General features: G+C 65.3%; 51 protein-coding genes and 1 pseudogene (1 of these 52 cut by a window edge). 37 read left to right on the top strand and 15 right to left on the bottom strand.

Annotation, left to right across the window (positions count from 1 at the left end; translation table 11 throughout):
- Together D4Q52_RS19230 and D4Q52_RS19225 are read left to right on the top strand one after the other, a co-directional pair.
- Positions 1-108 carry the 3' portion of an AMP-dependent synthetase/ligase gene (locus tag D4Q52_RS19230; protein ID WP_119858191.1) on the top strand. It extends 1758 nt beyond the left edge of the window, so the window shows 108 of its 1866 coding nt (coding positions 1759-1866); its start codon lies off the left edge, out of view; its stop codon occupies positions 106-108.
- Positions 109-218: 110 nt separating this feature from the next.
- Entirely contained in the window at positions 219-1442 is a 1224-nt protein-coding gene (locus D4Q52_RS19225) for an ABC transporter substrate-binding protein (protein ID WP_119858190.1), read from the top strand.
- Positions 1443-1515: 73 nt separating this feature from the next.
- On the opposite strand, the gene D4Q52_RS19220 is transcribed toward D4Q52_RS19225, so the two are convergent.
- Positions 1516-2376 carry an AraC family transcriptional regulator gene (locus tag D4Q52_RS19220; RefSeq protein ID WP_182915364.1) on the bottom strand — a complete coding sequence of 287 codons (861 nt, stop codon included), beginning with the start codon at positions 2374-2376 and terminating at the stop codon, positions 1516-1518.
- Positions 2377-2713: 337 nt separating this feature from the next.
- Between D4Q52_RS19220 and mdeB the strand changes: the two genes are divergently transcribed.
- The 5 genes and pseudogenes from mdeB to D4Q52_RS19195 all read left to right on the top strand — a co-directional run bounded on the left by mdeB (position 2714) and on the right by D4Q52_RS19195 (position 11986).
- Positions 2714-5389: an alpha-ketoglutarate dehydrogenase gene (mdeB, locus tag D4Q52_RS19215; protein WP_119858189.1), complete on the top strand. Its 2676-nt coding sequence runs from the start codon at positions 2714-2716 to the stop codon at positions 5387-5389.
- Positions 5390-5406: 17 nt separating this feature from the next.
- On the top strand, positions 5407-6684 hold the full coding sequence (locus D4Q52_RS19210) for a 2-oxo acid dehydrogenase subunit E2 (RefSeq protein WP_119858188.1): 1278 nt from the start codon (positions 5407-5409) through the stop codon (positions 6682-6684).
- 8 nt (positions 6685-6692) lie between these two features.
- Positions 6693-8420 (top strand): dihydrolipoyl dehydrogenase, encoded by a 1728-nt coding sequence (gene lpdA, locus D4Q52_RS19205; RefSeq protein ID WP_119858187.1) that lies wholly within the window; start codon positions 6693-6695, stop codon positions 8418-8420.
- On the top strand, positions 8413-9963 hold the full coding sequence (locus tag D4Q52_RS19200) for an acyl-CoA carboxylase subunit beta (protein WP_119858244.1): 1551 nt from the start codon (positions 8413-8415) through the stop codon (positions 9961-9963). Before lpdA ends, D4Q52_RS19200 begins: the two co-directional genes overlap by 8 nt.
- An 8-nt stretch (positions 9964-9971) precedes the next feature.
- A pseudogene (locus tag D4Q52_RS19195) lies at positions 9972-11986 on the top strand (acetyl-CoA carboxylase biotin carboxylase subunit).
- 201 nt (positions 11987-12187) lie between these two features.
- Here the strand turns inward: D4Q52_RS19195 and D4Q52_RS19190 are convergent.
- Positions 12188-13402: an ABC transporter substrate-binding protein gene (locus tag D4Q52_RS19190; RefSeq protein ID WP_119858186.1), complete on the bottom strand. Its 1215-nt coding sequence runs from the start codon at positions 13400-13402 to the stop codon at positions 12188-12190.
- Positions 13403-13602: 200 nt separating this feature from the next.
- Between D4Q52_RS19190 and D4Q52_RS19185 the strand changes: the two genes are divergently transcribed.
- The 6 genes from D4Q52_RS19185 to D4Q52_RS19160 all read left to right on the top strand — a co-directional run bounded on the left by D4Q52_RS19185 (position 13603) and on the right by D4Q52_RS19160 (position 19669).
- Positions 13603-14781: an NADH:flavin oxidoreductase/NADH oxidase gene (locus D4Q52_RS19185; protein ID WP_119858185.1), complete on the top strand. Its 1179-nt coding sequence runs from the start codon at positions 13603-13605 to the stop codon at positions 14779-14781.
- The gene (locus D4Q52_RS19180) at positions 14774-15220 is read left to right on the top strand and encodes a PaaI family thioesterase (protein WP_182915363.1); all 447 of its coding nucleotides are present in this window, start codon (positions 14774-14776) and stop codon (positions 15218-15220) included. Before D4Q52_RS19185 ends, D4Q52_RS19180 begins: the two co-directional genes overlap by 8 nt.
- A 140-nt stretch (positions 15221-15360) precedes the next feature.
- Positions 15361-16599, top strand: a complete 1239-nt coding sequence (locus D4Q52_RS19175) for a CaiB/BaiF CoA transferase family protein (RefSeq protein ID WP_119858183.1) — start codon at positions 15361-15363, stop codon at positions 16597-16599.
- A gap of 33 nt (positions 16600-16632) precedes the next feature.
- Positions 16633-17703: an acyl-CoA dehydrogenase family protein gene (locus D4Q52_RS19170; protein ID WP_119858182.1), complete on the top strand. Its 1071-nt coding sequence runs from the start codon at positions 16633-16635 to the stop codon at positions 17701-17703.
- Between the two features lie 14 nt (positions 17704-17717).
- On the top strand, positions 17718-18878 hold the full coding sequence (locus tag D4Q52_RS19165; RefSeq protein WP_119858181.1) for an acyl-CoA dehydrogenase family protein: 1161 nt from the start codon (positions 17718-17720) through the stop codon (positions 18876-18878).
- Positions 18879-18895: 17 nt separating this feature from the next.
- A complete protein-coding gene (locus tag D4Q52_RS19160; RefSeq protein WP_119858180.1) occupies positions 18896-19669 on the top strand; it encodes an enoyl-CoA hydratase/isomerase family protein in 774 nt (257 codons plus the stop codon).
- 256 nt (positions 19670-19925) lie between these two features.
- Here D4Q52_RS19160 and D4Q52_RS19155 read toward each other — a convergent pair whose 3' ends face one another.
- Complete coding sequence (locus D4Q52_RS19155) at positions 19926-20729, bottom strand: enoyl-CoA hydratase-related protein (protein ID WP_119858179.1); 804 nt, start codon at positions 20727-20729, stop codon at positions 19926-19928.
- Between the two features lie 264 nt (positions 20730-20993).
- Here D4Q52_RS19155 and D4Q52_RS19150 point away from each other — a divergent pair, with 264 nt between their 5' ends.
- The 7 genes from D4Q52_RS19150 to D4Q52_RS19120 all read left to right on the top strand — a co-directional run bounded on the left by D4Q52_RS19150 (position 20994) and on the right by D4Q52_RS19120 (position 27186).
- Positions 20994-21737: a dienelactone hydrolase family protein gene (locus D4Q52_RS19150; RefSeq protein ID WP_119858178.1), complete on the top strand. Its 744-nt coding sequence runs from the start codon at positions 20994-20996 to the stop codon at positions 21735-21737.
- Positions 21738-21767: 30 nt separating this feature from the next.
- Positions 21768-22907 (top strand): ABC transporter substrate-binding protein, encoded by a 1140-nt coding sequence (locus tag D4Q52_RS19145; protein WP_119858177.1) that lies wholly within the window; start codon positions 21768-21770, stop codon positions 22905-22907.
- A gap of 25 nt (positions 22908-22932) precedes the next feature.
- On the top strand, positions 22933-23808 hold the full coding sequence (locus D4Q52_RS19140; RefSeq protein WP_119858176.1) for a branched-chain amino acid ABC transporter permease: 876 nt from the start codon (positions 22933-22935) through the stop codon (positions 23806-23808).
- Position 23809: 1 nt separating this feature from the next.
- Complete coding sequence (locus D4Q52_RS19135) at positions 23810-24838, top strand: branched-chain amino acid ABC transporter permease (protein WP_210210153.1); 1029 nt, start codon at positions 23810-23812, stop codon at positions 24836-24838.
- On the top strand, positions 24819-25613 hold the full coding sequence (locus tag D4Q52_RS19130) for an ABC transporter ATP-binding protein (RefSeq protein ID WP_119858175.1): 795 nt from the start codon (positions 24819-24821) through the stop codon (positions 25611-25613). Before D4Q52_RS19135 ends, D4Q52_RS19130 begins: the two co-directional genes overlap by 20 nt.
- On the top strand, positions 25606-26310 hold the full coding sequence (locus D4Q52_RS19125; protein WP_119858174.1) for an ABC transporter ATP-binding protein: 705 nt from the start codon (positions 25606-25608) through the stop codon (positions 26308-26310). Before D4Q52_RS19130 ends, D4Q52_RS19125 begins: the two co-directional genes overlap by 8 nt.
- A 69-nt stretch (positions 26311-26379) precedes the next feature.
- A complete protein-coding gene (locus D4Q52_RS19120; protein ID WP_234831251.1) occupies positions 26380-27186 on the top strand; it encodes an amidohydrolase family protein in 807 nt (268 codons plus the stop codon).
- 3 nt (positions 27187-27189) lie between these two features.
- Here the strand turns inward: D4Q52_RS19120 and D4Q52_RS19115 are convergent, their stop codons facing one another.
- Entirely contained in the window at positions 27190-28236 is a 1047-nt protein-coding gene (locus tag D4Q52_RS19115; protein WP_119858172.1) for a phosphotransferase, read from the bottom strand.
- A 105-nt stretch (positions 28237-28341) separates the two neighbouring features.
- On the opposite strand from D4Q52_RS19115, the gene D4Q52_RS19110 reads away from it, so the two are divergent.
- The gene (locus D4Q52_RS19110) at positions 28342-28968 is read left to right on the top strand and encodes a TetR/AcrR family transcriptional regulator (RefSeq protein ID WP_182915362.1); all 627 of its coding nucleotides are present in this window, start codon (positions 28342-28344) and stop codon (positions 28966-28968) included.
- Between the two features lie 40 nt (positions 28969-29008).
- Positions 29009-29824: an IclR family transcriptional regulator gene (locus D4Q52_RS19105; RefSeq protein ID WP_182915361.1), complete on the top strand. Its 816-nt coding sequence runs from the start codon at positions 29009-29011 to the stop codon at positions 29822-29824.
- A 112-nt stretch (positions 29825-29936) separates the two neighbouring features.
- On the opposite strand, the gene D4Q52_RS19100 is transcribed toward D4Q52_RS19105, so the two are convergent.
- Together D4Q52_RS19100 and D4Q52_RS19095 are read right to left on the bottom strand one after the other, a co-directional pair.
- Positions 29937-30452 carry a MarR family winged helix-turn-helix transcriptional regulator gene (locus D4Q52_RS19100; protein ID WP_119858169.1) on the bottom strand — a complete coding sequence of 172 codons (516 nt, stop codon included), beginning with the start codon at positions 30450-30452 and terminating at the stop codon, positions 29937-29939.
- 4 nt (positions 30453-30456) lie between these two features.
- Positions 30457-31047, bottom strand: coding sequence for a carboxymuconolactone decarboxylase family protein (locus D4Q52_RS19095; protein ID WP_210210152.1), 591 nt, complete (start codon positions 31045-31047; stop codon positions 30457-30459).
- A 111-nt stretch (positions 31048-31158) separates the two neighbouring features.
- On the opposite strand from D4Q52_RS19095, the gene D4Q52_RS19090 reads away from it, so the two are divergent.
- From D4Q52_RS19090 to D4Q52_RS19065, 6 genes are all read left to right on the top strand, one after another.
- On the top strand, positions 31159-32337 hold the full coding sequence (locus D4Q52_RS19090) for an ABC transporter substrate-binding protein (RefSeq protein WP_119858167.1): 1179 nt from the start codon (positions 31159-31161) through the stop codon (positions 32335-32337).
- A 64-nt stretch (positions 32338-32401) separates the two neighbouring features.
- Positions 32402-33259: a branched-chain amino acid ABC transporter permease gene (locus D4Q52_RS19085; protein ID WP_119858166.1), complete on the top strand. Its 858-nt coding sequence runs from the start codon at positions 32402-32404 to the stop codon at positions 33257-33259.
- On the top strand, positions 33256-34197 hold the full coding sequence (locus D4Q52_RS19080; RefSeq protein ID WP_182915360.1) for a branched-chain amino acid ABC transporter permease: 942 nt from the start codon (positions 33256-33258) through the stop codon (positions 34195-34197). Before D4Q52_RS19085 ends, D4Q52_RS19080 begins: the two co-directional genes overlap by 4 nt.
- Complete coding sequence (locus D4Q52_RS19075; RefSeq protein ID WP_210210151.1) at positions 34185-34958, top strand: ABC transporter ATP-binding protein; 774 nt, start codon at positions 34185-34187, stop codon at positions 34956-34958. The genes D4Q52_RS19080 and D4Q52_RS19075 overlap by 13 nt, the downstream gene beginning before the upstream one ends.
- Entirely contained in the window at positions 34951-35643 is a 693-nt protein-coding gene (locus tag D4Q52_RS19070) for an ABC transporter ATP-binding protein (RefSeq protein WP_119858164.1), read from the top strand. The genes D4Q52_RS19075 and D4Q52_RS19070 overlap by 8 nt, the downstream gene beginning before the upstream one ends.
- A 35-nt stretch (positions 35644-35678) precedes the next feature.
- A complete protein-coding gene (locus tag D4Q52_RS19065; RefSeq protein WP_119858163.1) occupies positions 35679-37265 on the top strand; it encodes an AMP-binding protein in 1587 nt (528 codons plus the stop codon).
- Positions 37266-37334: 69 nt separating this feature from the next.
- Here D4Q52_RS19065 and D4Q52_RS19060 read toward each other — a convergent pair whose 3' ends face one another.
- From D4Q52_RS19060 to D4Q52_RS19050, 3 genes are read right to left on the bottom strand one after another with little or no spacing between them, the layout of a single operon-like run.
- Complete coding sequence (locus D4Q52_RS19060) at positions 37335-38099, bottom strand: SDR family NAD(P)-dependent oxidoreductase (protein WP_119858162.1); 765 nt, start codon at positions 38097-38099, stop codon at positions 37335-37337.
- On the bottom strand, positions 38096-38890 hold the full coding sequence (locus tag D4Q52_RS19055) for an enoyl-CoA hydratase/isomerase family protein (protein ID WP_119858161.1): 795 nt from the start codon (positions 38888-38890) through the stop codon (positions 38096-38098). The genes D4Q52_RS19060 and D4Q52_RS19055 overlap by 4 nt, the downstream gene beginning before the upstream one ends.
- The gene (locus D4Q52_RS19050) at positions 38880-40505 is read right to left on the bottom strand and encodes a class I adenylate-forming enzyme family protein (RefSeq protein WP_119858160.1); all 1626 of its coding nucleotides are present in this window, start codon (positions 40503-40505) and stop codon (positions 38880-38882) included. Before D4Q52_RS19050 ends, D4Q52_RS19055 begins: the two co-directional genes overlap by 11 nt.
- Positions 40506-40640: 135 nt before the next feature.
- Between D4Q52_RS19050 and D4Q52_RS19045 the strand changes: the two genes are divergently transcribed.
- Positions 40641-41837 carry an ABC transporter substrate-binding protein gene (locus D4Q52_RS19045; RefSeq protein WP_119858159.1) on the top strand — a complete coding sequence of 399 codons (1197 nt, stop codon included), beginning with the start codon at positions 40641-40643 and terminating at the stop codon, positions 41835-41837.
- Between the two features lie 132 nt (positions 41838-41969).
- Positions 41970-42671, top strand: a complete 702-nt coding sequence (locus tag D4Q52_RS19040; RefSeq protein WP_119858158.1) for a TetR/AcrR family transcriptional regulator — start codon at positions 41970-41972, stop codon at positions 42669-42671.
- Between the two features lie 178 nt (positions 42672-42849).
- Here the strand turns inward: D4Q52_RS19040 and D4Q52_RS19035 are convergent, their stop codons facing one another.
- A complete protein-coding gene (locus D4Q52_RS19035) occupies positions 42850-44091 on the bottom strand; it encodes an MgtC/SapB family protein (RefSeq protein ID WP_119858157.1) in 1242 nt (413 codons plus the stop codon).
- Between the two features lie 96 nt (positions 44092-44187).
- A complete protein-coding gene (locus D4Q52_RS19030; RefSeq protein ID WP_182915359.1) occupies positions 44188-44691 on the bottom strand; it encodes a MarR family winged helix-turn-helix transcriptional regulator in 504 nt (167 codons plus the stop codon).
- A 148-nt stretch (positions 44692-44839) separates the two neighbouring features.
- On the opposite strand from D4Q52_RS19030, the gene D4Q52_RS19025 reads away from it, so the two are divergent.
- The 6 genes from D4Q52_RS19025 to D4Q52_RS19000 all read left to right on the top strand — a co-directional run bounded on the left by D4Q52_RS19025 (position 44840) and on the right by D4Q52_RS19000 (position 51435).
- Positions 44840-45961 (top strand): amidohydrolase family protein, encoded by a 1122-nt coding sequence (locus tag D4Q52_RS19025; protein ID WP_119858155.1) that lies wholly within the window; start codon positions 44840-44842, stop codon positions 45959-45961.
- On the top strand, positions 45958-47064 hold the full coding sequence (locus tag D4Q52_RS19020) for an amidohydrolase family protein (protein ID WP_119858154.1): 1107 nt from the start codon (positions 45958-45960) through the stop codon (positions 47062-47064). The genes D4Q52_RS19025 and D4Q52_RS19020 overlap by 4 nt, the downstream gene beginning before the upstream one ends.
- Positions 47061-47474, top strand: a complete 414-nt coding sequence (locus D4Q52_RS19015; protein ID WP_119858153.1) for a Rieske (2Fe-2S) protein — start codon at positions 47061-47063, stop codon at positions 47472-47474. Before D4Q52_RS19020 ends, D4Q52_RS19015 begins: the two co-directional genes overlap by 4 nt.
- Positions 47475-47558: 84 nt before the next feature.
- Positions 47559-48533 (top strand): ABC transporter substrate-binding protein, encoded by a 975-nt coding sequence (locus D4Q52_RS19010; RefSeq protein ID WP_119858152.1) that lies wholly within the window; start codon positions 47559-47561, stop codon positions 48531-48533.
- 7 nt (positions 48534-48540) lie between these two features.
- Entirely contained in the window at positions 48541-50304 is a 1764-nt protein-coding gene (locus tag D4Q52_RS19005; protein ID WP_119858151.1) for an ABC transporter permease, read from the top strand.
- Between the two features lie 18 nt (positions 50305-50322).
- Positions 50323-51435 (top strand): ABC transporter ATP-binding protein, encoded by a 1113-nt coding sequence (locus D4Q52_RS19000; protein WP_119858150.1) that lies wholly within the window; start codon positions 50323-50325, stop codon positions 51433-51435.
- A 27-nt stretch (positions 51436-51462) separates the two neighbouring features.
- Here the strand turns inward: D4Q52_RS19000 and D4Q52_RS18995 are convergent, their stop codons facing one another.
- Positions 51463-52512, bottom strand: a complete 1050-nt coding sequence (locus D4Q52_RS18995) for an ABC transporter substrate-binding protein (protein ID WP_182915358.1) — start codon at positions 52510-52512, stop codon at positions 51463-51465.
- Positions 52513-52517: 5 nt separating this feature from the next.
- Positions 52518-53846 (bottom strand): Rieske 2Fe-2S domain-containing protein, encoded by a 1329-nt coding sequence (locus D4Q52_RS18990; protein ID WP_119858148.1) that lies wholly within the window; start codon positions 53844-53846, stop codon positions 52518-52520.
- A 155-nt stretch (positions 53847-54001) separates the two neighbouring features.
- Between D4Q52_RS18990 and D4Q52_RS18985 the strand changes: the two genes are divergently transcribed.
- On the top strand, positions 54002-54481 hold the full coding sequence (locus D4Q52_RS18985) for a MarR family winged helix-turn-helix transcriptional regulator (protein WP_119858147.1): 480 nt from the start codon (positions 54002-54004) through the stop codon (positions 54479-54481).
- A gap of 135 nt (positions 54482-54616) precedes the next feature.
- Here the strand turns inward: D4Q52_RS18985 and D4Q52_RS18980 are convergent, their stop codons facing one another.
- Together D4Q52_RS18980 and D4Q52_RS18975 are read right to left on the bottom strand one after the other, a co-directional pair.
- Complete coding sequence (locus D4Q52_RS18980) at positions 54617-55303, bottom strand: alpha/beta family hydrolase (RefSeq protein ID WP_234831249.1); 687 nt, start codon at positions 55301-55303, stop codon at positions 54617-54619.
- Positions 55300-56547 carry a DUF763 domain-containing protein gene (locus D4Q52_RS18975; protein WP_119858146.1) on the bottom strand — a complete coding sequence of 416 codons (1248 nt, stop codon included), beginning with the start codon at positions 56545-56547 and terminating at the stop codon, positions 55300-55302. Before D4Q52_RS18975 ends, D4Q52_RS18980 begins: the two co-directional genes overlap by 4 nt.
- Positions 56548-56860: the final 313 nt, after the last annotated feature.

The following is a 56860-nucleotide window of genomic DNA, read 5'->3' as shown; positions in this document are numbered from 1 at the left end:
ACGCGCAAGAAGCGTCGCAAGCAGATCAACGAGCGCTATCACGCGCTGATCGCCTCGCTCTATGACGAGACCGAGGAACGACTGATCAAGGCCGAGATGGGCCTTTGACAACGGCGGCCGGCGCAGCGCACGGCGACGCTTGCCGACGCCGGTCGCAACTACGTGGACGAAGCTACGAGTCGAGATCGTTTTCTTTCCTTCAGCAACAGGGCATCGAGATGACCAAGCAAGGCGGACTCACGCGGCGGACGATTGTCGGAACCGGATTGGGAATTGCGGCGGGCCTGGTAACAAGGCCATCCTTCGCGGCGAAGACCAAGGTGAAGGTCGGGGCGATCATGCCGAGCAGCGGCGTGCTGGCGTTTCCCGGCCAGGCCTGCGTGCGCGGCATCGATCTCGGCGCCAAGTTCGCGCGTGAGAAATTCGGCCTCGACATCGAGATCGTTCACGCTGACACGCAGAGCCGCCCGGAGAACGGCCGCATCGCTGCTGAGAGCCTGATCCGGCAGGGCTGCACCGTGCTGATCGGCGCCTGGGATTCCGGCGCCACGATCTCGGCGCTGCAGGCCTGCGAGGCCGCCAAGGTGCCGATGGTGGTCCACATCGCGAGCGCCACCCAGGTGACCTCGCAGGGCTTCACCCAGGTGTTCCGCTATTATCCGACGTCACTCACCATCGTGCGGCAATCGCTGGCCGAACTGAAGTCGGTGCTCGGCACGCTAAAGGATCCGCCGAGCAGCGCCGTCGTGCTGCATCTCAACAACACGATGGGGCAATCGACCGCGGCGAGCATCGGTCAGGCCTGGAAGGAAGTCGATGTCCCGCTCAAGATCGCGCAGTATGTCGCCTATGACGAGAAGGCCAAGGATCTGTCGGTCGAGGTCGCCAAGGCGAAAGCGTCGGGCGCCGATGCGCTGATCTCGGTCACGCGCGTCAACGACGCGATCATGATCGCGCGCGAATGCATCAAGCAGGGCTGGGATCCGAAGATGGTGTTCTCGCCCAATTCCAACGGCGTGTCCGACAAGGCGTATCACGACGCGCTCGGAAAATACGGTGACGGGCCGATCCTGTCGGCGCTGTGGCTCAATCCGAAGGGGGCCGAGACCGACAAGATCATGAAGATGTTCACGTCCGACTACCCGAACGATTGGTTCGATGCTAATGCCGGCTGCGCGTTCGAGGCCGTGCAGATCGTCGCAGATGCGGTGACGCGGGCAGCGTCGACAGAATCGGCGGCGATTCACGGCGCGCTGAAGGCCACCGATCTGAAGCCGACGCTGATGTATGGCGACAACACCAAGTTCGACGACACCGGGCAGAATATTCATTGTTCGATGGTGATGCTGCAGGGCCTGAAGGGCAGGCCGCGGGTGGTGGCTCCAAAGGCCATCGCCGAAGCGTCGCTTGAATATCCGCTCGCGCCCTACAGCAAGCGCTGACCTTCCGACGCTATGCGGCCCCACCATGATCGTGGGGCCGTCACCACTGGCGGCCGGAGCGGCGAGAGAGCCGCTACGACAAGATCTCCGAATTGATCATGCGCGCCCGCTCGGCCAGGAAGCGCCGAGGGCTCTTTCCCATCGTCTTCTTGAACATTGTGATGAACGCGCTCGGCGTCTCGTACCCGAGTTCCAGCGACACCGCCTGCACCGAGCTGCCCGCCGTGAGGCGCTGCATCGCGACGAGGATGTGCAGACGCTGTCGCCAGCGCCCGAATGTCATCCCCGTTTCCTTCACGATCAGGCGGGCAAATGTGCTCTCGCTCATCGCATAGCGCGAAGCGACCTCGTCCATGGTGCTGCGGTCGCCGGGATTCTGCAGCAGCGATGTCGCGAGGTGTTGAAGACGGGCGTCGGCGGAGATCGGCAGATACATTTCATCCGTCGTCGGCATCTGGACCAGCTCGTCGAGCAGCACCCGCCCGAGGCGGCTGGTCGGCCCCTCCAGCGGGTAGAGCGGCGGGAACACCGATAGCCGGTGGATCAACTCGCGCACCAGCGATGTGATCATCAGCGTGCAGCAGGTCCGCGGCAGCATGCTGACCTGTGGATCGATGAACACGGTGTAGAGCTTGCCGAAATCGGCGACGCAGTTGCTGTGCTGCACGCCGGCCGGGATCCACACCGCGCCTTGCGGCGGCACGATCCACAAGCCGCCCGGTGCCCGGCACATCACCGAGCCATGAGACGCGACGACCAGTTGCCCCTTGCGGTGCGAGTGCAGCGGCAGATCGTCGTTGTCTTTGCTGGTTTCAAGACAGAACGAAGTGATGGGACGGTCGAACTGATCCGGATCGACCGGGTCGTAGTTGATCCGCAGATCAGGCAGATCCATCCGTGCAAAATCTGGATCGAATTCGGTCTCGGGCGGCATTCCCATCCTGCCAATTCGTCAAATCTGCCAGGCGTTGGCGCACTCCTGATGGCGATCCGAGATTAGCTGCTTTCCAAGCGCAGGTCACTAGTCGCGGCAAGCCGTCAGTTCCGCCGGTCCGCGACATGATGCCCGCTACCTGCGCGTGTACGCTTAGTCATTCGGCATTCTCCGTCGTCGGAACGTCGAGAAAGCCGCGACGCAGCGTAGCGCGCTCATCTCCTGATTAATCCCGCAGCAGAGAATGCTGCATACGAGCCCACACCGCGGCCGTATTCAGCAGCACGTGCCACAGTACCCGATGCTACCACGTGCGGGCTTTCGAGGAGCCCGACGCATGACTGTACACATCGATCCGCCGCGCAAAGCCCACGCCGATCAAGACGCGGTCGAGACCGCTGATTGGCTCGCGTCGCTAGGGTCGCTCCACCACAGCGCAGGCGCGGAACGCGTGCGTTTCATTCTGGCTGCGCTCGACCGGCGTGCCAAGGAGCTCGGCGTGCTGCCGGACGCGCCGCCCTATTCGCCGTATCGCAATTCGATTCCGCTGGAGCGGCAGCAGCCTTATCCCGGAGACATCGCAATCGAGACCCGGTTGACGGCGATCATTCGCTGGAATGCGCTGGCGATGGTGGTCCGCGCCAACAAGGCTTACGGCGAACTCGGCGGCCACGTCGCCAGCTACGCCTCCGCCGCGGAGATTTTTGAAGTCGGCTTCAATCATTTCTTCCGCGCCTCGAGCGCGGAGTCCGAAGGCGACTTGGTGTATTTCCAGCCGCACTCGTCGCCCGGAGTCTATGCACGCGCGTTTCTCGAAGGCCGGCTGTCGGACGAGAATCTGAAGCTGTATCGCCAGGAACTGAGCGGTCCCGGCCTGTCGTCCTATCCGCATCCCTGGCTGATGCCCGAGTTCTGGCAGGTGCCCTCCGCATCGATGGGCCTTGGGCCGATCAGCGCGATCTACCAGGCGCGGTTCATGAAGTATCTGCAGCACCGCGGTCTGGTGCAGACGGTGGGCCGACACGTCTGGGGCGTGTTTGGCGACGGCGAGATGGACGAGCCGGAATCGATCGCCGGCCTCGCACTGGCGGCGCGCGAAAATCTCGACAACCTCACCTTCATCGTCAATTGCAACCTGCAGCGCCTCGACGGGCCGGTCCGCGGCAATGGCCAGGTGATCCAGGAATTGGAATCGCTGTTCCAGGGCGCAGGCTGGAACGTCATCAAGGTGCTGTGGGGATCGGACTGGGACGATATCTTCGCGCGCGACAGCAAGCACGCGCTGCTGCGCAAATTCGCCGAGACGGTCGACGGCAAATATCAGACGCTCGGCGCCAAGGATGGAGCCTACAACCTCGCCAACTTCTTCAGCGAGGATCCGGAGGTCCGGGCGCTGGTCGCGCACATGTCGGACGCGGATATCGATGGCCTGAAGCGCGGCGGTCACGATTTCAAGAAACTGTTCGCGGCGTTTGCTGCCGCCAAGGACACCAAGGGCCGGCCCACCGTCATTCTGGCGAAGACCAAAAAGGGCTACGGCATGGGCGGCGCCGGCGAGTCGCGCATGACGTCGCACCAGGCCAAGAAGCTCGACGTCGACGCGCTGTATGCGTTCCGCGATCGCTTCGCTCTGCCGCTCAGCAACGCGCAGGTCGAAAACCTGGAGTTCTTCAGGCCGGCGGAGGACAGCGCGGAAATCCAGTATCTGCGCGCCCGCCGCGCGGCGCTCGATGGCTACATGCCGGCGCGGCGACGCGCCTCGCAGCCGCTGCCCGTGCCGCCGCTGCAATCCTATGCCGAGTTCGCGCTGCGCGGCGACGGCAAGGAAACCTCGACCACGATGGCGATCGTGCGGCTGTTCACCAATCTGCTGAAGGACAAGACGCTGGGGCCGCGCATCGTCCCGATCGTCGCCGACGAAGCCCGCACCTTCGGCATGGCCAATTTGTTCCGGCAGGTCGGCATCTACTCGCCGGCAGGGCAGCTCTATGAGCCGGAGGATGCCGGCTCGATGCTGTACTACAAGGAGGCGATCGACGGTCAGCTGCTCGAGGAGGGCATCACCGAGGCCGGGGCGATCTCATCCTGGACCGCCGCGGCGACCTCCTACAGCATCCATAACTTCCCGTTGCTGCCGTTCTATATCTACTACTCGATGTTCGGCTTTCAGCGCGTCGGCGATTTGATCTGGGCGGCGGCGGACCAGCGTGCACGTGGCTTTCTGATCGGCGCCACGGCCGGCCGCACCACGCTCGGCGGCGAAGGCTTGCAGCATCAGGACGGCTCCAGCCATCTGATGGCGGCGACCGTGCCGAACTGCCGGGCTTACGATCCGGCGTTCTCCTACGAGGTGGCCGTGATCGTCGATCACGGCATGCGGTCGATGCTCGAGCAGGGCAACGACGAGTTCTACTACCTCACGGTAATGAACGAGAACTACGCGCAGCCCTCGATGCCCGCCGATGCGGAAGAGGGCATCATCAAGGGCCTCTATCGGGTTCGCCCGAGCGCTGACGGACCGGCGAAGCTACGCCTGGTCGGCTCGGGCGCCATTCTGCCGGAAGTGCTCGCCGCCGCGTCGATGCTGGACAGCGAATGGGGCGTGTCGAGCGAAGTCTGGTCGGCGACCAGCTATTCCGAGTTGGCGCGAGACGCGCGCGAGGTCGAGCGAACCAATCGGCTCGCGCCGCTGTCGGACCCGGTCGAAAGCCACGTCGCCAAGTGCCTCGGCGGCACCACGCCGATCGTCGCGGCGTCGGATTATGTCCGCGCCTATCCGCAACTGATCGGCTCCTACATCGAAGCGCCGTTTACGGTGCTCGGCACCGACGGCTTCGGGCGCAGCGATACGCGCGCGGCGCTGCGCGCCTTCTTCGAGGTCGATCGTCAGCAGATCGTCGTCGCGGCGCTATCGGCGCTGGCGAAAACGGGCGACGTCACGCGGCAGCAGGTCGCCGACGCGATCGCGCGCTATCAATTGCCGGCCGGCGACCCATCGCCCTGGTCCCGCTGAGAGAGGGGCGAAGCGCCATGTCGCATTCTATGCAAATCGTTCTGCCGGATATCGGCGACTACAAAGACGTTCCGGTGGTCGAAATCAATGTGGCGGTCGGCGACGAGGTCACCATCGACATGCCGCTGTTGTCGATCGAATCCGACAAGGCCACCATGGAGGTGCCGTCCCCGGCCGCGGGCACGGTGACCAAGCTGCTGATCGATGTCGGCGCGAGAGTCTCGCAAGGCTCGGTTCTGATGATCCTTGAAGGTCGCGGCGAATCCCCCGCGCCGCCGCCGGCTGTGCCGGCGCCAAAACCGGAGCACGTTGTCCCGCAACAGGCCGCGGTGCCGAAGCCGCCGGCGCCCGCCGCTCCAGTCGCTGACTCGGGAGCACGCGCACCGCAGCAGCCCTCCGGCGCCGCGCATGCATCGCCGTCGGTCCGCGCGTTGGCGCGCGAGCTCGGAGTTGCGCTGGACGCTGTCGTGCCCACCGGCCCCAAGGGCCGGATCCTGCGCGAGGATGTCGCGGCCTTCGTCAACGGCCTGGTGCGATCGGGACCGGCGACGACTCCGGCTTCCCATACGCCGCTCGATTGGCCCAAGGTGGACTACGAAAAGTATGGAGCGGTCGAGCGTCTGCCGCTGACGCGGATCCAGAAGCTGACCGGCACCAATCTCGCGCGCAACTGGAGCGTCATTCCTCATGTGACGAATTTCGACCGCGCCGACGTCACCGACGCCGAAGCGTTTCGCCAGCTCGCCAATGCCGAGGCGGCGAAAGACACCGCGAAGCTCACCATGGTGTCGCTGCTGATCAAGGCGGCGGCGCTGGCGCTGATCAAATACCCGCGCTTCAATTCGTCGCTCGAGGGCGACGAGCTGATCCTCAAGCGCTACGTCCATATCGGCTTCGCCGTCGACACGCCGAAAGGTCTGGTCGTGCCGGTGATCCGAGACTGTGACCGAAAGGGCCTTCGGCAGATCGCCGCAGAAATGCGTTCGCTCGCCGACAAGGCGATCGCCGGACAGCTCGCCTCGGCCGATATGCAGGGCGGCTGTTTCTCTGTGTCGTCTCTGGGCGGCGTCGGCGGTCAGGGATTTACGCCGATCATCAACGCGCCGGAGGTAGCGATCCTCGGCGCCGGGCGTGCGGCCACCGAAGCGGTCTGGAACGGCAGAGAATTCGAGCCGCGGCTGATGCTGCCGCTCAGTCTGTCGTGGGATCACCGCGTGGTCGATGGCGTGGCGGGAGCCCGCTTCCTCGGCTTCGTCGCCTCGGTGCTGACCGATCTGCGGCGCTTGGCTTTGTGAGGATAGAGATGCAGCGCACAGAAGAGATCCGGGTCCCCGACATCGGGGATTTCCGCGACGTTGAAGTTGTCGAAATTCACGTCAAGCCCGGCGACGTCGTCGCGCGCGAGCAGGCCTTGATCGTCGTCGAATCCGACAAGGCGACGCTGGAGATTCCGTCGCCGCTCGATGGCGTGATCGCAAGCGTCGCCCTCCGCGTCGGCGACAAGGTGTCCCAAGGCACGCTCATCGCGATGGCCGCGGCGACGGCATCGCGCGAGCTCGGCGCGAAAGCCGAGACGGTCTCGCCCAGCCAGTCCGATGCCGGCCCGCGCGCAAGTGATATCCAGCGCTACGACCTCGTCGTGATCGGCGGTGGCCCCGGCGGATATTCGGCGGCGTATCGGGCCGCAGACCTCGGACTGAAGACGGCGCTCGTCGAGCGATACGACACCTTGGGCGGTGTCTGTCTCAATGTCGGCTGCATCCCGTCGAAGGCGCTGCTGCATGTTGCGGCGGTCAAGGAGGAAGCCGAGCGGATCGCCGACACCGGCATTCGTTTCGCCGCGCCGCAGATCGATCTGCCGGCATTGCGCGCATTCAAGGATAGCACCGTCAAGAAGCTGACGGATGGGCTGAGCCAGATGGCGGCGGCGCGCCGCGTCACCGTGATCCGCGGCACGGCGACATTCGTCTCCGCCACGCGGCTCGCGGTCGCCGGCGCTGCGGCAAGTGCGCAGCAGATCGAATTCGGACACTGCATCATCGCGACGGGCTCACGCGCAGTCGAACTGCCGATGCTTCCCGAGGACGAGCGGGTCGTGACTTCGACCGGCGCGCTCGCGCTGCGCAGCATTCCGCAACGCATGCTGGTGATCGGCGCGGGGATCATCGGGCTGGAGATGGCGACCGTCTACAGCGCGCTCGGCGCCAAGATCGATCTCGTCGAACGGCTCCCCGATATCCTGGCCGGCGTCGATGCCGATGCGGTGAAAATCTGGCGCTCGCGCAACGCGCATCGCTTCGAGCATATCGACGTTGCCAGCAGCGTAACAACCGCCGCGATCACGCCGGGCGGCGTGACGGTTGGTATCACGGGCGCATCGGTCCAGACGCGATCCTACGATCTCGTGCTGCAATCGGCCGGCCGCGTTCCCAACAGCGGCGCGCTCGGCCTCGACCGGATCGACGTCGCAATCGACGATCACGGCTTCATCAAAGTCGACGACCAGATGAGAACGACAGCGCACAACATCTTCGCCATCGGCGACGTCGTCGGCGGACCGATGCTGGCCCACAAGGCGGTGCATGAGGGGCACGTCGCCGCGGAAGTCGCTGCCGGCAAGCCGGCGGCCTTTGCGGCGAAGATCGTCCCCAATGTCGCTTATACGGATCCTGAGATCGCCTGGGTCGGCAAGTCCGAGCGCGACGTTGCTGAGTCCGGCGGGACAATTCGTTCGGCCAAATTCCCATGGGCCGCGTCCGGCCGGGCGATCGCATCGGGCGCGTCCTATGGCATGACGAAGCTGATGTTCGACGCCGACACGGGTCGCATCGTCGGGGGCGTGATCGTCGGCCCGCATGCCGGCGAGTTGATCGGGGAAATCTGTCTGGCGATCGAGATGGGTGCCGATGCAGTCGATATCGGCAAGACCATTCACCCGCATCCGACCCTCGGTGAGACCATCGGCATGGCCGCCGACGTTTTCGAAGGCATCTGCACCGACCTGCCTCCACTCGGCAAAACTCATAGATAAGGCGCGCCGCTCGAGGTCCGTTCTCGAAGCCCTCGAACAACGTCGCGCCGGTGCCAAACTCGGCGGCGGCGAGAAGCGCATCGACGCGCAGCACTCGCGCGGCCGCCTCACCGCGCGGGAGCGGATCGACCTGCTGCTCGACAAGCATTCGTTCGAGGAAATGGACATGTTCGTCCAGCACCGCTCGACCGAATTCGGGATGGAGAAGACCAAAATTCCGGGAGACGGTGTGGTCACCGGCTGGGGCACCGTGAACGGCCGCAAGGTGTTCGTGTTCGCCAAGGATTTCACCGTGTTCGGCGGCTCATTGTCCGAAACGCATGCGGCGAAGATCACCAAGATCCAGGATATGGCGCTGAAGGCGCGTGCGCCGATCATCGGCCTCTACGACGCCGGCGGCGCCCGCATCCAAGAGGGCGTCGCGGCGCTCGCGGGTTACTCCTACGTATTCCGCCGCGTGGTGCAGGCGTCCGGCGTGATCCCGCAGATCAGCGTCATCATGGGCCCCTGCGCCGGCGGCGACGTCTACGCCCCGGCGATGACCGACTTCATCTTCATGGTGAAGAACACCAGCTACATGTTCGTCACCGGCCCCGACGTGGTCAAGACGGTGACCAACGAGGTGGTGACGCCGGAAGAACTCGGCGGCGCCTCGGTGCACGCCACCAAATCCTCGATCGCCGACGGCGCCTTCGAGAACGACGTCGAGACGCTGCTGCAGATGCGCCGGCTGGTCGACTTCCTGCCGGCCAATTCGTCCGAAGGCGTGCCGGAATGGCCGAGCTTCGACGACATCGAGCGCGAGGACTTTTCGCTCGACACGCTGATCCCGGACAATCCGAACAAGCCCTACGACATGAAGGAGCTGATCCTGAAGGTCGTGGACGAGGGCGACTTCTTCGAGCTGCAGGATACGTTCGCCAAGAACATCATCACCGGCTTCGGCCGCGTCGCCGGCCGTACCGTCGGCTTCGTCGCCAACCAGCCGATGGTGCTGGCCGGCGTGCTCGACAGCGACGCCTCACGCAAGGCGGCACGCTTCGTGCGGTTCTGCGACGCCTTCAACATCCCGATCGTGACCTTTGTTGACGTGCCGGGCTTCCTGCCGGGCACCGCGCAGGAATACGGCGGCCTGATCAAGCACGGCGCCAAGCTCTTGTTCGCGTTCTCGCAATGCACCGTGCCGCTGGTGACGCTGATCACCCGCAAGGCCTATGGCGGCGCGTTCGACGTCATGGCGTCGAAGGAGATCGGCGCCGACATCAACTACGCCTGGCCGACCGCGCAAATCGCCGTGATGGGCGCCAAGGGCGCGGTCGAGATCATCTTCCGCCAGGACATGAACGACCCCGACAAGATCGCGGCCCGTACCAAGGAATACGAGGACCGCTTCCTGTCGCCGTTCGTCGCCGCCGAACGCGGCTACATCGACGACGTCATCATGCCGCACGCCACGAGGCGCCGGATCGCCCGCGCGCTCGCGATGCTGCGCGACAAGAAGATGGAAGTCCCGGCCAAGAAGCACGACAACATGCCGTTGTAGGAACAGCTGTGTTCAAGACAATTCTGATCGCCAACCGTGGCGAGATCGCCTGCCGGGTCATCAAGACGGCGCGGCTCATGGGTATCGAGACGGTTGCCGTCTATTCCGAGGCTGACCGCGACGCGCTGCACGTCGAAATGGCCGACGAGGCGGTGCTGATCGGACTGGCCGCGGCGGCCGAGAGCTATCTGGTGATCGAGAAGATCGTCGAAGCATGCCGGAAGACCGGCGCCGAGGCGGTGCATCCCGGCTACGGCTTCCTGTCCGAGCGCGAGGCGTTCCCGCGCGCGCTGGCCGACGCCGGGATCGTGTTCATCGGTCCGAACCCCAGCGCGATCGCCGCGATGGGCGACAAGATCGAATCCAAGAAGGCGGCGGCGCACGCCAAGGTCTCGACCGTGCCGGGCTATCTCGGCGTGATCGAGGACGACAAGCACGCCGTCAAGATCGCCGACGAGATCGGCTATCCGGTGATGATCAAGGCCTCGGCCGGCGGCGGCGGCAAGGGCATGCGCATCGCGCATTCGGTCAGTGAGGTCGCCGAAGGATTCAACCTCGCCAAGGCCGAAGCAAAAGCCTCGTTCGGCGACGACCGGGTGTTCATCGAGAAGTTCATCGTCGATCCGCGCCACATCGAGATCCAGGTGCTGGGCGACAAGCACGGCAACGTCATCTATCTCGGCGAGCGCGAATGCTCGATCCAGCGCCGCAACCAGAAGGTGATCGAGGAGGCGCCGAGCCCGCTGCTCGACGAGGTCACCCGCCGCAAGATGGGCGAGCAGGCGGTGGCGCTGGCCAAGGCCGTGAACTACGACTCGGCCGGCACCGTCGAGTTCGTCGCCGGCCAGGACAAGAGCTTCTACTTCCTGGAGATGAACACCCGCCTGCAGGTCGAGCATCCGGTCACCGAGATGGTCACCGGCATCGACCTCGTCGAGCAGATGATCCGTGTCGCGGCCGGCGAGAAGCTGCAGATCGCCCAGAAGGACGTGCACCTGACCGGCTGGGCGGTGGAGAGCCGCGTCTATGCGGAAGATCCGTTCCGCAACTTCCTGCCGTCGATCGGCCGCCTGGTGAAGTATCGCCCGCCGACCGAGAGCAGTTTTGACGGCGTCACCGTGCGCAACGACACCGGCGTGCAGGAGGGCGGCGAGATCTCGATGTTCTACGACCCGATGATCGCCAAGCTGGTGACCCACGGCCGTCGCGGGCCGCCGCCATCCAGGCGCAGGCGCACGCGCTCGACGCGTTCTATGTCGACGGCATCCGGCACAACATCCCGTTCCTGTCGGCGCTGATGACACATCCGCGCTGGCGCGAGGGTAACCTCTCGACCGGGTTCATCGCCGAGGAATTCCCGCAGGGTTTTGGCGCGCGCGCGCCGGAGGGCGAGGTCGCCCGCCGCATCGCTGCGGTCGGTGCCGCGATCGACCGCGTGATCGGCGAGCGCAAGCGCAAGATCAGTGGCCAGATGATCGGCCGCGCGGTGATCCGCGAACGCCGCCGCTGCGTCTGGCTCGACCGCACCGAGATTCCGCTCGACGTCATCCGCGAGGGTGAGGGATTCGTCGTCCGCTTCGTCGAGGCCGACGGCTCGCTCGGCGCGTCGCATCAGCTGCTGTCATCGTGGATTCCAGGCGAACCGGTGTGGGAAGGCACGCTCGACGGCCACCCGGTCGCGATGCAGGTCCGCGCCATCCCCAACGGCTTCCGGCTAGCGCATCAGGGCTACGAGGTCGCCGTCAACGTCTTCACCGAGCGCGAGGCCACCGCGGCGCGCTGGATGAAGGAAGGCGACAAGGCCGACACCGGCAAGAAGGTGCTGTGCCCGATGCCCGGCCTCGTGGTGTCGATCGCCGTCACCGAAGGCCAGGAGGTCAAGGCCGGCGAAACCCTCGCCGTGGTCGAGGCCATGAAGATGCAGAACGTGCTGCGCGCCGAACGCGACGGCCAGATCAAGAAGATCCACGCCGCCGCCGGCGCCACGCTGGCGGTCGATGCGGTGATCATGGAGTTTTCCTGATCGAGGGCCTCACGTGATGCTTTTTGTCGGTAGATCGAGCCGAGCTAAAGAAATTGGCTGGCTTGGCCGCACACCGCTCCGAGGCCTCTGACCGGTTTTCGCTGTTTGGTCGTCCTTACTCCGGCGCCTGGGAGCCGGCGGTGCCGACCCCCAGTCTGACGCGGAGGCATCGAGCGAAATTGCCGCAACGCTCGCGCGCGATTAGTTCGAAGCAATGCCTGCAGTGTACATGTCTCCGAACCGGACCCATGAGGCGCCGTCAAAGCGCATCATCTGCACCTGGTCGATCGGTTCATAGTCCGACGCCGAGGTGTTGATCTTGATGCCGGGGAGCAGCATGTCGAGCTCGACGTTCTTGAGATCGGCCGCCTGCTTCATGACGTTCTCGCGCGTGAGTTCGTCGCCGCACTGCTGCAGCACCTTGACGATCAGATTGCCGGCATTGAATGCGTAAGGCAGTGCGGGATCGGATTTGTCGGCGCCATCCAGATAGTTCGTAATGAACTGCTGATAGCGTTTGAAGCCCGGATCGTCGGCCCAGTTCGGATCTGTAGGGTCTTTCGCGTAGGAACTCGAGATCAGGCCAACGGCGTTCTCCGGGCCCGCGGGACGGATCGTGGCGCCGACCGACGATGACAGCGCGACCAGAAAGTGAGTGACGTCCCACTTCAACGTGGCGACCCGCCGGATCGCCTGGGCGGCGAATTTCGGCGTCGATGCGTTCAGCAGAACGTTGACGCCTGCGGCCTGAAGGCGCGAGATCTGCGAATCGACGGTCGGGTCAGTGAACTCGTAGGAAATCTGCATCACCGGCTTGATCTTTCCGCCCAGGCCATCGTTCAGGCCCTGGACGAAATCCTTGCCGAGATCGTCGTTCTGATAAAGGATTCCGATTTTCGCATCCGGAATATTCTTGAGGATGTATTGCGCATAGATGCGTGCCTCAGCCTGGTAGCTGGGAAGCCATCCCATCGTCCAGGGGAATGCCGATGGATCGTTGAACTTCGTCGCGCCCGAGCCGACGAACAGCTGCGGCACCATTTTCTGATTGAGATACTTCCTGATAGCGCTGTTCCCCGCCGTACCCATCGGGTTGAACAGGAACAGCACCTCGTCGTCCTCCACCAGCTTGCGCGCCTGCTCGACCGTTTTCGGCGGGCTGTAGCCGTCATCATAGGACACGAAGTTGATCTTGCGGCCGTTGATGCCGCCATTGTCGTTGATCATCTTGAAGAATTGCGCCTCGGCCTTGCCGATGTTGCCGAAGGAGGAGGCCGGCCCGCTGTAGGGCATGATGTTGCCGATCTTGATCTCGGTATCGGTGACGCCGGGTCCGTATTTCCTGGCTCCCTGGGCGTCAGCCGTTGAGGGCAAGACCAGGGCCAACAAGGCAGTGAGCAGCAAGGCGGATCGCATGGCGATTACTCCCGTTCATTGTCGTTGCGACGTGTTTTCGGCAACGCTAACGGGCCGTGCCGGGGAAGGCGATCAGCTTCCGCCGCTTTTGGCGTTGCGCCTTCCATTTTCACGTTCGTGAAAAATCCGGCGCTCACACGTGGCGGATGGCGCGCGCCGTAGATGGGCCGTAGGATGATCAAAAATCACGGGAGGTTCGAATGTCCGAGGCGCCGCTGCTGTTCTCGCCGATGCAAATCCGAGGATTGACGTTGAAGAACCGCGTCGTCGTCGCGCCGATGCATCAATATTCGGGCGAAGCGGGCTTCGTCACCGACTGGCATCTGGTCAATGTCGGCCGCTTCGCCGCGGGTGGCGCCGGTCTGGTGATCGTCGAATCGACCAAGGTGGAGCGGCGCGGCTGCGGCACGCTCGGCGACCTCGGGCTGTGGGACGACAAATTCATTCCCGGCCTGTCCCGGATCGCATCGTTCATCAAATCCAACGGAGCTGCGGCGGGCCTGCAACTGGGCCATACCGGCCGCAAGGGCAAGAGCAAGCGTCCTTGGGAAGGCGACGGGCCGCTGTCGCGCGTGCCTGAGGTGGCGGATTGGGACGACTGGGACATCATCGGGCCGAGCGCGATTCCGTATGGCGAAGGCTGGACAACGCCGCGGGAGCTGCGTCGTGATGAAATTCCGGAGGCGGTCGCCGCCTGGGGCCGCGCCGCCGCCAGGGCGCATGCCTGCGGCTTCGACATGATCGAGCTGCACGGCGCCCACGGCTATCTGATCCATTCGTTTCTGTCGCCGGAGTCGAACCGGCGCACCGACGAATACGGCGGATCGCTCGCCAACCGGATGCGGTTTGCGCTCGAGGTCGCCGAGTGCGTGCGTCAGCACTGGCCGGCCGAGAAGCCGCTGTTCATGCGGCTGTCGATCGAGGACGATGCCGGGTGGGGACCGACCGAGAACGTCGCGCTCGCCAAGGAGCTGAAGACACGCGGCGTGGATGTGATCGATTGCAGCACCGGCGGCACGACCAGCAAGGTGCCGAACTTCGCCCGCCTGACGCGCTATGGATATCAGGTGCCCTATGCCGAGCAGATCAAGCGCGAGGCCGATATCATGACGATGGCGGTCGGCCTGATCATCCATGGCGACCAGGCCGAAGACATTCTGCAAAAGGGCCAGGCCGATCTCGTCGCGGTCGGCCGCGAATTCCTCAACAATCCGAACTGGGCGATGGACGCCGCCGAGAAACTCGGCGTCGCGTCGCGCTATGCCGACGTGCCGGCGCAGGCCGGTTATTGGCTCGCCAAGCGCGCCTCGCGCGGCTTCGGTTGCAATCCGTCGACCTATCAGCGCGGCCTTGCCGAGGAGGGCGCGTCGCGTGGCTGAGACTCACAGCGTCGCCGAGATCGTGGCGATGATCCAGGCGCGGCACCCGCCGGCGTGGGATCTGCTGAACGGCCGGCTGATCGGCTACGACGAGACGTTGCGCCGCGCGACGATGGAGTGGCTAGCTGAAACGCGCCATTGCCATTCGGTGCCGGGACATCCGAGAGGCGGCATCGTGCAGGGCGGCATCGTCACCGGATGGCTAGACGCGGCGATGGCGACGGCGTGTCACTTCCTGTCCGATCCCGGCACGTCGGTCGCCAGCCTCGAGATCAAGGTGGCGTTTCTGCTCGCCGCGCATCCGGGAACTTACAGGTCGTACGGCAAGGTGGTTCGCATCGGCCGCACCATCGCGTTCCTCGAGGCCGAACTTCGCGACGCCGACGATCGGCTGATCGCAACCGCATCGTCGACCGCCGCGGTGCGCGCTGCCAAATAGCAAGGCCGCGTTTTTCACGGATATGCAAATGAGCCCGGCGCGCCGTTTCCGCTGGATTATCGCGGGGCGGTCTCACACATTGACGATCGGTGAAGCGAGCGCGCGTTCGTCGACGCCTCGCGCAGATGAGTAGTTGAATCGTGGCAGATCGCAAAAATCGACCGCTCGACGGGGTGACCGTCGTTGATCTCGGCCAGGTCTATCAGGGACCTTACGCCACGTTCCTGATGGCGCAGGCCGGCGCCAACGTCATCAAGATCGAGCCGCTCGCAGGTGAACCGATCCGGCAGCGCGTCAATGTCAGCAAGGGCGCGGCTGTTCCGTTCGCCATGTTGAACGCCAACAAACGCGGCATCACGCTCGATCTGAAAAGCCCGCGCGGCAAGGACATTCTCAAGAAGCTGGTCGCGCAGGCCGACGTGCTGCTGGAGAACTACGCGCCGGGCGTGATGGACAAGCTCGGCGTCGGCTGGGAGGTGCTCTCCGCGATCAATCCGCGGCTGATCTACGCGTCGGGTTCGGGCTACGGCTTGTCCGGCCCGGACCGCGACAATCTTGCGATGGATATCACCGTGCAGGCCGCGTCGGGGCTGATGAGCGTCACGGGCTTTCCGGATGGTCCGCCGGTGAAATGCGGGCCCGCCGTGGTGGACTTTCTCAGCGGCATTCATCTCTACGCGGCAATCATGACCGCGCTGTACGAGCGCACTTTCACCGGCGCGGGCCGCCTGGTCGAAGTCGCGATGCAGGAGACGGTGTATCCGACGCTCGCGTCCAATCTCGCCTTCGTCTACGACAAGAACATCGCGCCGCCGCGCACCGGCAATCGCCACGGCGGACTCGCGGCCGCGCCGTATAACGTCTATCCGACGTCGGATGGTTTCATCGCCATCATCGGCATCAACGAGACGCATTGGGCGAACCTGCTCGGCGCGATCGACCGTAAGGATCTGATCGGCGATCCGCGGTTTGCTTCGAAGCCCGCCCGCGTCGTCCATATCGACGAGGTCGACCGCATCATTTCGGAGTGGACCTCGCGCCACACCAAGGCGGAAGCCTTCAGGGTGTTCGGCAAGTTCAAGGTGCCGTCGGCGCCGGTGCGCGACCTGATCGAGGTCACCAACGACAAACACATGCACGAGCGCGGCATGCTGCGCTGGATCGATCACCCGCAATTCGGCCGCATCGTGGTGCCGGGCAGTCCGCTGCGTATCCATGGCGCCGATCCGGCCGATGATCGGCCGTCCCCGCGCCTCAGCCAGCACACGCACGAGATCCTCGCCGAATATCTCGGCCTCGGCGCAGCCGATATCGCCTCGCTCGAAGCCGACGGCGTCGTCGCCACGCCCGAACCGCCGCATCAGGCCGCGACGGCGTGAGCGAACTGATCTTTGTTCTCAAGGAGCCATGTCATGTCCGACGATGAGTTGATCGTCGTGGAGACGGCCGAGCGCATCTTCCGCGATCTCGCCGATCCGCAAACCGTCATCGCCACGAAGGACGAGCGTTGGAAAGCGCCGCTGCTGCAGGCGCTGGCCGACAATGGACTGCTGCTGTCGTGGGTCGACGAAACGCATGGCGGCGCCGGCGTCAGCCTTGAAGAGGGCTTCGGCGTTTTGCGTGCCGCCGGGCGTGCGGCGCTCGCCGTCCCGCTCGCCGAGACGATGCTGGCTGGCTGGCTGCTGGCGCGGGCCGGCATCGCCGCGCCGCAGGGCACGATGACCCTGGCGCCGAGCGGGCCGCGCGGGCCTTGCCGGATCGCGGCTGATGGTTCGATCAGCGGCACCGCGCAACGCGTGCCGTTTGCCCGCGACGCCCAGCTGATCGTTGTGGCCGCGTCCAAGGCAGAAGGGGAGGGCGTGACGATCGCGCTGGTCGAGCGCAGCGCCTGCAGCATCGGGCAGGGTTCGTCGCTCGCCGGCGATCCGAGCGACGATGTGGTGTTCGATCGCGTTCAGCCGGTAGCGGCCGCGGACGCGCCCGGTGACTTCGATATGCGGCAACTCGCGCTGATGGGCAGCGCGGTGCGTTGCCAGCAGATCGCAGGCGCGCTCGAGACGCTGCTGGAGATTTCCGTGCGCTACGCTGGCGAGCGCGTCGCGTTCGAAAAGAAGATCGCGAAATACCAGGCGGTGCAGCACAATCTCGCGCGGCTCGCCGGCGAAGTCGCGGCGGCGGTTAGCGCGGCGAACTCGGCGGCGCAGACCATCGCAACGCTGCCGCTCGGGAGCGATGAAGCGCTGCTCGAGATCGCATCCGCAAAAATCCGCTGCGGCGAGGCTGCCGAGACGGCGACCGGCATCGCGCATCAGGTCCATGGCGCCATCGGCTACACCGACGAGCATGTGCTGCATCGCTATTCGCTGCGCGCATTGTCGTGGCGCGACGATTTCGGCTCCGAAAGTCATTGGGCGGCAGAGCTCGGCCGGTTCGTGACCGAGCATGGCGCCGATGAGTTGTGGCCGCTCGTGGCATCTCGCTAAGCAGGAGAACATCTATGACCGCAGCGCTGCGCTTCGATCCCATTCGCCTGCCGGAGCATTGCCAGAAACTGCGCGCCGACGTCCGCGCGTTTCTCGCGGAGGAAATCGCCGCCGGCCATTTCACGCCGGAGCGCGAAGGCGGCAGCGCCGAATTGGCCAGGGACTTCGCCAAGCGCGTCGCCGCGCGCGGCTGGATCGGCATGACCTGGCCGAAGCAATATGGCGGGCAGGAGCGCAGCTTCCTAGAGCGCTACGTCGTCACCGAGGAGATGCGCGTGGCCAATGCGCCGGTGCGGCATTTCTTCGTGGCGGATCGGCAGAGCGGCCCGACCATCATCCGCTACGGCTCGGAGAAGATCAAAGCCGACATCCTGCCGCGTATCATCCGCGGCGAGATCAGCTTCTGCATCGGCATGAGCGAGCCGGACTCCGGATCGGATCTGTTCGCGGCAAAGACGCGCGCGACCCGGACGGACGGCGGCTGGTCGGTCAACGGCACCAAGATCTGGACCAGCAACGCCAACGTCTCCGACTACATGATCGGCCTGTTCCGCACGTCGCCGTCGACCAAGGAGAATCGGCGCCACGGCCTGACCTCGTTCCTGGTCGACATGAAGACGCCCGGCATCGCCTGCAATCCGATCGGGCAGATGAGCGGCCAGCGCGAATTCAACGAGGTGGTGTTCGACAACGCGTTCATCCCCGATGACCACGTACTCGGCGAGATCGACGGCGCGTGGAAGCAGGCGACCTCCGAGCTCGCCTATGAACGCAGCGGGCCGGAGCGATTCCTCGAAACCTACGCGGTGCTGACCGAACTCGTGCGCGCTGTCGGTCCCAATCCGGATATCCGCGCCGCGGAAGGCATCGGGCGCCTGGTCGCTCAGCTGCACACGCTGCGCCGCATGTCGGTGTCGGTCGCCGGCATGCTCGCCGCGGGGCGCGAGCCGGTGGTGGAAGCGGCCATCGTCAAGGACATGGGCACGCTGTGGGAGCAGCAATTGCCGCACCGCGCGCGCGAACTCGCGGCGTTTGCCGACCCCGAGTCCTCCAATCACGCCGCGTTCGACGAATGCCTCACCTTCAACCTCAAGATCGCGCCGAAGCTCACCATCCAGGGCGGCACCACCGAGGTGCTACGCGGCATCATCGCGCGCGGGCTCGGCCTGCGCTGACAACAAAGGACATCACTATGAGCACGCAGCGCGACATCCATGTCGAGGCCAATGGCCACGTCACCACCATCGAAATCCGCCGGCCACCGCTGAACTTCTTCGACGTGGTGCTGATCAAGGACATCGCCGACGCGCTCGATGCCATCGACGCCGATGCGAATTGCCGGGCAGTGGTGCTGGCCGCGCAGGGCAAGGCGTTCTGTGCCGGCGCGGACTTCTCCAACGCGCCGGCCACTGCCAACCGCACGCGCGGCGGCAACGAGTTGTATGTCGAGGCGGTCCGGATCTATCGTAACAGGAAGCCGATCGTCGCGGCCGTGCAGGGCGCCGCAATCGGCGGCGGGCTCGGCCTCGCCATCTCGGCGGACTTCCGCGTCACCTGTCCGGAAGCCCGCTTTGCGGCGAACTTCACCAAGCTCGGCTTTCACCCCGGCTTCGGTCTCACCACCGCGCTTCCCGAACTGATCGGCAAGAACAACGCCGAGCTGATGTTCTACACCAGCCGCCGCGTCACCGGCGAAGACGCGCTGCGGATGGGGCTGGCCAATCTCTGCGTGCCGCAGGATCAGGTGCGCGACGAGGCCATGAAGCTCGCCAGCGAAATCGCCGAATGCTCGCCGCTCGGCCTGCTCTCGACGCGCGCCACGATGCGCGCCGGCCTCGCCGACCGCATCGCCGCCGCGACCGACCACGAACTGCAGGAACAGAACCGCCTGCGCGACACCGAAGACTTCAAGGAAGGCGTCAAAGCCACCGCCGAGCGCCGCGTCGCGAACTTCAAGGGGCGCTAGCGCAGTTGGGAGTTTCCGCGATCGTTCAGATCGCAATGAGTCTCGTCATGGCCGGGCTTGTCCCGGCCATCCACGCCTGTTCTGCATCTCCCGTCAGCAAGGCGTCGATGCCCGGCACAAGGCCGGGCATGATGCGTGGATAGAGAATCGCCCCATTCAGAACGCCGTCGATCGGGGCGGACCTTTCAGGATGAAGACTCAGTGCGCCTGGAAAGCCATAACGACTGAAGCAACCAACAAACGGACCCCGCGCCGCTCAGCGGCCGGTGAAGGCGGGGCGGCGTTTTTCGACGAAGTGCGCTACGCCTTCCTTGAAGTCTTCGGTGCCGCGGCATTTGGCGATCTCGTCGTCCGCCAGCTTGGTCGCCTCAGCCAGCGATTGGAACGGCGCGAGGTTGAGCTGTCGCTTGATGATCCCCATCGATCGCGGCGACGACAGGTTCGCGAGGTCGGACGCGATCGCCTGAACGCCGGCGAGGAAGCCGTCCTGCGGCAGCACCCGGACCAGCCCCATCTGGGCTGCGTCCTCCGCCGTGATGGTGCGCGCCGAGAGCAGCAGGTCGGCTGCGTTCATCGGCCCGATCAGGCGGCTCAGCATCCACGCACTGCCGTGCTCAGCGACCAGGCCGCGGCGCGCGAACGAGGTCGACATCTTGTTGCCAGCCGCCATGTAGCGGAGGTCGCAATACAGCGCGATGCACAATCCCACGCCCGCGACCGGCCCGTTGATCGCGGCGATGATCGGCTTCGGCACATCGAGCAGATAGCTGTAGCGCTGATCGAAATTGCCCGTGCCGGTTTCCGGGACCACCGCGGCCGCGGCGGGTTGCGACGCGGAAGAGTTGGACGCCAGCCGGCCCATCTCGGCGCCGACGCAGAAGGCGCGGCCCGCGCCGGTCAGCACGATCGCACGCACCTCGTCATTCGCGGCGCATACGGCGATCGCGTCCCGCAATGCTGCTTCCAACGCCGGGCCCCAGGCGTTCATCTGCGCCGGGTGATTAAAGGTGAGGGTGGCGACGCGGTCTTGGATCGTCGTGAGGATGTGCTCGCTGGACATGAGTAGCCTCCGGTGCTGGTCGCGCGTATCGCGACGGGGCGCGCGGTGCCAAGCAAATTCGCCCGCGAGCGGCGTCTTTCACATCCGTGAATTCTGGGCAGCTACCCAGGCGCGGCGGCGACGTTCGGTCACGTGCTGCTTCGGCGATTTTCACGAATGTGGAAGTTTGGGCGCGATCCTGAATCCGCTGGACGGCGAAGGTCGCGGGCGCATAATCGATCCAACTTGCGCGATGCGCCAACAAACAAAATTCGGAGAGGATTCATGAAGGAATCGGTCGTCGATATCGCGACGCGCGACGGCTCGATGAACACTTACATCTACCATCCGGACGGCGATGGCCCATTCCCGGTGGTGATCTTCAACATGGATTCGGTCGGCGTGCGCGATGAGCTCGCCGACATGTGTCGCCGCATCGCCACGGTCGGCTATTACGTGATCATGCCGAACATGTACTACCGGCTGGCGCGCTATGTCGATCTCGACGCCAACCGGCTGCGCGACCCGGCCTACACCGACAAGATCGAATTGTTGTGGAAGCTCAATCGCCACCTCACCAACACGATGGTGGAGGAGGACACGGCGGAGCTGTTCAAGTATCTCGACGCCGACAAGATGGCGCGGCCCGGCAAGGTGGGGATGGTCGGCTACTGCATGAGCGGCCGCTATGTGCTGCGTAACGCCGGCACCTTCGCGGACCGCGTTGGCGCCTCGGCCTCGGTCTACGGCGCGCGCCTGATCACCGACGCGCCGGACTCCGCGCACCTCGCTGCGCACAAGATCAAGGGCGAGATGTATCTCGCCTGCGCCGAGCACGACCACTACATCAGCAACGAAGATCTACAGAAGCTCAAACAGATCTTCGACGAGAGCGGCGTCAACGGCCACATCGAAATGTATCCGGAATCCGAACACGGCTTCGCGTTTCCGACCCGCCGCCTTTATCACAAAGACAGCGCTGAGCGGCACTGGGAGCGGCTGTTCGCGCTGTTCCGCCGCAATCTCTGATCCGACTCAACGCACCTTCAGGAACACAGCATGCATAACTCGACGAAGCGCCTCGCCGCGGTCGCCCTCGCGCTCGGCTTCTTGAGCTCCGGCGCGATCGCGCAAGAAACCGTGCGGATCGGCATCGCAGCGCCGCTGTCCGGCGCGGCCGCGACCTACGGGCAGGACTCCAAGCGCGGCGCCGAGCTGGCGGTCGAAGAGATCAACAACGCCGGCGGCATTCTCGGCGGCCGCAAGATCGAACTGGTGTTCGAGGACGAGAAGGGCTCGCCGCAGGGCGGCGTCGCCGCGGTGCAGAAGCTGATTTCGATGGGCCGCGTCAAGGCGATCACCGGCGGCACCAACAGCTCGGTAGTGCTGGCGGAATCATCGGTGACGCGCAACAGGATCCTGCAGGTCAACGCCGGTGCGCAGGCCGACGCGATCACCGAGCAGGGCAGCCCATGGCTGTTTCAGGTCAACAACACCGTCTCGGCCAACGCGATGTCGTTCAACGCCTATATCGTCGACAAGCTGAAGCCGAAGACCGTCGCCTACATGGGCGAGAACACCGAATTCAACAAGACGGTGCTGGAACTGCTGCGCGAGAGCCTGAAGAAGGCGAATATCGAACTCGTCAACGTCTCGACCTACGACGCCGAGACCAACGATTTCACCTCGATCATCACCAAGATCAAATCGCTCAATCCGGAGATGATCTACGTCGCGGATGCCTATCCGGCGCGCGCCGCGCAGCTGTGGAAGCAGATCCGTCAGCTCGGCGGCTTCCCCAAGGAAGTGATGTCGCCCGGCGTCGTGGTGCCCGGCATGCTGGCGCCGTCGGAAGGCGCGATGGACGGCGTCATCACCGGCGAAATCTTCATGGTGCCGGGCGCGGACGACAAGGCGAATGCGTTCATCGAGGCCTATCGGAAGAAGTACAATCTCGACCCCGGCAAGGGCAATCTGGTGATCTATGAGGCCGTCAAGACGATCGCCGCCGCGATGGACAAGGCCGGCACCGATTCCGACTACGACAAGATCTCCAAGACGCTGCGCGACAACGCCTGGCCGTCGCCGCGCGGCGAGCTGAAATTCGACGCCAAGGGCCGGGCGCGGGCGCCGAATTTCTATATTCAGCAGGTCAAGGGCGGCAAGCTGACCCAGCTCGAAGTGGTCCGCGTGCAGTGATGAGTGCGATCGCAAGGAGCCGGGCATGACGCTTCTGATCCAAACGCTGGTCAACGGGCTGGTGCTCGGCGCCAGCTACGCGGTGATCGCCGTCGGCCTGACGCTGGTGTTCGGCATCCTGCACATCGCCAACTTCGCCCACGGCGCGTTCTTCGCGATCGGCGCCTATGCGGTGTTCCTGCTGAACAGCTACGGCGTGCCATATCTGGTGTCGCTGCCGATCGCCTTCGTGGCCACAGCGATCGTCGGTTTCGTCACCGAATATCTGGTGATCCGCCGCGTGGTCTACGAGGAGGGCTCGCACGGCTCCCTGATCGTCACCTTCGCGCTCGGGCAGGCCTTCGTGGCGGCGCTGATTCTGTTGTTCGGGCCGGATCCGCATCCGATCAGCTCGCCGTTCTCACAGACCACGCTGTCCGTCGCGAACATCCTGATTACCGGGCAGCGCATCTTCGTGCTGGTCGTTTCGATCGCGGTGTTGGCGGCGTTCGGTCTTTGGCTGCGGTTCTCAGTCAAAGGGCAGCAGGTGCTTGCGGTGGCGCAGAATCCACGCGGGGCGCTGTATTCGGGCATCAACGTGCCGCTGATCCGCAGCCTCTCCTTCGTGGTCGGCGTCGCCGCGGCAGGCCTCGCCGGCGCTCTGCTGACGCCGATTGTCACCGCCTATCCGACGATGGGTCACGCCACGCTGATCACAGGCTTCACCGTGGTGATCCTCGGCGGCATGGGCAGCATCACCGGTGCGATGCTCGGCGCGCTGCTGATCGGCGTCGCCAATGCGCTGTTCGAGACCTACGTGTCGGTGTCGTGGACGCCGGCGCTCGGATGGACGCTGGTGATCGCGGTGCTGTTGCTGTGGCCGCAGGGGCTGATGGGCCGCCCGCAACTCTACAGGCATTGAGATGACCGGCTCTGTTGAAAATGTGGCTGCGGCGCAGCCCGACATGATGACGCCGTCCGTGCCCCGTCGATCGTGGGCAGTGCCGGCATTGACGCTTGCGGCCGCCGCTGTCGCGGTCGTGTTCGGGCTGTTCGTCACCAACACCTTCGTCATCACTCTCGCGGGCTACACCTGTGCGTTCGCGCTGTTCGCGCTCAGCCTCAATCTGATGCTCGGCGGCCTCGGCGAAGTGCCGCTCGGCCAATGCGTGTTCTTCGGCCTCGGCGCCTACAGCGTCGGCATCGGCATGGTGAAGTTCGGCCTGCCTTACGAGGTGACGATCCTGGTCGGCATGCTGCTGTCGACGGCGGCCGCGGCGGCGATCGGCTGGATGACGCTGCGGCTGACCGGCGCCTATTTCTCGATTGTGTCGTGGGGCCTGTCCGGCGTGATGATGGTGGCGGCGCTGAACCTGACGCACCTCACCGAAGGTCCGCTCGGCATTTTCGGCTTCCCCCCGATCAAGTTCGGCCCGCTGCTGATGACCGAGCCGCGATCCTATTTCTGGGTGTGCGCCGCGGTGCTGATCGCGATGGTGCTGCTGCTGCACGCGGTGCGCTCGTCGCAATTCGGCGCGGCAATCGAGAGCGTGAGGCAGAACCGCCACCTTGCGCAGTCGATCGGCGTCGACGTGTTCCGCCAGCGGCTGAAGGCGTTCATGCTCAGCGCGCCGATCGCGGCGCTCGGCGGCGCGTTGTGCGTGCCGTACACGCAGATCGTCACCCCCGAGATTTTCTCCGTCGCCAACACCGTCGATGCGCTGCTGGCGGTGCTGATCGGCGGCACCGGGCTGCTGGTCGGGCCGATCATCGGCGCGGTGATCTTCAGCATCCTGCCGTATTATCTCGACCTCGATCCCAATGTCCGCGTGCTGGTGTTCTCGCTGCTGATCGTGGTCATCATGATTTTCGCGCCAGGCGGCCTGCACAGGATCATCGCCAGCCTGGCGTCGCGATTAAAGGGAGGTCGCCGTGCAAACAGCTCTCGCTGATACGGGCGGTCGGCCGGTCGCGATCCGCGCCATCGATATCGTCAAACGCTATGGCGGCGTGGTAGCGCTCAACGGCGTCAGCCTGACAGTGGGCGAGGGCGAGGTGTTCGGCATCATCGGTCCGAACGGCGCCGGCAAGTCGACGTTCTTCGACGTCCTCTGCGGCATCACCAAGCCGACCTCGGGGCGGATCGAGGTGTTGGCGCAGGACGTCGGCAAGATCAGCCCGCATGTGGTGGCACGCTCCGGCGTGGCGCGCACGTTCCAGCGCACGGCCGTGTTCGGCGAGGCCACCGTCTACGACAATCTGCTGTACGGCCGCCACGCCAGCTTCACCCATTCGGTGATCGGTCGCATCGTCGGCAGCGAGGCGTATCGCACCGAGATGGCCGCGTTTCGTGCCAAGGCCGAGGATGTCCTGGCAATGTCTGGCCTGTCGCAGGATCGCGATCGCATCGGCAATACGCTGTCCTACGGCGTGCAGCGCCGCCTCGCGGTGGCTGTGGCGTTGATGTCCGATCCGAAGCTGCTGTTCCTCGACGAGCCCGCCGCCGGCATGAACGGGCGCGAGACCGCGGATTTCATCGCGCTGATCGAGAAGGTGGCGCAGGGCCGCACCGTCGTTATCGTGGAGCATGACATGACGGTGATCAAGGCGCTGTGCGGCCGCGCTTTGGTGCTGGTCGATGGGCGACCTATCACCGTCGATGCGCCGGAGGAGGTGTTCCGCCATCCCGAGGTGATCACCGCCTATCTCGGATCCGACGATGACTGATTTGTTGAAGATCGAAGGCCTCTCGGCTGCTTATGGCAAAGTGCAGGCACTGCGCGATGTTGCGATCAGCGTGCAGCCGGGCGAAATCGTCGCCATCCTCGGTGCCAACGGCGCCGGCAAGACGACGTTGCTCAACACCATCTCCGGCGTGTTGCCGATCACGTCCGGACAAATCGTCTTTCACGGCAAGCGCATCGATGGGCGCCGGCCATGGCAGACCAGCCGGCTCGGCATCGCGCATGTGCCGGAGGGCCGCGAGATCTTTCCGGACATGACGGTCGAGGCCAACCTCGGCATCGTCGATGCCTTCGGGGGCGGGCCGACATTTACGATCGACGATGTCATGACGATGTTTCCGCGCCTGCAGGAGCGGCGTTTCCAGCTCGCCGGCGGCCTTTCGGGCGGCGAGCAGCAGATGCTGGCCATCGGCCGCGGCCTGATGGCGCGGCCCGAGCTGATCCTGTTCGACGAGCCGTCGCTCGGCCTGTCGCCGGTGCTGACCAAATTCGTGCTGGCGTCGATCGGCAAGCTGAAAGCCAAAGGCATCGCCAGCCTGCTGGTCGAGCAGAACATGCGCGCGGCGCTGAAGATCGCGGACCGCGCCTATGTGCTGCGCGTCGGCAGCATCGTCCGCGCGGGGCCGGCCAGCGAGATCGCCAACGCGCCGGATATCCAGGAAGCTTATCTCGGCGTGTGATCGCCGGTTGCGGAGGCCAGTATGGCAGATGATAGCAAGCGACTTCCCGACGGAAGTACGGATTGTCACGTGCATATCTACGGGCCGTTCGCGACCTACCCGGCGCAGTCCGAGGGCCGCTTCTCGCCGGTGCAGGAGTTTCCGGTCGAAGCGCTGTTCGCGATGTGGGACGAGATCGGCATCGCGCGCGGTGTGATCGTCCATGCGCTGGCTGCGGGTGCCGACAACGAAGTGACCTTGCAGGCGCTGAAGCGTTTTCCGGACAAGCTCCGCGGCGTCGCGGTGCTGCAGGACGACGTCAGCGACAAGCGGCTCGACGAGTTGACCGCCGCGGGGTTTCGCGGCGCGCGCGTCAACATGCTGCGTCAGGACGGCAAGCCGGTGTCGAGCGGCGGCCTCAGCTTCGACGGCTTGAAGACGCTGGCGCCGCGGATTGCCGAGCGCGGCTGGCACGCGCAGCTGTGGATCGAGACCGGCGACCTCGACGCGCTCGCGGGCGAGATCGAAGCGCTGCCGCTCGATTTCGTGATCGACCATATGGGCCGCACCATGACTGATAAGACCGTGCACTATGCGGGTTTTCAGTCCTTTCTGGCGCGGCTGAAGACCGGCCGCTATTGGTGCAAGATCTCGGGTGCCGATCGAAATACGCGCAAGGGCGCGCCTTATGACGACACGGCGGCCTTCATGCAGGCGCTGGTCGCTGCTAACCCGGATCGGCTGGTCTGGGGCAGCGACTGGCCGCATGTCGGCCATACGCCTGAGACCCTGCCGGCCGAGAGCGTGCTAATCGATCTGATGCTGACGTGCATCCCGGACGCCGCGACGCGCCGCAAGATTCTGGTTGACAACGCGGCGGCGCTGTACGGCTTCTGATCGCTACGCCGCGCGGATCAGCCCCGTCGCCGTCTTCACGATGTGCTTGAAGCGCTCGCCCGAGCCGATGGCGCGCGGATCCGAGGCATTGCCATCGAGCGCCCGGCGATACACGCCGGCGACAATCGCGGCCCAGCGATACAGCGAGAACACCACGAAGAAGGTAAAATCCGGGATCGCGTCGCGCCCCGCCTGCTCGCAATAATCGGCGACGAATTGCGCCTGCGACGGAATCGTTGCGGCGTCTTCATCGGCGAGGCCGTTCAAGTCGGGCGGCAGATACCAGGGCAGGCAGCAATAAGCCAGGTCGGCCAGCGGATGGCCCAGCGTCGACAGCTCCCAGTCGAGGATGCCGATGACGCGCGGCTCGGTCGGATGGATGATGACATTGCCGAGCCGATAGTCGCCATGCGCGATCGTGGTCTCGTCGCGAATGGCCGGCACGCGCTCGCGCAGCCAGCCGAGGAATTCGTCCATCTCCGGCACCTGCGGCAGGTTGGTTTCGGCGTATTGCCTCGACCAGCGCGCCAGCTGCCGCGGGATGTAGTCACCGACGCGGCCGTAGTCGCCGAGGCCGACCCTGGCGGGGTCAACCGCGTGCAGCCGCGCCAGCGTACGCGCGAGATCGCGGTAGATCGCGTCGCGCTCGGCCACGGCGACGCCTTTGATCAGCGGATCGGTGATAATCCGCCCCGGCAGGTGCGCCATGACGAAGAAATCCGTGCCGATCACCGCAGCGTCGGCGCAGTACAGCAGCGCCTTCGGCACCGGCACGCCTGTGCCGCCCAGCGCCGCCATGATGCGATACTCGCGATCGACCGCATGCGCGGATTGCACCAGCGTCCCGCCTGGCCGCTTGCGCAGCACGTAGTTGCCGGATGCCGCGGCGAGATGAAAGGTCGGGTTGGACTGGCCGCCCTGAAATTGCTGCACGCGGCACGGGCCTTCGAATCCGGCGAGGTGGCTGTCCAGATAGCGCAGCAAGGCGCCCTCATCGAACCGGTGATTGGGCAGGACGGGAACAAGCTCGGGCTCGAAGGCGCGGGGCATCTTGGGTCTTCTCCACGACTTTGACCGATGCACCACGCCAGACGCATCGACTTTCGGTATATGATCATATATAAACCCATGGTCGAGGCAACGAGAACCGTCATCATGCCTGCCGCGCAGTCGTCGGCCGTCAGCAAGCAGTCCGCGCGTGCGGCCGAGTCGACCGAGGCGATCCTCAATGCCGCTATCGAGCTGGTGGCCGCCGAAGGCGCCAAGGCGTCGATCCATGCCATCGCCAAACGCGCCGGCTTCAGCCATGGGCTGGTGATGGCGCGGTTCGGCTCGAAGGCCGGCCTGATTCAGGCGGTGACCAAACAGGTGCAGAAGCGCTTCCTGCAGCGCGTCACCCGCGACAACAAGATGCCGGGCGGGCTGGCGTCGCTGAACGCCGCGATCCGATCGTTCTTGGCGCAGGCCTCGACCGACTCCGCCAGCCGCGCGTTCTACGTGCTGCTTGGTGAGGCGCTCGGCAGTGATCGCGAGATCCGCAGCGCGTTCGTTGCGGCCGACAGGGCTTTCCGCACCTACCTCGAGCGCATGATCGTCGAGGCGCAGGCCAACGGCGAGATCGACGCAGCCGTGCGCCCAGCCGTGCTGGCCGCGCTGATTGTCGGCATGCTGCGCGGCTTAGCGCTGCAGCTCCGCGTCAATTCGGATGCGTTCGATCGCGAAGCGGTATGCGTCCAGGCCATCCAACTCGTCGGAGGGCTGGCGCGCCAGGATGCAGGCTGAGCGCATCACGCTTTACGAAAATACGTCCAGGGAGGTTATCATGGCTGAACAAAGCGTCATCAAGACCGCAGGCCGCATCTTCGAAGTGTTCGAATATTTCGATGTGGTCCAGCGACCTTCGAGTTTGAAGGAAATCGCCGAGCAATTCGGCTATCCGGTGTCGAGCGCGTCCGTCCTGCTGAAGAGCCTGGTCATGCTCGGCTATCTGGATTACGACCGCGCTTCGCGCACCTACATGCCGACCATGCGCTGCCACGCTCTCGGACACTGGGTGCCGGGCGCGCTGTTCGACGATAACCAGGTGCTCGGCATCATGGAGCGGCTGAGCGCCATCACCGAACAGCCGGTCAGCATCGCGACGCAGAGTGACGTCTTTGCCCAATACGTTCATGTTTTCATTCCCGCGTCCTGCGCGAACGTCGCAATCAGGGCCGGGACAGTCCGCTCGATCGCAAGGTCGGGTCTCGGTTGGCTGCTGCTGAGCTCGAAAAGCGACGCGGCGATCGACAAGCTGGTTCGGCGGATCAACTACGGCAAGAGCGACACCGAGCGGGTGGGTCTGTCGGAGGTGCTGGGGCAGGTCCACACCATCCAGAAGCAGGGCTACGTATTTTCCAAGCACACCGTGCAGCGAGGGAAGGGCGTGATCGGCATGATGACCCCGATCCAGCGCTACGGCCGCACATTCGCGCTCGGCGTCGGCGGCACGGTCCGCGAACTCGAGCAGAAGGAAATGCTGATCCTCGAGGAGATGAAGCGGAGCGTTCACATGCTAAGCTCGCCCGGCGCGCACGTCACATGCTTCTCGCCCCGGCATGCTGAAGCCGAGCTCAAGTCCTATTCGCTCGCGTCCTGAAGAGACAGCTTGAAGTCTGCCGAGACGGCGGCCGGCCACCATAGTGCGCGAAGGCGACGTGCAACAACGCTGCCGGCCACGGTGGTGGCCCAGGCCTGCGCGATGGGCGCCGTCACTTCAGCTGATCGGATGTGGTGATCCAGGCGCGGTCCTTTTCGCGCACCATCCGCAGTAGCACGTCCCAGAACACCTTCAGATCCTCGCGCGGCACGCCGGCAAGGCTCCGGTCGATATGCTGATATTGCAGCCGCGTGAGCTGCCGGCAAAGCGCGATGCCCTTCGGGGTCGGGAAGTTGCAGCGATGCCTGCGGTCCTGCTGTCCGGGTTTCTGTTCGATCAGCTGCATCTGCGCCAGCTGATTGATCGTCCGCGACAGCGCCTGGTTGGTGATGCGCAGGATCGAGATCAATTCGTTGACGGTGATGCCCGGCTGCTGCACCACGAAGTACAAGACCCGGTGATGAGCCCGGCCGAGCTTGTGCAGGGCCAGCACCTGGTTGGCCAGGTCGGCCATTTCCATGTGGGCGTAGAACACCAGCTCGAGCGTGCGGTGAAGCGACTGCTCGCTGAAGGAGAACGGGGCCTTGCTGTCGCGCCGGCTCTCCGCCTTCCGCAGCACGCGTGTCATTGCTTCAGGCCTTTCTTCGCATGAACTGTTCGGGCTGCAGCCAGCCGATGCGCTGGGCAAACGCCGCAGGTTCGGCCTCGAGGTCGGAGTTGTTAAGCGAATTCCACCGGTTGAACCAACCGAACGCCGAGATAACCCCAAGTATTTCGATCAGTGCCGGTTCCGGAAAGTGGATTCGGGCGGCTGCGAACGCCGCCGCCGCGGGGCGCATCGGCAGTTCGCCGCCGACGCTGGCGAAAGCCAGCGCGGCGCGCTCCGCCGCGTCGTACAGCGCCGACGACTGATACGCAGGCAGCGCGGCGATCTTGTCCTCGGGCTCCCCGGCATGGGCGGCGGCGTGGGCGGCGTGCGCCGCACTGTAGCGGCAGCCGGCGGCGCGACTGGTTTCGGCCGCGATCAGGAAACGCAGGCCTTCGGACAGTTGGCCGTCGCCGCGCACGGTGACGCGCACCAGGCCCAGCACCGCGTCGAGCAGCCCGGGACGCTTGGCCATGGTGAACAGCGCGTTCGGCCGATAGCCGACGAATGCGATCAGTTGCCGCAGGTCCTCGCTGTCGGTGTTCGCGTCTGCAGCAAGCGGGGCGATCTCGCTCACGATGGCCGTCCTCCCAATTAGTGAAACATTATTGATATATTGCCGTGCCGGTGATATTACCTGGCGTCAAGGGCGCGGCAAGCGCCACGTACAGAGATCCAGGGAGGCATCATGAAACGGCTCACCGCAAGCATCTGTCTGTCGATCGCCGTGCTGTCCGGCATCGCGCTGCCCGCGTCGGCACAGACCCGCGACAAATTCAAGATCGCCGGCATCGTCTCGCTGAGCGGAGCGTGGGGCATCATCGGCGAAAACATGCGGCGCGGAGCCACCATCGCGATCGAAGAGCGCGGCGGTCAGGTGCTCGGCAAGCCGATCGAAATCGTTTGGGAAGACACCGAGACGTCGTCGCAGGTTGCGGTGCAAAAGGCCACTCGCGCGCTGTCGCAAGGCGTCGACACCGTGTTCGGCGAGGTGTCGTCGGGCTCGACGCTGGCGATCATGAAGCTGACCGGTCAGCGCAAGGTGCCGATGATCGTGACGCTGTCGGCGGATTCGCGCATCACCGGCACAGACGGCAACCGCTACACCTTCCGCACCTCGAACACGGTGCCGATGGAAAACATCATGATCGGCGAATTCGCCAAGCGTCAGTCCGTGAAGAAGATGTACGGCATTGTCGCCGACTATCAGGTCGGCCGCGAGATGTGGACGGAGCTGAAGGCCGATCTTGCCGGCAAGGGCATCGAAGTGGTGGGCGAGGAGTTTGCGCCGATCGGATCCAAGGACTATTCGATCATCCTCGACAAGGCAGTCAAATCCGGCGCGGACGGGCTGGCGCTGATCGTCGTCGGCGGCGATGTCGTCACTGCGCTGAAGCAGGGCGGCGAAATCAATCTGCCGCAGAAGATGAAGGTGCTGGGCACGATGCTGATGGACGAGACGCTCGGCCAGGCGGTCGGGCCGGCTGGCTCGATCGGCGTCAGCTCGACGCTGCGTTATCACTTCAGCCAGGACACGCCCCGCAACAAGAAGTTCGTCGCGGCCTACAAGGCGAAATACGGCGAGCTGCCGAGCCAGTACGCCGGCGAAGCCTATGACGGTCTGAGCTGGTGGCTGGACACGGTGGAAAGCACCAAGAGCTGGGACAAGGAGAAATGGGTCGACGCGTTCAAGACCAGCGTGCGCGAGGACTCGGTCGAGGGCGTGAAGCGGATTCGTGCCTGCGAGAACCAGGCCGAGCAGGTCGGCTTGTTCGGTGTCGCCGAGGCGGGCAGCGAAGGCATGCCGGTGGTCATGAAGGTGGTCGAGACCATGCCGGCGACCACCTTGTTCAAGCCGTGCCCATGACGCCGACAGCCGGCTGACCGCCAACCCACCCAAACCTCACCCGCCACGGTCCTGCGAGCGACAGATGTCGACCTTCGTCATCGGCCTCAGCATCGCCATGCTGCTGTTCCTGCTCGCCGCGGGACTGACGCTGATCTTCGGCATGCTGGGCATCATCAACTTCGCCCACGGCGCGATCTACATGCTGGGCGCCTATGTGGCCTATCAGGTCGCCGCCACCACGCAGAACTTCTGGCTCGCGCTGCTGGTGGCGCCGATCGTGCTGGCGGTGGTCGGTGCCGGCATCGAACGCGTCGTGCTGCGGCCGATCTATGAGCGGCCGCACGAATTCCAGTTGGTCGCGACGTTCGGTCTGATCCTCGTGATCGAGGAAGCGGTGCGGATGATCTGGGGCCTGCAGCTTCACAACATCGCGCCGCCGCCGGGCTTGTCCGGCGCGGTGCATCTGTTCGGCACCGACATTTCGAAGTATCGGCTGTTCGTCGTGCTGTTCGGCGCCGCGATGGTCGTGCTGCTGTTCTTCGGGATCGAACGCACCAAGCTCGGCCTCGTGCTGCGGGCGAGCAGCAACAACGCCGGGATGGCCGAGATGCTGGGCGTCGACGTCGGCCGGGTTCGCACCGCGCTGTTCGCGCTCGGCGCGGCGCTGGCCGGGGTCGCCGGCGCGATCGCCGGGCCGATGCTGCCGATCCAGCTGCAGATGGGTTTTTCGATCATCCTCGACTGCTTCATCGTGGTGATCATCGGCGGCCTCGGCAACATCCGCGGCGCGGTCGTGGGCGCGCTGCTGATCGGCATGACGCGGGCCTACGGCCAGCAATACGCCGCAGAATGGATCGACATCGCCACCTACGGGGTCCTGGTCGTGACGCTGCTGGTCCGGCCGCAAGGCCTGTTCGGAATAAGGCTGCGGACGTCATGACGATCACACGCTATGCGAACGCGATCACCGTCGTGGTGCTGGCGCTGGCGTTCGCCGCGACCCCGCTCGTGTCGGCCGACGAAGGCGTGCTGTACTTCGCCGCGCTGATCATGGCCTGGTCGATCTTTGCGCTCGGCTACTACATCTCGTTCGGGCTCGCCGGGCTCTTGTCGTTCGGCCACGCCGCCTTCTTCGGGATGGGCGCCTACGCGGCGGCGTGGACGATGCTGTCGGCCGAGCTGCCGTTCTCCGCCGGGATGCTTGCTGCGATCGTGGTCGGCGGCGCCACCGCCGGCCTGTTCGGCCTGATCGGCCGCCGCGTCTCCGGATTGTACTTCGCGCTGATGACGTTGATGCTCGCCGAACTGATCGCGATCGTGATGACGACGCGGCTGCGGCAGCTGTCGGGCGGGGTCGACGGGCTGCCGGGCGTGCCTCGCCCGCATGCGTTCGACATCGACTTCTTCAACGCCGCCAATTTCTACTGGGTGATCTTCGGCTTCTTCGTCGCCGCGCTGGCGTTCTGCGGCGTGCTGCAGGCGTCGCCGCTCGGGCAGGCGCTGCGCGGCATCCGCCAGAATCCGGTGCGGGCCGAACAGGTCGGATTCAACGTCGGCGCGCTGCGGCTGACGGCGCTGATCCTGTCCGGCGCGGTGTCCGGCCTCGCCGGCGCGCTGCTGGCGTCGCTGATGATGTATGTCAGCCCGCAGCTGCTCGGCTGGAAGATCTCGGGCGACGTGGTGATCATGACGCTGCTCGGCGGCAGCGGCCATCTGATCGGTCCGGTGATCGGCGTCGCTCTGGTCGAGCTGCTGCGCGAACAGCTGTCGGCGCACACCGAGCACTGGTACGGCCTGCTCGGCGTCATCTTCATCGTCTGCACGATTTATCTGCCGAACGGCATCGCCGGACTGGGGAAGAAGCTGTGGCGCCGCTGACATCTCCTCCCGCTTTTGCCTGTGAGCAGGTCGCGGTCCGCTTCGGCGCGTTTCGCGCGGTCAGCGACGTCTCGCTGCAGCTGCGGTCCGGCCAGACGCTGGCGCTGATCGGCCCGAACGGCGCCGGCAAGACGACGCTGATTAACGCGATCAGCGGCCGGGTGGCGCTGGCCTCGGGCCGCATCAGGCTCGGCGACGTCGATATCACCCGGCTGCCGGTCCACCGCCGCGCCGCCGCCGGGCTCGGCCGCAGCTTCCAGATCATCAACATCTTCCACGACATGACGGTGCTGGAAAATCTGCGGCTGGCGGCGCAGTCGCGCGCCTTCGGCTGGCAGCCGTGCTGGCGGCCGGTGTCCGGCTGGCCGGCACTGGAGCGGCGCGCCCGCGAGGTCGCGGCGCTGGTCGGGCTGGAAGATGAACTCGATTGGCCGGTGACGATGCTCAGTCACGGCAAGCAGCGCTCGGTCGAAATCGGCATCGCGCTGATCCCGGACCCGAAGGTGCTGCTGCTCGACGAGCCGCTCGCCGGCGTCGGCCAGGCCGAGATCGAACCGACCATGGCGCTGCTGCAGCAGGTGCGCAAGGGCCGCAGCGTGCTGCTGGTCGAGCACAACATGGAGGCCGTCGACAAGATCGCCGACGAGGTCGTGGTGATGGTGAGCGGCGAAGTGCTGATGCAGGATCGTCCGAGCGCGGTGTGGGCCAACGCCGAGGTCCGACGCTTGTATCTCGGTTCGGAGGCGGCGCCCCATGCTTGAGCTGCGCGACGCCGACGTGTTCTACGGCAAAGCCCAGGCGCTGCACCGGGTGTCGTTCGCGGTCACCCCAGGCGATATCGTCGCGCTGATCGGGCGCAACGGCGCCGGCAAGTCGACCTTGCTGCGCGCGCTGGCCGGAGCGCACGCGCTAAGCCACGGCGAGCGCCGGCTGGGCGGCGAGGACATCACGCGTCTGCCGACCTATGTGTGCAGCCGGCGCGGCATCGGGCTGGTCCCGGAGAACCGGCAGATCTTCAGCAATCTCACCGCAGAGGAAAATCTTCGGCTGGTCGAAGTGCTGCACCCGAGAGGTTACTGGACCCGCGAGCGCGTCTATGCGCTGTTCCCGCGATTGGCGGAGCGGCGCAAGGCCAACGGCGTTTCGCTGTCCGGCGGCGAACAGCAGATGCTGGCGATCGGCCGCGCGCTGCTCGCCAATCCGCACTATCTGCTGCTCGACGAACCGACCGAAGGTCTGGCGCCGGTGATCATCGACGCGATCATCGCCGCCATCGGCGAGATTCATCAGCAGGGGACCGCGGTCGTCCTCGTCGAACAGAATTTCAAGGTGCCGCAGATGCTGGCGACCCATTTTCACCTGATCGACAGTGGGCGGTTGACCTGGAGCGGCCCGGCCGGCCAGCTCGACGAGGCCCGCGATCTCTTGATCGTCGCGCGGCACTAAGACCGCGACTAGCAACTGGAGCACGCAAATTGAGTATGTCGGCTGATACGCAGGATTGGGTTCTCCCGCGCATTCTGCAGACCCAGGGGCAATCGCGGCCGGACGCGCTGTGGCTCAAGACGGTCGACGGCGACAGCCTGACCTTCGGCGCCGCCGCAATCGACGCGCGGCGCATCGCCAGCTATCTGGCCACGTCCGGCGTCAAGCCGGGCGATCCAGTGGCGGTGCTGATGCCGAACGGCACCGACATCGTGCGCAGCTTCATGGGCATCGGCACGCTCGGCGCCGTCGCGGTGATGCTGAACACCGAACTCCGCGGCGCTTTTCTGCAGCATCAATTGACCAATTGCGGTGCCGGCATCGCTATCGTCGATCCCTCGCTGCTCGGCGCCGTGCTCGAGGTTGCGGACAAGGTCGGCTCGCTGCGTACCATCCTGGTGGCCGACGACTGCGTCCCTGCCGCGCGCGCCGGTTGCGAGCTGATCTCGTGGAAGGGTTGGCGCGACGCGGCGCCGTATGACGGCCCGCTGCCTTCCGGTCACGATATCGCCTGCATCATGTACACGTCGGGCACCAGTGGTCCGTCCAAGGGCGTGCTGATGCCGCACGCGCATTGCACGCTGTACGGCGTCGGCCAGCGCAAGGCGATGCAGCTCCATGAGCGCGATGTGTTCTACATTTGCGTGCCATTGTTTCACGCCAACGGGCTGTTGATGCAGCTCGGCGCCAGCCTGCAGGTCGGCATCCCGGCGGTGATCCGGCAGCGCTTCAGCGCCTCGAACTGGATCAGCGACATCCGTGAGCACGGTTGCACCGTGACCAACTCGCTCGGCGCATTGGCCGCCTTCGTCGTGGTGCAGCCGCCGCAGGACAGCGACCGCGACAACGCGCTACGCGCCGTCTGCAACGCGCCCAATCTGCCGGCGCACGACGCCGAGTTTCGCCGCCGCTTCGGCGTCAAGGATGTGCTGTCCGGCTTCGGCATGACCGAAGTCAACATCCCGATCTGGGGACGGCTCGGCCAATCGGCGCCCGGCGCCGCGGGCTGGGTTCATGACGAGCATTTCGAGCTGATCATCGCTGACCCGGAGACCGACCAGCGCAAGCCGCCCGGCGAACTGGGCGAGATCCTGGTCCGGCCGAAACTGCCGTTCGGCTTCATGGCCGGCTACCACAACATGCCCGATCGCACCGTCGAGGCGTGGCGCAATCTGTGGTTTCACACCGGCGATGCGGCGATCATGGACGCCGACGGTCTCGTGACCTTCGTCGATCGGATCAAGGACTGCATCCGCCGGCGCGGCGAGAACATCGCGGCGAGCGAGGTCGAGGAAGCCCTCGGCGATCTCGCCGGCATCGAGGAAGTTGCCGCATACGCCGTGCCGTCGAGCATTCCCGGCGGCGAGGACGAACTGATGCTGGCGATCGTGCCGGCACCGGGCGCGGCGCTCGACGTCAGCGCCATCACCAGCCACGCCGACAAGGTGCTGCCGCGCTTCGCGGCGCCGCGTTACATCGAGTTCGTCGGGGAATTGCCGAAGACCGCCACCGGCAAGGTCCAGCGCGCGGTGCTGCGCAAGCGGGGCGCGGCCACGGCCTGGGACCGCGAAGCAGGGCGCTAGCGAGCCCGAGTCGCGCCACCGGTGATCACCGCGCGGCCGCCGCGGTGAGGTGATCCCGCTGCAACGCGCCTATGGCCCGCCATAGGCGCACCAGCCACCATCGACCGGCAGCACGACGCCGGTGATGTAGGAGGCATCGTCGGAGGCGAGGAACGCCACCGCGGCGGCGATTTCGTCGGCGGCGCCGAGGCGTCGCAGCGGCACGCGTTGCTCGATCCGGCTGCGATCGACCCGCGAGTCGGCGAACATCTCGGCCGACATCGGCGCATCGATGTAGCCGGGCGCGACGCAATTCACCCGGAGGCCCTTCGCGGACCATTCGCAGGCCAGGTTGCGGGTCAGATGCGCGATCGCTGCCTTCGACACGCCGTAGCCGTTCGAGCTCGGGATGCCGCCGAGCCCCGCCACCGAGCCGATGTTCACGATGGCGCCCGGGCTGCGGCGCGGCAGCGCCCGGGCCGCAAAGCCGCGGCAGGCGAGGAAGGTGCCGCGCAGATTGACGTCGATGACGCGCTCCCAGTCCGAGAGCTTCTGATCGACGGTGCGGACGATCGGCTCGGCGATCCCCGCATTATTCACCAGGATGTCGAGCGGCCCGAGCCGCTCTTCCGCGTCCGCCAGCATCCGCTCGACGCCGTCCTCCGACGAGATATCGGCCACCACCGCGACGGATTTGTCCGGCAGCTCGGTCAGCGCCGCGCTCAGGCGCTGCTGCTGCAGGTCGGCAATCGCCACCTGCGCGCCGTTGGCAGCGAAACGCCGTGCGATCGCCAGCCCGATGCCGCCGGCGGCGCCCGTGATCAGCGCCTTCCTGCCGTCCAGCCGCCCGGTCATCGCGCCTTGCTCCCGGTCGCGGTGCGCTTGAGGAACGCGTCGACGCGCTGTCGGTGGTCGTCGCTGATATTGGTCAGCGCCTCATAGGCGAGGCCGGTGTCCATCATGCTGTGGGCGAGCTGCTTCAAGGCGATGTTGGTGGTCACCTTGGTCCAGCGGATCGCCTTGGTGGAGCCGCCGGCCAGCCGGTCGGCGAAGGCGTCGACCGCCGCCGATAGTTCGGCCGCCGGAACGGCGTGGTTGATCAGCCCGATCTCGGCCGCGCGGCGGGCCGGGATGCGATCGCCCGTCAGCAAGTATTCCTTGGCGCGCGCGAAGCCGATCAACTGCGGCCAGATCACCGCGCCGCCGTCACCAGCCACCATTCCGATCGAGACGTGCGGATCGGCGATATAGGTGGCTTCATCGGCGAAGATGACGTCGCAGAACAAGCCGAGCGTGGCGCCGAGCCCCACCGCCGGGCCGTTGATCCTGGCGATGATCGGCTTCTCGCAGTCGAGCAGCGTGAAGATGATCGCCTTGGCTTCCGACACGGTGGTCTCGAAGCTCTCCGGATGATCGATGGCATCCTGCATCCAGCCGACGTCGCCGCCGGCGCAGAACGCGCGGCCGGCGCCGGTCAGCACGATCACGTCGGAGTCGGGATCGAGCGCCGCGTCGATGAACACGCGCGACAATTCCCGATGCAGCGTGGCGTCGACCGCGTTGAGGGTGTCCGGTCGGTTCATGGTGATCGTCAGCACCCGCCCGCGCCGGTCGAAGCGCAACGCCTGGTAATCGTCAAACTGCATTCCTGTCTCCTTCGGCAAGCCGCTGCTGCACCCGATCGCGCAGCTGCGTCTTCAGCACCTTTCCCATCGGACCACGCGGCAGCGTGTCGGCGAATTCGATCCATCGGGGTATTTTGTAGTCGGCCAGCTTGCCGATGCAGAACGCGCGCAGCTCGTCGGCGGTGATGGTGTGTCCCGTCTGCGGCACGACGAACGCGCAAATGTCTTCGCCCAGCTTGGGATGCGGCACCGAGATCACCGCGGCCTCAACCACGGCGGGATGCGCGAAGAACACCTCTTCGACTTCGAGCGAGCCGATGTTGTGGCCGCCCCGAATGATCATGTCCTTCTTGCGATCGACGTGAAACAGATAGCCATCCTGGTCGAGGTAACCGATGTCGCCGGTGCGCAGCCAGCCGTCGTGGAAGGTCGCTGCGGTGAGCTGCGGCTCGCCGAAATATTCGCGCATCACCGCCGGGCTCCGGATCTCAATCTCGCCGCGCTCGCCCGGCCCGACAATGCAGCCCTCGCCGCCGGCGATGCGCACTTCGGTCAGCGCCCATGGCCGGCCGACCGCGCCGGGCTTGATCAGATTGTCTGGGCCGCGCATGACCGTGCCGGATGGGCCGCTTTCGGTCATGCCGTAGGTCTGGCGCAATTCGACCGAGGGGAAGGTCGCCGCCAGCTTGCGGATCACTTCGACCGACATCGAGGCGCCGCCATAATCGAACATCCGGATCGAGGACAGATCGTGCGCGGCGGGATCGTAAGTCTCCAGCAGGAAGACGTAGAAGGTTGGCGCGCCGATGTATTTGGTGGCGCGTCGACGATGCATGCGGGCGAGGATCTCGGGCAGATCGAACCGTCGGTCGAGTACCGCTTCGGCGCCGGCCCACCACGACGGCAGCAGTACACAGTGCAATGCCGCGGTGGTGAAGAACGGAAAGAAGCTCTGGTAGACGTCGTCGGCGTCCAAGCTCAGCGCGTCGGCGAAGCCGTAGGCCGAGATCACGCTGCGGCTGTGCGTCATCACCGCGCCCTTCGGATGCGCGGTGGTGCCGGACGTGAACAGGATCTCCGAAATCGCATCTGGCGAGACCTCCGGCCACGCCGTGAATATCGTCCCGTCCGTCTCTGCCATTTCCCGCCAATCGATGACGTCTGCGGGCAGCTTGTCACCGACCCCGACGATCGATTGCAGCGACGGAATGCGTTCCCGTAGCGCCGACACGAGCGCCACGAATTCCTGTGCCGCGACGATGGCGCCGCAGTCCGCTTTGCCGAGCACATAGACGATCTCCTCCGCCGCGAAGCGGGTGTTCACCGGCACGACAACGAGCCCGAGCCGATGCAGCGCCAGCATTGTGATCGCCGCTTCCAGCGCCGACTCGTTGTCGAACATCAGGCCGACGCGGTCGCCTTGCGACAGCTGCAGCCGGCACAGTCCGGCGGCGAGCATGGTCGCCCGGTCAAGCAGCGCCGAATAGGACAGGCTGTGTTCTCCGCCGAACCGCGACGCCGCCGTCAATGCGATGGCGTCGGGGCGCTGCGAGGCCTGGCGCCGCACCAGATCGAACACCGTGGCGGTCTCAGCCTCGGCTGGAATCCGACCGCCGGCGTCTGCCGATCCGACCATTCGCGTCTCCCCGCTGCTCGTCTAAGTCTTCTTGCGGTCAATCTATTCGACTTTCGACTCGCAAGTCAATTATTTGACAACGCATTGAAGTAGTGTTTGTTTTATGATCAACAATAAAGGCAGGGAGGTTATCACATGAAGGTTTGGATCGCCGCGATCGCGGCACTGGCACTGCTGGCCGGTTCGGCCGGCGCGCAGGACAATCGGCCGTACAAGATCGGCGTACTCACCGATATGACCGGTATTCTCTCGTCGTCGCTCGGCGCCGGCTCGGTCGACGGCGCGCGCATGGCGATCGAGGATTTCGGCAAGACGGTCAACGGCCGGCCGGTCGAGCTGGTATTCGCCGATCATCAGAACAAGCCCGATATCGGCGCCGGCATCGCGCGGAAATGGTTCGACGTCGACGGCGTCGATGTGGTGACGGATATCGGCAACTCAGCGGTCGCGCTGGCCGTGCGCGAACTGGTTCAGAGCAAGAACAAGATCGCCATCTACGCCGGTGCCTCGAGCGCCGATCTCACCGGCAAAGCGTGCTCACCAAACACCGCGCAGTGGAGCCACGATTCCTATTTGTTCGCGCACGCGCTGCCCGCAGCGCTGCTGCGGCAGGGCCGCAAGAAATGGTTTCTGATCGTGCAGGATTGGGCGTTCGGCCATTCGCTGGAGAGCGAGGTGAAGAAAGTCGTGTCAGCAAGCGGCGGCGAGATCGTCGACAGCGTTCGCCATCCGCCGGGCACCATGGACTTCTCGTCGTTTCTGGTTCGGGCGCAGTCGTCCGGGGCCGACACCGTGGCGTTTCTCACGGCCGGGCAGGACCTCACCAACATGATCAAGCAAGCGCACGAATTCGGGCTCGGCGGCGGCGGTCAGCAGCTCGTCGCGCTCGCTTTCCTGCTGTCCGACGCGCATGGCCTCGGGCCGCAGCAGGCTCAGAACATCCTGTTCGCGACGGTGTGGTACTGGAATCTCGACAAGCGGACCCGCGAATGGTCCGAGCGGTTTTTCGCACGCAACAAGGTGATGCCGGCAGAGGCCCACGCCGCCGTCTATAGTTCGACGATGCATCTGCTCAAGGCCGTCGAAGCCGCCGGCAGCTTCGACGCCGACAAGGTCATGGCGAAGATGCGTGAGCTTCCGGTGAACGACTTCTACACCGACGGCGTCAAGCTGCGGGAGGACGGCCGGCTGCCGCGCAAGGCGTATGTGGCACGGACGAAGACGCCGGCGGAGTCCAGGGAGCCGTGGGACTACTACCAGATCGTCAGCGAGATCGAGCCGGACAACGCCTGGCGTCCGCTCGGCGACAAGGCCTGTCCGTTGCTCAAATGACCGTTCCGCAGCTTCAGGCCGGTGGCTGGTCTTGAAGGGGCGGGGCAGCTAAAACAGCGATGTTCGGCCGGTCACAGCCGAGCATCGCAAGTCGCAATTGGCGCAGCCTAGCAGAGGCATTGAATCGCATCCATGGCGAGAACGAAGACCGCGCTCACCCGGCCCGCCAATCCCGCCTCGTCTCGCGCGCCCGACGGCCGGATTCGCAAGCTCACTCGCGCCGAAAAATCCGTCCGCAACCGGCAGGCGATCTACGACGCCGCGGCCGAGATCGTCGGAGAATACGGCTACGCCGAAGCTTCGATCTCGCGGATCATGGAGCGCGCCGGTCTTGGCCACGGCACGTTCTACGCTTACTTCGGCAGTCGCGACGAATTGTTCGATGACCTGTTGCCGATGAAGGGCCGAGAGGTGCTCGAGTTCCTGCACACCCGCGTCAAGGGCGCGTCCGGTTTCGTCGACATGGAGATCCGCGGCTTTGTCGGATTTCTGGAATACGCGCGGCAGCATCCCTGGTTTTTCCGCCTGCTGCACGAGGCCCCGGTCGCGGCGCCAGCAGCGTACCGCAAGCACATAGACAATATTCTGGCGCGGTTCCGGCGCGCGCTGATGCGCAGTTGGCATCAAGGCGAATTGCCGCAGTACAAGGAGAGCGAACTCGACACACTCGCCTATCTGCTGATCTCGGCGCGCGATTATGTTTTTTCGCAGCAGGTCGCACGAAGTCAAAATATTGACGCCGCCTTGTCCGAGGCGGTCGAGACCTATCGCAAATTCATCAGCCATGGCCTCATGGAAGCGAAAACCGATCGCTCGTCTGGAGCGGAGGACTGAGGGGTCCGAATTTCTCACACTTCCATAGGTGAGGAGCGCGGCTCGAAATCATCGCCAGTGGCATGCAGGCTTGCATTCTTGCTCACTCGTGCCTGCAGTGATGCCCACCTGACGAAGCACGTCGCTGAGAGCCAGAAGCGGACCTCACCGAAGTGTATTGCAATGGCAGCCTCCGCGATCATCGCATCGCCATCGTGCTCGCCACCGCCCAGGTTGCGATCATGGATAGCACCAGCCCGGGAACGACCCGCACCGCAAAACGGCCGCGCTCGGGGCCGAGTGTCATCGCGACCTTCATCAGGGCATTGGACGTCATGGCAGCAACGATTGGCAGGACGCTCTGCTCGGGAAGCAGGGTACCGGATGCGACGAGCGAGGCGACGGATATCGCCGCGGCATGAGTATCAACGAGACCTGCAAACAAAGCGCCTATCGCGATCCCGACCTCGCCCAATCGATCCCGCAAGATGGCGGCGATCATCAACATGACGGCCATCGTGGCAGCCAGCACCAGCGCGGTCCTAATGCTGAATGCGCGACCGTCCAGCGGCGCTTCGGACCCGGTCGATCTGAGTGCGACGAGCGTAAAGGCGATTCCGTAGATGGCGGCGACGCTTCCTCCCGCTGCGAGCGCCGGAGCCATGATCACCAGGGTCGGCGTGCTTACGGCAAACAGTATGACGGCGAGCTGCACGAATGTCGCGATCGTCGAGAGCGCGGCTCCCGCGACCGCAGCCGGCAGCGATGAAGGGTCATTCGCGGCCCGGTGCGCCATCGAACTGATCGTTGCGGTACTCGACGCGAAACCCGAAGCCAGTCCAGCAATAGGCAGGCCGAATCGCGGGCCGAGCAGGCGGCCGAGAATATGGCCCGCGCCACCGATCGCCAGGATCAGGACGACCAGAAGCCAGATCTTGTGAGGGTTGAGCGATCCGTATGGTCCCAACGGCTGGTCTGGAAGCAGTGGCCAGATCACCGCCGTTGCGATCGCGAAGACGAGGGCATCGCTGACCTCCGTCTCGGACAAGGTGCGCTTGGCGAAGTGATGAACAGCGGGTTTTGCTGCAAGCACCGCCACGACTGCGACAGCGACGCCGCTGGCCAATGGCATGTCCGACATCGCCAGCGCCCCGATCATGGGCGTGGCAAGTAGCGCGACCTCGGAGGTGAGTCCGGGATCGGTGCGACGGCTTTGCCAGTAGGAGATCGCCGTCAAGGCCGCCAGACCGCCCACGGCAGCGACCAGCAACCAGGTACCGCCGATCAGGACTGCCAGTGCGCCGAGCAGCGCGGTGATCGCAAAGGTGCGAATGCCGGCGGCGCTCCGGGTAGGGCCGTCACCTTTGCGACGTTCCCTATCCAGCCCGATGAACAAGCCGAGTGCCAAGGCGACGGCCAGATTGATCCAAGGTGCGCTCATGGACGTATTCGATCACCGATGAGGGGCGCGGGCCAGACGTCACTGCGCGTTGTGCCTGGAGGAAAGCGACCAAGTGATCTGGAGGGCAGCCTCAGCTCATCTGTCCCAATCTGCGTCGTCCAGCGCTTTGGCGAGGTGCTCCAACAGACGTCGCAGGGCGGCCTTGTCGTCAGGCGCGAAGGTCTTGAACAAGCGGGCGTCGCGCTCGCTCGAGACCGCGCCGAGTTTGCGCACGAAGGCACGGCCATCAGCGGTCAGGCGTGCGATCGCGGCGCGGCCCCGGGAGCGGGTCTGTTCCACATCGATGAGTTGGCGCTCCTGGAGCAGGACGAGGCTGCGGCTGACCGCGGCCTTGTCGACCAAGGCGGCCTCCGACAGCTCGCTGACGTTCAGCGCTTCGATCCGGTCGAGCGTCATCAGCAGTCGCCATTCGACGGTGCTGATGTCGAACGCGCGTCTGTAGAAGGCGGACGATCCGCGGCTGAGCCGCATCCCGATCGTCGACACCAGCACCGCGAGATGGTCCTGCGTGAGAGATCGCGTGGCTGCGGATGCCGCGTCGACCGGTCGCTCCGCGATCGACAGTTTGCGCGTCGCCAAGTCGTCACTCCCCAGTGTCAGTTCCGCTGACCGTCCTGATCTGCGGTGCATTGATCCAAGTCAAATTTCTTGACAAGTCTTTAATTGATCCGTCAACATAAGCTCAACCTTCGGATACCACTAACACGCCGCGGGACGGGAGACGCCGATGACGGGGACAGGTCCCGCAGCTTTTGCGGGCGCGATCGATTGCGATTTGCACCCCGCAGTCCCGGGGATGCAGGTTCTGCTGCCTTACCTCGACGACTATTGGCGCGAGATGGTGCACGTACGTGCGCTCGATCGACTCAATCTCAGCCTCACCAGCTATCCGCAGAATACGCCGCTGGCCTGCCGGCCGGATTGGCAGATTGAGGGCGGCGCCAAGCCCGGCACCTCGCTGCAGGCGATGCAGCGTCACGTGCTCGACCGTTTTCAGCCGCGGTTCGGCATTCTCAATTGCCTGTACGGCGCGCAGGCGCTGCACAGCGAGGACATGGCGTCGGCGTTCTGCCGCGCCACCAATGACTGGCTGCGCGAGCACTGGCTGGACAAGGACTCGCGCCTGCGGGCGTCGATCACGGTCGCGTCCCACAACACCGAACTGGCGGTTGACGAGATCGATCGCTGCGCTGCCGATGGCAGATTCGTGCAGATCCTGATGCTGGTATCGGGCGAGACCACGCTCGGCCGCCGTCAGCTCTGGCCGATTTACGAGCGCGCCGAGCGCCTCGGACTGCCGATCGGGATTCATGCCGGCAGCACGTATCGCTACGCACCGACCGGCGTCGGCTGGCCGTCCTACTATGTCGAAGACTATGTGGCGCAATCGACCGCGTTCGAGAGCCAGCTGCAGAGTCTGATCGCGGAGGGCGTGTTCGCCAAATTTCCGCGGCTCAAGGTGGTGTTCATCGAATCCGGCCTGACCTGGCTGAGCGGCTTCATCTGGCGCGCCGACAAGACCTGGAAGGGCGTCCGCGCCGAGGTGCCGTGGGTCACGCAGGCGCCGTCCGAGCTCATCCGCAACCATGTGCGCTTCACCGTGCAGCCGATCGACGCCGCGGACGAAGCCGAGGCGATCCTGCGGCTCGCCGATCACATCAAGTCGGACGAACTGTTCCTGTTCTCGACCGACTATCCGCATTGGCAATTCGACGGCGATGCGGCGCTGCCGGACGGTCTGCCGGCGGGCCTCGTCCGCAAGATCACGACCGACAACGCGCTCGCCACCTATCAGCGCCTCGCCAGCGCTGATCAATCCACGGATAACTCTTTGGAGCCCGCCCGATGAGCATCGTCGAACTCGACCGGCCGAAGGCGGCAAAATCCAAGTTGAAGGTGATCGACTGCGACATTCATCCGGCGATGACGTCGTGGACCGAGGTGCATCCGTATCTGGAGCGTCGCTGGATCGATCATCTGACGATCTATGGCAGCCATCTGCGGCACGCGTTCTCCGAGGCGCTGTCGCATCCGCGGATGTCACCGGACGCCGCCCGCACCGACGCCTATCCGGAGGAGGGTGGTCCTCCGGGTTCGAGCCTGAAGCTGATGCAGCAGCAGCACCTCGATCCCAACGGCGTCGAGGTCGGCATGCTGATCCCGCTGCGCTGGAATCCGGGCAGCCAGCGCAATCTCGATTTCGGCGCGGCGCTGACGCGGGCGATGAACACCTGGCAGGTCGAACGCTGGGTCAAGCAGGAGCCGCGCCTGCGCGCGTCCGTGCTGGTTGCGCAGGAAGACACTGCCGCGTCGGTCGCCGAGATCGATGCGCGCGGCGGCGATCCGAGCTTCACGCAGATCCTGATCCTGCCCAAAACCGACGAGCCGATCGGACGTCGCCGCTACTGGCCGATCTTCGAGGCCGCGGTGCGTAACAATCTGCCGATCACCATCCATGTCGGCGGCACCAACGGGCATCCGTCGACCGCCGGGGGCTGGCCGTCCTACTACATGGAGGAGCACCATTCGGTCGCGCAGATCATGCAGTCCGCGCTGACGAGCCTGGTGTTCGAGGGCGTGTTCGAGCGCTATCCGCAGCTGCGCGTCGTGATTATGGAGGGCGGCCTAGGCTGGGTGCCGTCGCTCAGCGCGCGAATGGACAAGCATTGGGCGCGGTTGCGCAGCGAAGTGCCGCATCTCAAGCGGCCGCCGTCGGAGTATGTGCGCCAGAACGTCTGGTTCACCACGCAGCCGATGGAAGAGCCGGCGACGGCGGCCGAACTGCTCGATTTGTTCGATCGCGTTGGCTGGGACCGGATGCTGTTCTCCACTGACTATCCGCATTGGGACTTCGACGATCCGCGCTACGCGTTTCGCGCCAATCTGACCCAGGCGCAGCGCGAACAGATCCTGTACGGCAACGCCGCTCACTTCTATGGACTCGATAAATGACACGGCACGTCGTCGCCACCGTCGACCAGATTCCGGCCGGGGAGCGGCTTGTCGTCACGGTGGAGGGCCGCGAGATCGGCATCTTTAACGTCGACGGTGAGTACCTCGCGGTCGGCAATCGCTGCCCGCACGAGGGCGCGTCGCTGTGCAAGGGTCGGCTCACCGGGGTGATCGAAGCCAGCGAGCCCGGGTCCTATCGGGTCAGCCGGCGCGGCGAGATGGTGCGCTGCCCGTGGCACGGCTGGGAGTTCGACCTGCGGACCGGCCGGTCATGGTGCGATCCGTCGCGCACCAAGGTGAAGAGCTATGAGCTGAAAGTCGAGCCGGGCGGCGCGCTGGTCGAAGGCGAACTACGCGCCGAAACGTTTCAGGTCGAGGTCGACCGACACTACGTCGTGCTGCACGTCTGACGGCGCCGCACGGCGAATAAGAAAAGATCAAACGGGAGGGACTAGGTGCTGTTCAGGCTGATAGTTGCGGCTGTGGCCGCTTGCATGGCGATTTCGGGAGCGTCCGCGGCCGACGACGCGGCGTGGAATAAGGTGGTCGACGCCGCCAAGAAGGAAGGCAAGGTCGTCGTCTACAACATGGCGCTCGGCGCGCCGTACTTTAACGCCGTGCTGAAATCGTTCGAGCAGAAATACGGCATCGCGGTCGAAAGCCTCGATCTGCGCGCCAGCGAACTAACCGAACGCATCCGCACCGAGCAGGCTGCCAACCGCTTCCTCGGCGACGTCGAAATCGTCACCACGACGATGATCGAAGAGCAGTTGCAGAACGGCGATTTCATTCAGAAGCTGCCGGAGATCCCCAACGCCGCCAAGCTGCGGCCGCCGTTCAAGGCCAGCGACTACAGCATTCCGGCCTATGTGCAGCCGATGGGCATCCTGATCAACACCCGCCTCGTCAAGGACGGCGACGTTCCGACCAGCTGGAACGATCTCACCGATCCGAAGTGGAAGGGCAAGATCCTGTCGGACGACATGCGTCCGCTCGGCAGCGGCAACACGCTGTTCGCGCTGCTCGAAAAGCAGATGGGCCCTGAGTTCAACCGCAAGCTCGCCGAGCAGAAGCCGGTGTTCAGCCGCGACATGCGCAACGACGCGCGGCGCGTCGCCCGCGGCGAATATCCGATCTACATTCCGCAGGTGTTCGCCTTCGCGTCCGACCTCAAGGGCCTTCCGGTCAAGGTGGTGATCCCGAAGGAAGGGGCGCCGTTCGCCGAGATGGATCTGGCGATGCTGAAGAACGCGCCGCATCCCAACGCCGCGCGGCTGTTCATGCAGCACTTCCTCGACGTCGACTCGCAGCTGCTTTACGCCAATGCCTGGATGCTGCCGGTCGTCGAGGAAGCCGCCAAGCGGGCCAACGCCGAGGCGCAGCCCTTCGCCAATGCCAAGCTGATCGGCCCGACCAAGCTCTCCGAGCGCCCGGCGATGATGGACCTCGCCAAGAAGCTGTATCCGTGACCCGGCGATGACCATCTCAGCGGACGGACGCGTCGACACGCTCGGCGAGCAGCAACGCAGCAGCGTTTCCGGCATCGGGAGCTGGCTTCAGGCGACGTCGTTCGGCCGGCTGGCCGCGCTGGCGGTGTTGATTGCGATCCTGGCGTTTCTGACCGTCTATCCGCTGGCGATGCTGCTGTACGGCAGCCTGCATTCGACACCGCCCGGCATGGCGGGCGAGTTCAACCTCGACGGCTACCGCGACGTGTTCACCATGCAAAGCGTGGTGACACTCGCCAACACCGTCGGCATCTCGCTGGCCAAGACGATCCCGTCCGTCATCGTCGCGGTGTTCCTCGCCTGGATAATGGCGCGGACCGACACGCCGTTTCGCGGCACGCTGGAAGTGCTGATCACGCTGCCGTTCTTCATCCCGCCGATCCTGACCGCGATGGCGTGGGGCATGCTCGGCAATCCGCAGGTCGGCCTCCTCAACCAGCTCTATCAGTGGATCACCGGCTCGGAAACCGCGCCGATCAATGTCTATTCCTATGGCGGCGTCGTCTGGCACATGACGCAGTACTCGGTGCCGTTCCTGTTCCTGCTGATCGTCGACGCCTTCCGTGCCATGGATCCGGCGGTGGAAGAGGCGGCGCGGATGTGTGGCGCATCGCGGTGGCGCACGTTCCGGACCGTGACGCTGCAACTGGTGCTGCCGGCGCTTACCGGCGCGGCGATCCTCAGCTTCATCCGCGGCATCGAAAATTTCGAGTCGCCGCTGTTCTTCGGCTCGCCGGCCGGCATCCGGGTGATCACCACGGACATCTACGACTCGATCAACCAGCGCTCGCCGCCGCAGTATCAGTACGCCACCGCGATCAGCTTCGTGATCATGGGGCTGATGTTTCTGATCGTGCTGGCGCAGCGCTGGATCCTGCGCGGCCGCAGCTTCCAGACCGTGACCGGCAAAGGCTACTCGCCGGCGGTGATGCGTCTCGGCGCGTGGCGCTGGGCGACTTTCGGCTTCTGCATCTTGTTCTTCGTGGTCACGGTGGTGCTGCCGGTCGGCCAATTGTTCATCGGCTCGTTCTTCCAGTTTTTCGGCTTCTATCAGTGGGACATGCTGACGCTCGAACATTATCGGGCGGTGTTCGGCAGCCGTGATTTCTGGCGCGGCTTCAGCAACACCATGTTGCTTGGGCTGGTCGGCGCCACCGCCACCATGCTGCTCGGCTGCACCATCGCCTACGTCTCGGTGCGCACCCGCTGGCGTGGCCGACTGCTGATCGACCTGATGGCCTGGCTGCCGTGGATGATGCCCGGCATCGTGCTCGGCGTCGGCTTTCTGTGGGGCTTTGCGCTGCTGCCGCACTCGATCCCGATCTACGGCACGATCTGGGCGCTGCTGCTGGCCTATATCGCGCTCGGCACGCCGCTATCGGTGCGGGCGATGTCGAGCGCCTATGCGCAGCTGTCGTTCGACCTCGAGGAATGCTCGCGCGTCCATGGCGCGACATGGATCGAGACGATGCGGCGCATCGTGCTGGCGCTGGCGTGGCCGTCCTTCGCGGTCGGCTGGGTGCTGGTGTTCTTCGGCATCATGCGTGAGCTCAGCGCCTCGGTGCTGCTGTATTCGGTCGGCTCCGAAGTGCTGTCAGTCGTGCTGCTGAAGCTGTGGGCCAACGGCAATGCCGAGCAGGTCAGCGTCATCGGCCTGATCATGATGGCGCTGGTCATCGTGTTCCGTTGGGTGCAGCTCAAGTTCATCAACTCCCGCATTGGGGCGATGTAGCGGTCATCTGGAGAGATCATGTCCAACGTCGTTCTCGAAAAAGTCAGCCGCAGCTTCGGCAGCTTCGTCGCCGTCGACGGCGTCGATCTGCGCGTCAATGAAGGCGAGTTCGTCACGCTGCTCGGCCCCTCGGGCTGCGGCAAGACGACGACGCTGCGCATGGTGGCCGGCCTCGAGCAGAACACCGGCGGCCGCATCAGCATTGGTGACGAGATCGTCAGCGATGCGACCCGCGGCCTGTTCGTCCCGCCGGAGCGGCGGCGGCTCGGCATGGTGTTCCAGTCCTATGCGATCTGGCCGCACATGACCGTGTTCGAAAACGTCGCCTATCCGCTGCGCGTCCGCCGCCGCAGCAATGCGGAGATCCGCGAGCAGGTCACGCGCGCCTTGCGGCTGGTGGAGATGGAAGCGTTCGCCGAGCGGCCGGCGCCGGCGCTGTCCGGTGGCCAGCAGCAGCGCGTCGCGATCGCCCGGGCGCTGGTGTTCGAGCCCAAGGTGCTGCTGCTCGACGAGCCGCTCAGCAATCTCGACGCCAAGCTGCGGCTGCAGATGGGCGATGAATTCCGCGCCATCCAGAAGCGCCTCGGCATGACCAGCCTCTATGTCACCCACGATCAGTCCGAAGCGATGGCGCTGTCGGATCGCGTGGTGGTGATGCATGGCGGACGCATCCAGCAGATCGGCGCGCCCGAGGAGATCTATCGGCGTCCGGCCAACCCGACCGTGGCGGCTTTCTTCGGCACGCCCAATCTGCTCGAAGCCAATGTCGAGGGCTGTGCGCGGATCGACGACCGCCGCGTTCGGCTCGACGTCGTCGGCCGCGGCTGGCGCGGCAGCTGCGAGGCCGCCGACGAGGTCCGGCCCGGGCAAGTGGTGACGGTGATGGTAAGGCCCGAGGATGCCCGCATCGCCGCCGACGGCGCCGCCAATGATCAGGATCTCAGATGGGCGGGGCGGATCGCCCACACCGTGTTTCGTGGCCCGACACGCTCGATTGTGGTCGAGACCGAGGACGGCCCGATGAATGTCGATGCGCCGTCCACCGGGCATTTCGCGGTCGGCGACAACATCGTCGTGGTCGCCCCGCAGCGCGCCGCCTGGGCGGTCGAAGGCCAACGCGCCGCGCGCTGATCACGCGCGCGGCATCGTTCGCCACGCTTAGCGATAAATCTGCTGGGCAAGCGCCAGCATCGCGTTCATCTGCTCCGGATCGGTGGTGCCCATCAGCTTGCTCTTCTGCACCGCCGCGATCGTCGGATCGACGTCGGCAAGCTCGTCGCTGATGGTCGGCACCAGCCCGAGCTTGGCAAGCCGCTGCTGCATCTGCTTGCCGAGATAGTACTCCATCAGCAGCCGCGCGGCGTTCGGATGTGGCGCACCTTTGACCAGCGCGAGGTCGTAGCCGACATAAGGCAGGCCCTCCTGCGGCACGATGAACTTGACCGGCAGGCCCTTCAGCCCGGCCATCGACGTCAAGCTGTCGGGGATGTAGAGCGGCATCTCACCGCGCGCGACGCGGCGCTCGTTGGCGGGAATCTCGCGGCTGAATTTGAGCTCCTGCATCGCCAGCTTGTCGTGAAAGTCGCGGCCGAATGCGTCCTGCAGCACGGCGAACAGCACACCGCCGCCGCCGAGCGCGCGCAGATCGTCGCTGAGGATCTTGCCCCTCCAGCGCGGGTCGAGCAGATCCTTCCAGCTCTTCGGTTCGATGTCCGGCTTGACCTGCATGGTGTTGGCGAGGATGCCGTAGACGATGGCGAAGGCCGGCAGCCGGATTCCGTCGCTGGCGAACTCGCTCTTCAGGCGGCCGATACTCGGCAGCGGGCCGTGCGGCTCGAACGCCTGCTCTTCCTTGATCTGCAGCGTGGTAGTAGTGCGCCCGTTTTCCGAGACGTCGCAGCCGGACCGCCCGGCGGCGCGCTCGATGCGGATGCGCTCGCGGATCTCGCTGGCGCGCGCTTCCAGGATGTCGACCGTGATGCCATAGGTCGACTGGAAGTCCTGCTTCAAGTCCTGGTGTGCAGCGAGCCCGACGAAGGCGCTGTACATCACGACGCGGCCTTCCTTCTTGGCGTCCGCGACGATCTTGGCCCAGGCATCCTGCGCCTGCGCTGTGGGCGGCCGCGCCAGCAGCGCTGCCGCGGCTGCAAGAGTCAGCACCGCGTCGCGGCGCGTGAGCGCGCCGCCCTTCCGCTCCTTCGTGCTCATGGCTGTTACTCCGCAGCCTGCTGGCTCGGAGCCCGCCATCGGATCGCGGCCTTCAGCTTCTCGTCATAAGCGGCGAGCCAGTCCTTGCTGGCGTCAATGTAGAACGAGCCGGCGCGGGCGCGCCAGAACACGCCGGCATCGTCGACGCCGGGCGGGATGGTGCCGTCAGTGGCGAGCGCGCGCGCCGTCGTCAGCAGCCGGCGCCGCGTCCGCGAAATCATCACGTCGCTGGGCGCCAGATGCTCCTTGGTGTGGTCGACGATCGGGCCCATGCTCTCGCACACCGCCTGGTCCTGCATCACGATGTTGCGGATGCCGGTGTAGATCGTGTTGCTGCGCTGCGCCTCGCGATCGATCTGCCAGTCGTTGCCGATGTTCTGCACGGCGCGCCAGCGGCCGAACCAGTCGGTGGTGTTGGGCAGATAGTCGAGCCCGTCGACGCCCGGAATGTTGCCGCCCGACTTCAGCTTCGACGACGAGTAGGTCGCGCCCTTTCCGGTGCCGCCATAGATCGAGATCAGCATGGTGTGGGTGTCGTCCATCGGCACCCAGGCCTTGGCGACGACGTGGTCGTGGAAATCCGCATTCGGCGTTTGGGTCCAGAACGGCAGGCAGAAATGCGCCATGCGCCAATGCATCTGGCCGTTCGCCTCCGGCCGGAACGCGCCGTACATCGTGCCCCAGTCGGTCTCGGTGACTTTGTACTCCGGCGCGCGATTGGACACGGTGTGACGGGCCGGGTGTCCTTCTTCGAAATCGTCGGGGTTGATGTGCCCGGCGTGCAGGAAGCCGAAATGCGAGGTGTCGATGTCACCCTCGAGGCCTTGCAGCCAGTTGGCCTCGCGCTGCAGGATCGTCACCGTCAGGTCTTGCTCGGGCACGAACAGCGCCTCGAGCTCCGGCATCGGTGGCGCCTCGGCGCGGGCCCCCATATAGACCCAGATCAGCCCGGCGGCTTCGCGCACCTTGTAGCTCTTGGCTCGCACCTTTTCCTTGAAGTCCTGCGGCGGCGGCACGTTCGGCATCTCCAGGCAGTTGCCGTCGACGTCGAATTTCCAGCCGTGATAGACGCAGCGGATGCCGTTGTCCTCGTTGCGGCCGAGGAACAGCGAGGCGCAGCGGTGCGGACATTGATGGTCGAGTACGCCGACCCGGCCGGAGCTGTCGCGAAACGCGATCAGCTGCTCGCCGAGCAGCATCAGCCGCATCGGATCGCCGTCGGTGGTGACCTCGGAGGACATTGCGGCCGGAATCCAATATTGCCGCATCAATTCGCCCATCACCGTCCCGGGGCCGACGCGCGTGAGATCGTAGCCGTCCGTGGCTTTCGACATGTCTCTCTCCCTTGCAACGCAGCATTTCGCTGTCGATTAGTTGCAATATGCAAGTAATTATAAACTGCGTCAATTGCGATATCGAAGGCCACGTCGTATGAGCGGGCCGGAACTCTCCCGCAGCGCACTGCCGTTCGATCGAAGATGATGGGCCCATGACCAAAGCCGACACCACGCTGCCGCTCGAACTCTGGACCGGATACCGGTTCGGCCTGATCGCGTCGCGGATCGGCAGCTATCTGGCGCCGATGTATGCGGAGCGGCATGATCTGACGATGCCGGCCTGGCGCAGCCTCGCGGTGATCGCGCGCTATCAGCCTCTGACCGCGGCGCAGCTGGCGAAGCGAACCTCGTCGGACGCCTTCAAGGTGGCCCGTGCGATCGAGCTACTCGTGCGCCGAGGGTTGATCGTCCGCGACGTCGACCAGAAGGACCGGCGGCGCGCCAGCCTGACGCTCACCGCGAGTGGCCGCAAGGTTCACAAGGACATCGAAAATTTCGTCATCCGGATCGAGCGGGAACTGATGAAAGCGCTGGACGACGAGGAGATCAACGTGCTGCGCCGATGCCTGGACAAGCTTGATACCCGACTCGAGCAGCACGTGGTGAATCAGAATTGGCGACGGTTTCTCTGATCGGCCGGAGGACGCGCTGAGCACACGCTTGCACTGCGATCCAAGGATCTCAAGCGACTCGCAGTTCTCTCACTCTGTGGGGGCGGCGTTCGCCCGCTCATCGCTGCGACCGCCGGCTTCGCTTCGTCTGGCTCCTCAGCTAAATTTCGCGTCGACCCAATCCGCAACAGCCCCACAGATCTCGCCGATCACATCGCCGTCGCGGCGACCGCTCCGGGCGGGGACGTGGAAGGCGTGGTCGGCATCGGCGATGGGGTGGAGCGTGGCGCGCTTGCCGAGCTTGCGGATCACTGGGGCAAGTAGCTCCGGCTCGGCGAGTTTGTCGCGGGTGCCCTGGACGAACAACATCGGCACGCGGACAGCATCGAGGTGCTCGGCCCGGACAACAGACGGCTTTCCGGCCGGATGCAATGGGAAGCCGAGGAAGACAATGCCGCGGACGCCGTCCAGCGGCGCCAGCGCTTGCGCCTGCGAGGTCATCCGGCCGCCGAAGGATTTGCCGCCGGCGAAGAGCGGCAGCTTGCCGCCGCGGCGGCGCGCCTCTGCGGCTGCATCGCGGATTGCCGCATGCGCGACGGCCGGCTGATCCGGCCGCTTGCTGCCTTTCTCCATGTAGGGAAACTGGAAGCGCAGCGTCGCCATGCCGTGCGCGGCGAGGCCGGTCGCGACCTGCTCCATGAACGGATGCGTCATGCCGGCGCCGGCGCCATGGGCCAACACCAGGCAGGCGCGGGTGTTGACGGGCTTCATCCAGATCGCCGACAGCGGCATCGCGCTGTCGCCCTCAATCTTGAACAGCTCGGTCGTCGGCGCGCGCGTCATTTGGTCGGCGTTGATGCAAGGCTGACGAGGTCGGCTTCCCAGCCGAACACCGAGCGTCCGCCGAGCGCCGGGGAGGCTTTGCGTTCGCCCTCGACATAGTCCTCGAACGACGGCCCGCTCGCGGTCCGCTCCAGGGTGCGGGCCTGCGCATCGAGCCGCCGGATCGTTTGCAGCTCCTCGTCGCGTCCGAGCTTGGCGCTTTGCACCGCGGATTTCAGCACCCGGATGGTCTCGTCATAGACCTTGATCGGGACTGGATAGGGATGGCGGTCCTTGCCGCCGTGCGCCAGCGAGAACCGGGCCGGGTCGGCGAACCGGTACGGCGCGCCATGCACCACCTCGGCGACCATCGCCAGCGATTGCACGGTGCGGGCGCCGACGCCGGGCGTCAGCAGCAGCTCGGGAAAGTCGATCGGGCCGCGCTCGGCCGCCGCCGCCAGCGTGCCGTGCAGCCGGCGGGTGAACACGTCGGCGGAGCGGACGTCGTGATGCGCCGGCATGATCAGATGCGGCAGCGTGGGCTGCGCCGCCGGCTCGGTGGTCGCATCCAGATAGGTCCGGACCACGCCGTCGGGGCCGAGCTCACCCAGCAATTCGAGCTGTGCCTCGCGCGACGGCGCCGCGCGCTTGTCGGTGAGGTTGACGATCTGCCCCTGCGTCGGCCCGTCGATCGCGGCGTGCGGCGCCTCGACGAAGCTCTTGAGATTTTCCGAATGCCAGTGGTAGCGGCGCGCCTGCCGCTTGGTCTCGCTCATGCCCTGCTGCACGACGGTCCACCGGCCGTCGTCGGCGACGAAGAAGCCGTGCAGATACAGGTCGAAGCCGTCCTGCACCGCGGCGCTGTCGACCTTGGCGACCAGCCGGCTGGCGCGGGTCAAAGCGTCGCCGTCGAAGCCGACGCGCTGGCCCAGCGCCGTCAGCTCGTCCGGCGTGCGCCGCGAATGCCGGCCGCGCCCGCCGCAGACGTGGAGGCCGAGCTCATTGCCGAGCGGCGCCAGCCCGCGCTTCAGCGCGCCGATCACGCTGGTGGTGATTCCCGACGAGTGCCAGTCCATCCCCATCACGCTGCCGAACGCCTGAAACCAGAACGGATGGGCGAGGCGGGCCAGCAGTTCTTCACGGCCGTAGTGATGCACGATCGCCTGGCAGACGATGGCGCCGAGCGTCGACATCCGGTCCGCCAGCCATTGCGGCACGCGCCCGCCATGCAGCGGCAGATCCGCGCTGCCGCTACGCCGGGTCATTGGTGCTTGATTTGAACGTCATTTCAGAAGTCTAGGCAGCGGGCCGGTCCTTGGCAACGAAGCTTCCGGCGAGATGTCGGCGACGGCGGTCGAGAACGCTGAGCGATCATACGGCCATTAAACTTGGGCATTTCGTTTCCACGCGTCATGCCCGGCCTTGTGCCGGGCATCCACGCCTGGCTGAAGGAGATGCAGGAAAGGCGTGGATGGCCGGGACGAGCCCACGGCTGTCCGGCTTAAATTTGATCAATACTGAGGCTCAACTGTCGCTGATCTTTGATGGTCGGCGGCGGTTTGAGCAGGGCGTCGATCG

Source organism: Rhodopseudomonas palustris (genome assembly GCF_003591005.1).
GTDB classification, from domain to species: Bacteria; Pseudomonadota; Alphaproteobacteria; order Rhizobiales; family Xanthobacteraceae; genus Rhodopseudomonas; species Rhodopseudomonas palustris_K.
This window is presented reverse-complemented; position numbering and strand designations above follow the sequence as displayed.

What these genes read in the sequence shown, in the direction of transcription:
- D4Q52_RS19015 (WP_119858153.1), top strand. Translation starts at nt 47,061, where the DNA reads ATGACACGGCACGTCGTCGCCACCGTCGACCAGATTCCGGCCGGGGAG.
- D4Q52_RS18990 (WP_119858148.1), bottom strand. Translation starts at nt 53,846, where the DNA reads ATGTCGAAAGCCACGGACGGCTACGATCTCACGCGCGTCGGCCCCGGG.
- D4Q52_RS19185 (WP_119858185.1), top strand. Translation starts at nt 13,603, where the DNA reads ATGTCCGAGGCGCCGCTGCTGTTCTCGCCGATGCAAATCCGAGGATTG.
- D4Q52_RS19165 (WP_119858181.1), top strand. Translation starts at nt 17,718, where the DNA reads ATGACCGCAGCGCTGCGCTTCGATCCCATTCGCCTGCCGGAGCATTGC.
- D4Q52_RS19000 (WP_119858150.1), top strand. Translation starts at nt 50,323, where the DNA reads ATGTCCAACGTCGTTCTCGAAAAAGTCAGCCGCAGCTTCGGCAGCTTC.
- D4Q52_RS18995 (WP_182915358.1), bottom strand. Translation starts at nt 52,512, where the DNA reads ATGAGCACGAAGGAGCGGAAGGGCGGCGCGCTCACGCGCCGCGACGCG.
- D4Q52_RS19085 (WP_119858166.1), top strand. Translation starts at nt 32,402, where the DNA reads ATGTCGACCTTCGTCATCGGCCTCAGCATCGCCATGCTGCTGTTCCTG.
- D4Q52_RS18985 (WP_119858147.1), top strand. Translation starts at nt 54,002, where the DNA reads ATGACCAAAGCCGACACCACGCTGCCGCTCGAACTCTGGACCGGATAC.
- D4Q52_RS19055 (WP_119858161.1), bottom strand. Translation starts at nt 38,890, where the DNA reads ATGCAGTTTGACGATTACCAGGCGTTGCGCTTCGACCGGCGCGGGCGG.
- D4Q52_RS19225 (WP_119858190.1), top strand. Translation starts at nt 219, where the DNA reads ATGACCAAGCAAGGCGGACTCACGCGGCGGACGATTGTCGGAACCGGA.
- D4Q52_RS19080 (WP_182915360.1), top strand. Translation starts at nt 33,256, where the DNA reads ATGACGATCACACGCTATGCGAACGCGATCACCGTCGTGGTGCTGGCG.
- D4Q52_RS19125 (WP_119858174.1), top strand. Translation starts at nt 25,606, where the DNA reads ATGACTGATTTGTTGAAGATCGAAGGCCTCTCGGCTGCTTATGGCAAA.
- D4Q52_RS19105 (WP_182915361.1), top strand. Translation starts at nt 29,009, where the DNA reads ATGGCTGAACAAAGCGTCATCAAGACCGCAGGCCGCATCTTCGAAGTG.
- D4Q52_RS19150 (WP_119858178.1), top strand. Translation starts at nt 20,994, where the DNA reads ATGAAGGAATCGGTCGTCGATATCGCGACGCGCGACGGCTCGATGAAC.
- D4Q52_RS19135 (WP_210210153.1), top strand. Translation starts at nt 23,810, where the DNA reads ATGACCGGCTCTGTTGAAAATGTGGCTGCGGCGCAGCCCGACATGATG.
- D4Q52_RS19160 (WP_119858180.1), top strand. Translation starts at nt 18,896, where the DNA reads ATGAGCACGCAGCGCGACATCCATGTCGAGGCCAATGGCCACGTCACC.
- D4Q52_RS19060 (WP_119858162.1), bottom strand. Translation starts at nt 38,099, where the DNA reads ATGACCGGGCGGCTGGACGGCAGGAAGGCGCTGATCACGGGCGCCGCC.
- D4Q52_RS19045 (WP_119858159.1), top strand. Translation starts at nt 40,641, where the DNA reads ATGAAGGTTTGGATCGCCGCGATCGCGGCACTGGCACTGCTGGCCGGT.
- D4Q52_RS18975 (WP_119858146.1), bottom strand. Translation starts at nt 56,547, where the DNA reads ATGACCCGGCGTAGCGGCAGCGCGGATCTGCCGCTGCATGGCGGGCGC.
- D4Q52_RS19170 (WP_119858182.1), top strand. Translation starts at nt 16,633, where the DNA reads ATGTCCGACGATGAGTTGATCGTCGTGGAGACGGCCGAGCGCATCTTC.
- D4Q52_RS19110 (WP_182915362.1), top strand. Translation starts at nt 28,342, where the DNA reads ATGCCTGCCGCGCAGTCGTCGGCCGTCAGCAAGCAGTCCGCGCGTGCG.
- D4Q52_RS19145 (WP_119858177.1), top strand. Translation starts at nt 21,768, where the DNA reads ATGCATAACTCGACGAAGCGCCTCGCCGCGGTCGCCCTCGCGCTCGGC.
- D4Q52_RS18980 (WP_234831249.1), bottom strand. Translation starts at nt 55,303, where the DNA reads ATGACGCGCGCGCCGACGACCGAGCTGTTCAAGATTGAGGGCGACAGC.
- D4Q52_RS19140 (WP_119858176.1), top strand. Translation starts at nt 22,933, where the DNA reads ATGACGCTTCTGATCCAAACGCTGGTCAACGGGCTGGTGCTCGGCGCC.
- D4Q52_RS19155 (WP_119858179.1), bottom strand. Translation starts at nt 20,729, where the DNA reads ATGTCCAGCGAGCACATCCTCACGACGATCCAAGACCGCGTCGCCACC.
- D4Q52_RS19005 (WP_119858151.1), top strand. Translation starts at nt 48,541, where the DNA reads ATGACCATCTCAGCGGACGGACGCGTCGACACGCTCGGCGAGCAGCAA.
- D4Q52_RS19190 (WP_119858186.1), bottom strand. Translation starts at nt 13,402, where the DNA reads ATGCGATCCGCCTTGCTGCTCACTGCCTTGTTGGCCCTGGTCTTGCCC.
- D4Q52_RS19025 (WP_119858155.1), top strand. Translation starts at nt 44,840, where the DNA reads ATGACGGGGACAGGTCCCGCAGCTTTTGCGGGCGCGATCGATTGCGAT.
- D4Q52_RS19070 (WP_119858164.1), top strand. Translation starts at nt 34,951, where the DNA reads ATGCTTGAGCTGCGCGACGCCGACGTGTTCTACGGCAAAGCCCAGGCG.
- D4Q52_RS19050 (WP_119858160.1), bottom strand. Translation starts at nt 40,505, where the DNA reads ATGGTCGGATCGGCAGACGCCGGCGGTCGGATTCCAGCCGAGGCTGAG.
- D4Q52_RS19210 (WP_119858188.1), top strand. Translation starts at nt 5,407, where the DNA reads ATGTCGCATTCTATGCAAATCGTTCTGCCGGATATCGGCGACTACAAA.
- D4Q52_RS19090 (WP_119858167.1), top strand. Translation starts at nt 31,159, where the DNA reads ATGAAACGGCTCACCGCAAGCATCTGTCTGTCGATCGCCGTGCTGTCC.
- D4Q52_RS19220 (WP_182915364.1), bottom strand. Translation starts at nt 2,376, where the DNA reads ATGCCGCCCGAGACCGAATTCGATCCAGATTTTGCACGGATGGATCTG.
- lpdA (WP_119858187.1), top strand. Translation starts at nt 6,693, where the DNA reads ATGCAGCGCACAGAAGAGATCCGGGTCCCCGACATCGGGGATTTCCGC.
- D4Q52_RS19100 (WP_119858169.1), bottom strand. Translation starts at nt 30,452, where the DNA reads ATGACACGCGTGCTGCGGAAGGCGGAGAGCCGGCGCGACAGCAAGGCC.
- mdeB (WP_119858189.1), top strand. Translation starts at nt 2,714, where the DNA reads ATGACTGTACACATCGATCCGCCGCGCAAAGCCCACGCCGATCAAGAC.
- D4Q52_RS19040 (WP_119858158.1), top strand. Translation starts at nt 41,970, where the DNA reads ATGGCGAGAACGAAGACCGCGCTCACCCGGCCCGCCAATCCCGCCTCG.
- D4Q52_RS19065 (WP_119858163.1), top strand. Translation starts at nt 35,679, where the DNA reads ATGTCGGCTGATACGCAGGATTGGGTTCTCCCGCGCATTCTGCAGACC.
- D4Q52_RS19115 (WP_119858172.1), bottom strand. Translation starts at nt 28,236, where the DNA reads ATGCCCCGCGCCTTCGAGCCCGAGCTTGTTCCCGTCCTGCCCAATCAC.
- D4Q52_RS19020 (WP_119858154.1), top strand. Translation starts at nt 45,958, where the DNA reads ATGAGCATCGTCGAACTCGACCGGCCGAAGGCGGCAAAATCCAAGTTG.
- D4Q52_RS19035 (WP_119858157.1), bottom strand. Translation starts at nt 44,091, where the DNA reads ATGAGCGCACCTTGGATCAATCTGGCCGTCGCCTTGGCACTCGGCTTG.
- D4Q52_RS19010 (WP_119858152.1), top strand. Translation starts at nt 47,559, where the DNA reads ATGGCGATTTCGGGAGCGTCCGCGGCCGACGACGCGGCGTGGAATAAG.